The organism is Streptosporangium sp. NPDC048047, from assembly GCF_040653115.1.
Taxonomy (GTDB): domain Bacteria; phylum Actinomycetota; class Actinomycetes; order Streptosporangiales; family Streptosporangiaceae; genus Streptosporangium.
In genome coordinates this window covers 1-54,715 of sequence record NZ_JBEZNH010000041.1, presented here as the reverse complement: position 1 = coordinate 54,715, position 54,715 = coordinate 1, and the positions used below count along the sequence as shown (strand labels likewise).

Annotated in this window: 64 protein-coding genes and 1 pseudogene; 11 read left to right on the top strand and 54 right to left on the bottom strand. The window is 70.2% G+C overall.

Annotated elements, in window-relative coordinates:
* Window positions 1–124 precede the first annotated feature (124 nt).
* Window positions 125–763 (top strand): Uma2 family endonuclease, encoded by a 639-nt coding sequence (locus AB0D67_RS28320; protein WP_362942333.1) that lies wholly within the window; start codon window positions 125–127, stop codon window positions 761–763.
* 19 nt (window positions 764–782) lie between these two features.
* Complete coding sequence (locus AB0D67_RS28315) at window positions 783–1,949, top strand: class I SAM-dependent methyltransferase (protein WP_362942330.1); 1,167 nt, start codon at window positions 783–785, stop codon at window positions 1,947–1,949.
* A gap of 39 nt (window positions 1,950–1,988) precedes the next feature.
* Here AB0D67_RS28315 and tsaD read toward each other — a convergent pair whose 3' ends face one another.
* The 11 genes from tsaD to glmS form a co-directional block, all read right to left on the bottom strand.
* A complete protein-coding gene (gene tsaD, locus AB0D67_RS28310) occupies window positions 1,989–3,029 on the bottom strand; it encodes a tRNA (adenosine(37)-N6)-threonylcarbamoyltransferase complex transferase subunit TsaD (protein ID WP_362942386.1) in 1,041 nt (346 codons plus the stop codon).
* On the bottom strand, window positions 3,013–3,468 hold the full coding sequence (gene rimI / locus AB0D67_RS28305) for a ribosomal protein S18-alanine N-acetyltransferase (RefSeq protein WP_362942327.1): 456 nt from the start codon (window positions 3,466–3,468) through the stop codon (window positions 3,013–3,015). Before rimI ends, tsaD begins: the two co-directional genes overlap by 17 nt.
* Window positions 3,468–4,148 (bottom strand): tRNA (adenosine(37)-N6)-threonylcarbamoyltransferase complex dimerization subunit type 1 TsaB, encoded by a 681-nt coding sequence (tsaB, locus tag AB0D67_RS28300; protein ID WP_362942323.1) that lies wholly within the window; start codon window positions 4,146–4,148, stop codon window positions 3,468–3,470. The genes rimI and tsaB overlap by 1 nt, the downstream gene beginning before the upstream one ends.
* 49 nt (window positions 4,149–4,197) lie before the next feature.
* Entirely contained in the window at window positions 4,198–4,764 is a 567-nt protein-coding gene (locus AB0D67_RS28295; RefSeq protein WP_362942320.1) for a class F sortase, read from the bottom strand.
* A 6-nt stretch (window positions 4,765–4,770) separates the two neighbouring features.
* Window positions 4,771–5,472: a hypothetical protein gene (locus tag AB0D67_RS28290; RefSeq protein ID WP_362942317.1), complete on the bottom strand. Its 702-nt coding sequence runs from the start codon at window positions 5,470–5,472 to the stop codon at window positions 4,771–4,773.
* A 150-nt stretch (window positions 5,473–5,622) separates the two neighbouring features.
* Complete coding sequence (gene tsaE, locus AB0D67_RS28285) at window positions 5,623–6,039, bottom strand: tRNA (adenosine(37)-N6)-threonylcarbamoyltransferase complex ATPase subunit type 1 TsaE (protein WP_362942382.1); 417 nt, start codon at window positions 6,037–6,039, stop codon at window positions 5,623–5,625.
* Window positions 6,040–6,138: 99 nt separating this feature from the next.
* Entirely contained in the window at window positions 6,139–7,281 is a 1,143-nt protein-coding gene (locus AB0D67_RS28280; RefSeq protein WP_362942314.1) for an alpha/beta hydrolase, read from the bottom strand.
* 20 nt (window positions 7,282–7,301) lie between these two features.
* Window positions 7,302–8,588, bottom strand: coding sequence for an alanine racemase (gene alr, locus AB0D67_RS28275; RefSeq protein WP_362942311.1), 1,287 nt, complete (start codon window positions 8,586–8,588; stop codon window positions 7,302–7,304).
* A complete protein-coding gene (locus tag AB0D67_RS28270) occupies window positions 8,585–10,210 on the bottom strand; it encodes an NAD(P)H-hydrate dehydratase (protein WP_362942308.1) in 1,626 nt (541 codons plus the stop codon). The genes alr and AB0D67_RS28270 overlap by 4 nt, the downstream gene beginning before the upstream one ends.
* 191 nt (window positions 10,211–10,401) lie before the next feature.
* Entirely contained in the window at window positions 10,402–10,752 is a 351-nt protein-coding gene (locus AB0D67_RS28265) for a holo-ACP synthase (protein WP_362942305.1), read from the bottom strand.
* A gap of 45 nt (window positions 10,753–10,797) precedes the next feature.
* Complete coding sequence (gene glmS, locus AB0D67_RS28260; protein ID WP_362942302.1) at window positions 10,798–12,642, bottom strand: glutamine--fructose-6-phosphate transaminase (isomerizing); 1,845 nt, start codon at window positions 12,640–12,642, stop codon at window positions 10,798–10,800.
* Window positions 12,643–12,807: 165 nt separating this feature from the next.
* Here glmS and coaA point away from each other — a divergent pair, with 165 nt between their 5' ends.
* The 6 genes from coaA to AB0D67_RS28230 all read left to right on the top strand — a co-directional run bounded on the left by coaA (window position 12,808) and on the right by AB0D67_RS28230 (window position 18,559).
* Window positions 12,808–13,740: a type I pantothenate kinase gene (gene coaA / locus AB0D67_RS28255; protein WP_362942299.1), complete on the top strand. Its 933-nt coding sequence runs from the start codon at window positions 12,808–12,810 to the stop codon at window positions 13,738–13,740.
* Window positions 13,741–13,757: 17 nt separating this feature from the next.
* Window positions 13,758–14,735 (top strand): DUF389 domain-containing protein, encoded by a 978-nt coding sequence (locus AB0D67_RS28250; RefSeq protein ID WP_362942296.1) that lies wholly within the window; start codon window positions 13,758–13,760, stop codon window positions 14,733–14,735.
* A 240-nt stretch (window positions 14,736–14,975) separates the two neighbouring features.
* Window positions 14,976–15,881 (top strand): ABC transporter ATP-binding protein, encoded by a 906-nt coding sequence (locus AB0D67_RS28245; protein ID WP_362942293.1) that lies wholly within the window; start codon window positions 14,976–14,978, stop codon window positions 15,879–15,881.
* A complete protein-coding gene (locus tag AB0D67_RS28240; protein ID WP_362942290.1) occupies window positions 15,874–16,932 on the top strand; it encodes an ABC transporter permease in 1,059 nt (352 codons plus the stop codon). Before AB0D67_RS28245 ends, AB0D67_RS28240 begins: the two co-directional genes overlap by 8 nt.
* Window positions 16,929–17,843 carry an ABC transporter ATP-binding protein gene (locus AB0D67_RS28235; protein ID WP_362942287.1) on the top strand — a complete coding sequence of 305 codons (915 nt, stop codon included), beginning with the start codon at window positions 16,929–16,931 and terminating at the stop codon, window positions 17,841–17,843. Before AB0D67_RS28240 ends, AB0D67_RS28235 begins: the two co-directional genes overlap by 4 nt.
* Entirely contained in the window at window positions 17,843–18,559 is a 717-nt protein-coding gene (locus AB0D67_RS28230) for an ABC transporter permease (protein ID WP_362942284.1), read from the top strand. Before AB0D67_RS28235 ends, AB0D67_RS28230 begins: the two co-directional genes overlap by 1 nt.
* A 147-nt stretch (window positions 18,560–18,706) precedes the next feature.
* Here the strand turns inward: AB0D67_RS28230 and glmM are convergent, their stop codons facing one another.
* The 3 genes from glmM to rplM all read right to left on the bottom strand — a co-directional run bounded on the left by glmM (window position 18,707) and on the right by rplM (window position 21,100).
* Window positions 18,707–20,062, bottom strand: a complete 1,356-nt coding sequence (gene glmM, locus AB0D67_RS28225; RefSeq protein ID WP_362942281.1) for a phosphoglucosamine mutase — start codon at window positions 20,060–20,062, stop codon at window positions 18,707–18,709.
* Window position 20,063: 1 nt separating this feature from the next.
* Entirely contained in the window at window positions 20,064–20,585 is a 522-nt protein-coding gene (rpsI, locus tag AB0D67_RS28220; RefSeq protein ID WP_362942278.1) for a 30S ribosomal protein S9, read from the bottom strand.
* Window positions 20,586–20,656: 71 nt separating this feature from the next.
* The gene (rplM, locus tag AB0D67_RS28215) at window positions 20,657–21,100 is read right to left on the bottom strand and encodes a 50S ribosomal protein L13 (RefSeq protein ID WP_362942275.1); all 444 of its coding nucleotides are present in this window, start codon (window positions 21,098–21,100) and stop codon (window positions 20,657–20,659) included.
* A 410-nt stretch (window positions 21,101–21,510) separates the two neighbouring features.
* Here rplM and AB0D67_RS28210 point away from each other — a divergent pair, with 410 nt between their 5' ends.
* The 3 genes from AB0D67_RS28210 to AB0D67_RS28200 all read left to right on the top strand — a co-directional run bounded on the left by AB0D67_RS28210 (window position 21,511) and on the right by AB0D67_RS28200 (window position 25,769).
* Window positions 21,511–22,212 (top strand): CAP domain-containing protein, encoded by a 702-nt coding sequence (locus AB0D67_RS28210; protein WP_362942272.1) that lies wholly within the window; start codon window positions 21,511–21,513, stop codon window positions 22,210–22,212.
* 103 nt (window positions 22,213–22,315) lie between these two features.
* Window positions 22,316–23,494, top strand: coding sequence for a hypothetical protein (locus tag AB0D67_RS28205; RefSeq protein WP_362942269.1), 1,179 nt, complete (start codon window positions 22,316–22,318; stop codon window positions 23,492–23,494).
* Window positions 23,495–23,600: 106 nt separating this feature from the next.
* Window positions 23,601–25,769, top strand: a complete 2,169-nt coding sequence (locus tag AB0D67_RS28200; RefSeq protein WP_362942266.1) for a hypothetical protein — start codon at window positions 23,601–23,603, stop codon at window positions 25,767–25,769.
* Here the strand turns inward: AB0D67_RS28200 and truA are convergent.
* The 40 genes and pseudogenes from truA to AB0D67_RS28000 form a co-directional block, all read right to left on the bottom strand.
* Window positions 25,759–26,637 (bottom strand): tRNA pseudouridine(38-40) synthase TruA, encoded by an 879-nt coding sequence (gene truA / locus AB0D67_RS28195; RefSeq protein WP_362942263.1) that lies wholly within the window; start codon window positions 26,635–26,637, stop codon window positions 25,759–25,761. The two genes, AB0D67_RS28200 and truA, sit on opposite strands and share 11 nt — an antisense overlap.
* A 130-nt stretch (window positions 26,638–26,767) precedes the next feature.
* Window positions 26,768–27,289 carry a 50S ribosomal protein L17 gene (rplQ, locus tag AB0D67_RS28190; RefSeq protein ID WP_362942260.1) on the bottom strand — a complete coding sequence of 174 codons (522 nt, stop codon included), beginning with the start codon at window positions 27,287–27,289 and terminating at the stop codon, window positions 26,768–26,770.
* A gap of 87 nt (window positions 27,290–27,376) precedes the next feature.
* A complete protein-coding gene (locus AB0D67_RS28185) occupies window positions 27,377–28,393 on the bottom strand; it encodes a DNA-directed RNA polymerase subunit alpha (protein WP_362942257.1) in 1,017 nt (338 codons plus the stop codon).
* 100 nt (window positions 28,394–28,493) lie between these two features.
* The gene (gene rpsD / locus AB0D67_RS28180; protein ID WP_362942254.1) at window positions 28,494–29,120 is read right to left on the bottom strand and encodes a 30S ribosomal protein S4; all 627 of its coding nucleotides are present in this window, start codon (window positions 29,118–29,120) and stop codon (window positions 28,494–28,496) included.
* 20 nt (window positions 29,121–29,140) lie between these two features.
* The gene (gene rpsK / locus AB0D67_RS28175; protein ID WP_020542285.1) at window positions 29,141–29,545 is read right to left on the bottom strand and encodes a 30S ribosomal protein S11; all 405 of its coding nucleotides are present in this window, start codon (window positions 29,543–29,545) and stop codon (window positions 29,141–29,143) included.
* Window positions 29,546–29,590: 45 nt separating this feature from the next.
* Window positions 29,591–29,971, bottom strand: coding sequence for a 30S ribosomal protein S13 (rpsM, locus tag AB0D67_RS28170; protein WP_362942251.1), 381 nt, complete (start codon window positions 29,969–29,971; stop codon window positions 29,591–29,593).
* A gap of 216 nt (window positions 29,972–30,187) precedes the next feature.
* Window positions 30,188–30,301, bottom strand: a complete 114-nt coding sequence (rpmJ, locus tag AB0D67_RS28165) for a 50S ribosomal protein L36 (protein ID WP_003956441.1) — start codon at window positions 30,299–30,301, stop codon at window positions 30,188–30,190.
* 24 nt (window positions 30,302–30,325) lie between these two features.
* A complete protein-coding gene (gene infA / locus AB0D67_RS28160; RefSeq protein WP_012887858.1) occupies window positions 30,326–30,547 on the bottom strand; it encodes a translation initiation factor IF-1 in 222 nt (73 codons plus the stop codon).
* Window positions 30,548–30,746: 199 nt separating this feature from the next.
* The gene (locus tag AB0D67_RS28155; protein WP_362942248.1) at window positions 30,747–31,235 is read right to left on the bottom strand and encodes a hypothetical protein; all 489 of its coding nucleotides are present in this window, start codon (window positions 31,233–31,235) and stop codon (window positions 30,747–30,749) included.
* Window positions 31,236–31,400: 165 nt separating this feature from the next.
* Complete coding sequence (locus AB0D67_RS28150) at window positions 31,401–31,829, bottom strand: DUF1707 domain-containing protein (RefSeq protein ID WP_362942245.1); 429 nt, start codon at window positions 31,827–31,829, stop codon at window positions 31,401–31,403.
* A gap of 52 nt (window positions 31,830–31,881) precedes the next feature.
* Window positions 31,882–32,700 (bottom strand): type I methionyl aminopeptidase, encoded by an 819-nt coding sequence (map, locus tag AB0D67_RS28145; protein ID WP_362942242.1) that lies wholly within the window; start codon window positions 32,698–32,700, stop codon window positions 31,882–31,884.
* Between the two features lie 265 nt (window positions 32,701–32,965).
* Entirely contained in the window at window positions 32,966–33,616 is a 651-nt protein-coding gene (locus AB0D67_RS28140; RefSeq protein WP_362942239.1) for an adenylate kinase, read from the bottom strand.
* The gene (gene secY, locus AB0D67_RS28135; RefSeq protein ID WP_362942236.1) at window positions 33,616–34,932 is read right to left on the bottom strand and encodes a preprotein translocase subunit SecY; all 1,317 of its coding nucleotides are present in this window, start codon (window positions 34,930–34,932) and stop codon (window positions 33,616–33,618) included. The genes AB0D67_RS28140 and secY overlap by 1 nt, the downstream gene beginning before the upstream one ends.
* Before the next feature lie 180 nt (window positions 34,933–35,112).
* Entirely contained in the window at window positions 35,113–35,568 is a 456-nt protein-coding gene (gene rplO, locus AB0D67_RS28130) for a 50S ribosomal protein L15 (RefSeq protein ID WP_362942233.1), read from the bottom strand.
* 2 nt (window positions 35,569–35,570) lie between these two features.
* A complete protein-coding gene (gene rpmD, locus AB0D67_RS28125) occupies window positions 35,571–35,753 on the bottom strand; it encodes a 50S ribosomal protein L30 (protein WP_068896549.1) in 183 nt (60 codons plus the stop codon).
* A 3-nt stretch (window positions 35,754–35,756) separates the two neighbouring features.
* Window positions 35,757–36,389 (bottom strand): 30S ribosomal protein S5, encoded by a 633-nt coding sequence (gene rpsE / locus AB0D67_RS28120; protein ID WP_179819682.1) that lies wholly within the window; start codon window positions 36,387–36,389, stop codon window positions 35,757–35,759.
* A 34-nt stretch (window positions 36,390–36,423) separates the two neighbouring features.
* A complete protein-coding gene (rplR, locus tag AB0D67_RS28115; protein WP_362942229.1) occupies window positions 36,424–36,807 on the bottom strand; it encodes a 50S ribosomal protein L18 in 384 nt (127 codons plus the stop codon).
* Window positions 36,808–36,809: 2 nt separating this feature from the next.
* The gene (rplF, locus tag AB0D67_RS28110; RefSeq protein WP_362942226.1) at window positions 36,810–37,352 is read right to left on the bottom strand and encodes a 50S ribosomal protein L6; all 543 of its coding nucleotides are present in this window, start codon (window positions 37,350–37,352) and stop codon (window positions 36,810–36,812) included.
* Window positions 37,353–37,369: 17 nt separating this feature from the next.
* Window positions 37,370–37,768 carry a 30S ribosomal protein S8 gene (rpsH, locus tag AB0D67_RS28105; protein ID WP_362942223.1) on the bottom strand — a complete coding sequence of 133 codons (399 nt, stop codon included), beginning with the start codon at window positions 37,766–37,768 and terminating at the stop codon, window positions 37,370–37,372.
* Between the two features lie 154 nt (window positions 37,769–37,922).
* A complete protein-coding gene (locus tag AB0D67_RS28100; protein ID WP_068896544.1) occupies window positions 37,923–38,108 on the bottom strand; it encodes a type Z 30S ribosomal protein S14 in 186 nt (61 codons plus the stop codon).
* Window positions 38,109–38,110: 2 nt separating this feature from the next.
* Window positions 38,111–38,695: a 50S ribosomal protein L5 gene (gene rplE, locus AB0D67_RS28095; RefSeq protein WP_362942220.1), complete on the bottom strand. Its 585-nt coding sequence runs from the start codon at window positions 38,693–38,695 to the stop codon at window positions 38,111–38,113.
* On the bottom strand, window positions 38,695–38,991 hold the full coding sequence (rplX, locus tag AB0D67_RS28090) for a 50S ribosomal protein L24 (protein WP_362942379.1): 297 nt from the start codon (window positions 38,989–38,991) through the stop codon (window positions 38,695–38,697). Before rplX ends, rplE begins: the two co-directional genes overlap by 1 nt.
* Window positions 38,992–39,000: 9 nt before the next feature.
* A complete protein-coding gene (rplN, locus tag AB0D67_RS28085; RefSeq protein WP_362942217.1) occupies window positions 39,001–39,369 on the bottom strand; it encodes a 50S ribosomal protein L14 in 369 nt (122 codons plus the stop codon).
* Between the two features lie 231 nt (window positions 39,370–39,600).
* Window positions 39,601–39,891 carry a 30S ribosomal protein S17 gene (rpsQ, locus tag AB0D67_RS28080; protein ID WP_362942214.1) on the bottom strand — a complete coding sequence of 97 codons (291 nt, stop codon included), beginning with the start codon at window positions 39,889–39,891 and terminating at the stop codon, window positions 39,601–39,603.
* Complete coding sequence (rpmC, locus tag AB0D67_RS28075; RefSeq protein WP_362942211.1) at window positions 39,884–40,120, bottom strand: 50S ribosomal protein L29; 237 nt, start codon at window positions 40,118–40,120, stop codon at window positions 39,884–39,886. The genes rpsQ and rpmC overlap by 8 nt, the downstream gene beginning before the upstream one ends.
* A complete protein-coding gene (rplP, locus tag AB0D67_RS28070; protein ID WP_012887838.1) occupies window positions 40,120–40,539 on the bottom strand; it encodes a 50S ribosomal protein L16 in 420 nt (139 codons plus the stop codon). Before rplP ends, rpmC begins: the two co-directional genes overlap by 1 nt.
* Window positions 40,540–40,541: 2 nt before the next feature.
* A complete protein-coding gene (rpsC, locus tag AB0D67_RS28065; RefSeq protein WP_362942208.1) occupies window positions 40,542–41,390 on the bottom strand; it encodes a 30S ribosomal protein S3 in 849 nt (282 codons plus the stop codon).
* Window positions 41,390–41,743 carry a 50S ribosomal protein L22 gene (gene rplV, locus AB0D67_RS28060; protein ID WP_362942205.1) on the bottom strand — a complete coding sequence of 118 codons (354 nt, stop codon included), beginning with the start codon at window positions 41,741–41,743 and terminating at the stop codon, window positions 41,390–41,392. Before rplV ends, rpsC begins: the two co-directional genes overlap by 1 nt.
* Before the next feature lie 35 nt (window positions 41,744–41,778).
* Complete coding sequence (gene rpsS, locus AB0D67_RS28055) at window positions 41,779–42,057, bottom strand: 30S ribosomal protein S19 (RefSeq protein ID WP_362942202.1); 279 nt, start codon at window positions 42,055–42,057, stop codon at window positions 41,779–41,781.
* 11 nt (window positions 42,058–42,068) lie between these two features.
* Window positions 42,069–42,905, bottom strand: coding sequence for a 50S ribosomal protein L2 (gene rplB, locus AB0D67_RS28050; RefSeq protein WP_362942200.1), 837 nt, complete (start codon window positions 42,903–42,905; stop codon window positions 42,069–42,071).
* Between the two features lie 92 nt (window positions 42,906–42,997).
* On the bottom strand, window positions 42,998–43,300 hold the full coding sequence (gene rplW / locus AB0D67_RS28045) for a 50S ribosomal protein L23 (protein ID WP_189246832.1): 303 nt from the start codon (window positions 43,298–43,300) through the stop codon (window positions 42,998–43,000).
* Complete coding sequence (gene rplD, locus AB0D67_RS28040; protein WP_362942196.1) at window positions 43,300–43,947, bottom strand: 50S ribosomal protein L4; 648 nt, start codon at window positions 43,945–43,947, stop codon at window positions 43,300–43,302. Before rplD ends, rplW begins: the two co-directional genes overlap by 1 nt.
* The gene (gene rplC, locus AB0D67_RS28035) at window positions 43,944–44,597 is read right to left on the bottom strand and encodes a 50S ribosomal protein L3 (RefSeq protein ID WP_362942193.1); all 654 of its coding nucleotides are present in this window, start codon (window positions 44,595–44,597) and stop codon (window positions 43,944–43,946) included. The genes rplD and rplC overlap by 4 nt, the downstream gene beginning before the upstream one ends.
* 14 nt (window positions 44,598–44,611) lie before the next feature.
* A complete protein-coding gene (gene rpsJ / locus AB0D67_RS28030) occupies window positions 44,612–44,920 on the bottom strand; it encodes a 30S ribosomal protein S10 (RefSeq protein WP_030912931.1) in 309 nt (102 codons plus the stop codon).
* Between the two features lie 315 nt (window positions 44,921–45,235).
* A complete protein-coding gene (tuf, locus tag AB0D67_RS28025) occupies window positions 45,236–46,429 on the bottom strand; it encodes an elongation factor Tu (RefSeq protein ID WP_362942190.1) in 1,194 nt (397 codons plus the stop codon).
* A 158-nt stretch (window positions 46,430–46,587) separates the two neighbouring features.
* Entirely contained in the window at window positions 46,588–48,687 is a 2,100-nt protein-coding gene (gene fusA, locus AB0D67_RS28020) for an elongation factor G (RefSeq protein ID WP_362942187.1), read from the bottom strand.
* A gap of 36 nt (window positions 48,688–48,723) precedes the next feature.
* Window positions 48,724–49,194 (bottom strand): 30S ribosomal protein S7, encoded by a 471-nt coding sequence (gene rpsG, locus AB0D67_RS28015; RefSeq protein WP_362942184.1) that lies wholly within the window; start codon window positions 49,192–49,194, stop codon window positions 48,724–48,726.
* Between the two features lie 2 nt (window positions 49,195–49,196).
* On the bottom strand, window positions 49,197–49,568 hold the full coding sequence (rpsL, locus tag AB0D67_RS28010; RefSeq protein ID WP_012887826.1) for a 30S ribosomal protein S12: 372 nt from the start codon (window positions 49,566–49,568) through the stop codon (window positions 49,197–49,199).
* 523 nt (window positions 49,569–50,091) lie between these two features.
* Entirely contained in the window at window positions 50,092–53,979 is a 3,888-nt protein-coding gene (locus AB0D67_RS28005; RefSeq protein WP_362942181.1) for a DNA-directed RNA polymerase subunit beta', read from the bottom strand.
* A 26-nt stretch (window positions 53,980–54,005) separates the two neighbouring features.
* Window positions 54,006–54,715, bottom strand: a pseudogene (locus AB0D67_RS28000) (DNA-directed RNA polymerase subunit beta); the annotation flags it as partial.

Below are 54,715 nucleotides of genomic sequence, written 5' to 3'. Positions count from 1 at the left end.
GCCCCGATGAGGGGACAGGAACCCCCGACGGGGGCACCATGAGAGGGAGGAGAGACGACGAGCGTTGACCGAAAGTAATGTGATGGACACGAATAGCAATGGGGATGACGCTACGGTGGACGACGTGACCAGCACTCTCCGCGAGGAAACGAGCACTCGGCGCGAAGGGCGCGACCTGCTCGCCGACTGGCCCCGCCCCCCGGCCGGCGGGTGGACCGCCGACGACCTCGATCGCCTGCCCGACGAGGGCCCGAACGGCGAGCCGGACTTCTTCAAGCACGTCGAACTCGTCGATGGAGCCCTGCTCTTCATGTCCCCCCAGAAGCGTTTCCACGATCTCGTGATCCGCAGACTCGCGGCCGCCTTCGAAGCCCAGACCCCGGACCGGCTGGCGGTCGCCACCCAGATGGACGTCAGGCTCGGCCCGCGGCAGCGCCCGTGCCCCGACGTGCTCCTCATCGACGCCGCGCTCGCCCACGACCACGACCGCACCGCCTATCTCCCCGGCGAGGTCCACCTGGTGGTCGAGGTGGTCTCCCCCGAGTCGAGGCTCCGCGACCGCGAGGTCAAGCCGCGTTCCTACGCCCAGGCCGGGATAGTGCATTTCTGGCGGGTGGAGGAAGCGGACGGCGTGCCCGTCGTCTACGTCTACGAACTCGACCCCGCCACCCGCGCCTACGTCCCCACCGGCGTCCATCGTGATGTGCTCTCGGTCCCGGTCCCCTTCCCCATCGAGATCGATCTGGCCGGCCTGCTGAAGTGAGGCGGTAGCGTCGGGCGGTGTGGACCTCGACGCATTCCGGGAACTGCTGACGCCGCGCGGCCAGGAGGCCCTCGCCGCGGCCGCCGAGGCCGCGGGTGACGGCCCGGTGGCCGCGGTGACGCGGCTGCGCCGGACCTACGACGCGACCCTGACCTCCGCGGCGCTCACCCAGGCGGCGCTCAGGGAGCGCGCGCGGGAGAAGTTCGGCTCCGACGCCGCCGTCATGTACTTCACCCCGCACGGCCTGGAGCAGGCCACCCGCCGCGAGGTGGCCGACCACCGCGCCCGGCGCGTCCCGGCCGGCTCCCGGGTGGCCGACGCCTGCTGCGGGATCGGCGGCGACCTGCTGGCGCTGGCCAGGGCGGGCTGCGTCGTGGAGGCCGTGGACGCCGACCCGCTCACCGCCGCCGTCGCCCGGGCCAACGCCGACGCCCTGGGCCTCGGCGACCGCGTCACGGTCCGCGCCGCCGAGGCCGCCACGCTCGACCCGGCGGCCTTCGACGTGCTGTTCGCCGATCCCGCCCGCCGTACGGCGCGGGGCCGGACGTTCGACCCGATGGCCTACTCGCCGCCCTGGCCGGAGGTCCTCGGCATGGTGGCGAAGGCCCCGGCGGCCTGCCTGAAGGTCGCCCCCGGCATCCCGTACGAGTTCATCCCGGCCGGAACCGAGGCCGAGTGGGTCTCCTGGCGCGGCGACGTCAAGGAGGCCGCGATCTGGTGCGGCGGCCTCGCCCGGGACGCGGGGCGCAGGGCCACGATGCTGCCGTCCGGCACGACGCTGACGCCCGAGCCGGGTGCGGATCCCGCGCCGGTGGGCGCGGTGGGCCGCTACCTCTACGAGCCGGACGGCGCGGCCGTACGGGCTCACCTGGTGGCGGAGGTGGCCAAGCGGGTCGACGGCCGGCTGCTCGACGAGCGCATCGCCTACATCACCGGCGACGCCGAGGTGACCACGCCGTGGGCGGCGCGGTACGAGGTGCACGAGATGATGCCGTTCTCGCTCAAGCGGCTGCGGGCGGCGCTGCGCGAGCGCGGGGCGGGCGTCGTGACGGTCAAGAAGCGCGGCTCGGCGGTCGACGTGGAGCGCCTGCGCAGGGATCTGCGGCTCTCCGGCGGCGGCTCCGCGACGGTGGTCCTCACCCGGGTCGGGGAGCGGCCGTTCGCCCTCATCTGCAGCCCCGCCTGACCCGCGGCCTCCGGGCACGGATCGGGCGGGGCCGTACGGTCAGACGTGGACGGTGGTGATCGGGAGCGAGGAGTCGGCCGGGATCTCCAGGGACGACGGGGTGACGCCCGCCGCCACCAGGTCGGAGCCCAGGGCGGCCACCATGGCGCCGTTGTCGGTGCACAGCCCCGGCCGGGGGACGCGCAGCCGCACCCCCGCCGCGTCGCAGCGTTCCTGCGCCAGGGCCCGCAGCCGGGAGTTGGCCGCCACGCCGCCGCCGATCAGCAGGTCCCGGACGTCGTGCTCGCGGCACGCCTGAAGGGCCTTGCGGGTCAGCACGTCGACCACGGCCTCCTGGAACGACGCCGCCACGTCGGGCACGTGGATCGGCTCGCCGGACCTCTCCCTGGCCTCCACCCAGCGGGCCACGGCGGTCTTCAGGCCGGAGAACGAGAAGTCGAGGGTGCCGTCGTCGTACTTGCCCCTCGGGAAGGCGATGGCCGCGCCGGAGCCGTCGCGGGCCGCCCGGTCGATGTAGGGGCCGCCGGGGAAGGGCAGGCCGAGCACCCGCGCCACCTTGTCGAACGCCTCGCCCGCGGCGTCGTCCACCGTGGAGCCGAGCGAGACGACGCCCTTGGCGACGTCGGGGACCAGCAGCAGGGAGGAGTGACCGCCCGAGACGAGCATGGCGATGCACGGCTTGGGCAGGGCGCCGTGTTCGAGCTGGTCCACGGCCACGTGGGCGGCCAGGTGGTTCACCCCGTACAGCGGGACGCCGAGGCCCAGCGCGTACGCCTTGGCGGCGGCGACGCCGACCAGCAGCGCGCCGGCCAGCCCCGGCCCGGCGGTCACCGCGATCGCGTCGATGTCGGAGAAGCGCAGGCCCGCCTGCTCCAGCGCCCGCTCGACGGTGGGGGTCATCGCCTCCAGGTGCGCCCGGGAGGCCACCTCGGGCACCACCCCGCCGAAGCGGGCGTGCTCCTCGACGCTGGAGGCGATCGTGTTGGCCAGCAGGGTGTGCCCCCGGACGATGCCGATCCCGGTCTCGTCGCAGGAGGTCTCGATGCCCAGGACCAGGGGTTCGTCACTCATGGATGAGATCCTTCCGCATCGTGATCGCGTCGGTGCCGTCCTGGTAGTAGCGGCGGCGCAGGCCGAGCCGGACGAAGCCGAACCGCTCGTACATCGCCTGCGCGGCGGGGTTGTCGGCGCGCACCTCGAGGAAGACCGACCGCGCGCCGCGCCTGCCGGCCTCGGCCAGCAGCTCGGTGAGCAGGGCGCCGCCGACCCCGGTGCGCCGCCGGCCGGCCGCGACGGCGATGGTCTGCACGTCCGCCTGGTCGCCGGCGGCGAAGAGCCCGGCGTAGCCGATGATCCCCTCACCGGTCTCGGCCACCACGTAGTGACGGGTCCCGGGCTGCCCGGCGAGCTCGTCGCGGAGCATGCCCTCGCTCCAGGCGTCCGCCGGGAAGGTGTCCCGCTCGATCTCCATCACGGCGGGCAGGTCGTCCCCGGTCATCGGGCGCAGCGTCACCGCCATCAGGTGACCTTCTTGGGCGCGGCGGGCACCTGCGCGTCGGGGCGGCGGAGGTACACCGGGCGGGGCAGGCTCAGCACGGGGTGCGTGCCGCTCTCCACGACCTCGCGGACATCGGGCTCGCCGAGCTGCTCGGCGGCCAGCGACGCCAGCGCCCCCGCGAAGGGGTACTCGGGGGCGTCCAGCAGCCGGGAGGCGCCGACGACCTCGGCGTACATCCGCGCGCCCGCGCCGACGAGCGGGAGGCCGCCGGGCAGGTCGTGGGGGCGGCTCACCGCGGGGCCGGACAACCGGGTCCGCATGTCCTCGTAGTGGCCCCAGAACACCTCCTTGCGGCGGGCGTCGGTGGCCACCAGGAACGGCTCGGACAACCCGCTGCCGTAGGCGACGGCGTCGAGCGTGCACACGCCGTACGCCGGGACGCCGAGCGAGGCGGCGAGGGCCTGGGCGGTCATCAGGCCGACCCGCAGGCCGGTGTAGGGACCGGGTCCGGCGCCCGCGACGACGACGGTGACGTCGGCGAGCTCGGCGCCGGCCTCCCGCAGGACGGTCTCGATCGTGGGCACGAGCAGTTCGCCGTGGCGGCGGGCGTCGACGGTCGTCGACTCGGCGAGGACCCGTTCACCGTCGTGCAGCGCTGCGGTGACGGCGGGGGTCGCGGTATCAAAGGCCAGGACCAGCACGAACAGTTAGCCTAGTCCGTCGCGCGGGAGGCGGGACCGCCTGGGCGGATCAGGTCCTGGGGTCGGCCCGTTTGACCAGGGTGGCGTAGACGATGACGTTGTCGCGGTACTCGTGGCGGTCCCAGTCGAAGTCCCCGCCGCAGGTGATCAGCCGCAGGCCGTCCTGGAGGTAGACCTTGTCCGCCGGGAAGCGGTCCTTGCTCACCCGCTCGACGGAGTCCACCCGGTACTGGGCGACGTCGCCGTCGCTGCGCCTGACCTTGACGACCTGCCCCTCACGGATGTCCTTGAGCCGGTAGAAGACCGCGGGGTCGGTCTTGGTGTCCACGTGCCCGAGGATCACCGCGGGGCCCTCGTCGCCGGGCACCGCGGTGCCCTTGACCCAGCCCGCCGCGTTCGGCTTGTCGTACGGCGGGAGCTCGACCTCGCCGTTCTTGACCCCGAGCCTCATCAGGGGCGCCTTGATGCCCAGCGAGGGGATCTCCACGCGTTCGGGCACCACCGGGTCGCGGACCTCCGGGACGTCGACGCCCGCGCCCCGGTGGAAGAGCACCATGACGAGGCCGGTGACGATGCCGGCGGTGATGACGTGCGACCAGCGCGTGGGTGCGGCCATCGGCGGCTACGAACGCCGTCGCCTGGCGATCGCGACCCCCGTGCCGCCCACCAGGGCGGCGGCCAGCAGCACCCCGGGCACCCCGAGCGGCGAGCCGTCGTCGTCCGGGCCGCCGGCCGCGGTGCCTCCGCCGCCGGTGGAGGGCGCGCGCGTGCTGATGACGGTCCGGGTCGGCCGGGGCCTCGGCCTGCGGGTCGGCTCTTCGGACGCCTCCTCGGTGGGGGCGGCGCTGGGCCTGGTCTCGCCGACCACCCGGAGGCTCGCCTTGCCGGTGTCGTTGGTGCCCTCGCAGCGGGCGTTGACCTCGTAGACGCCGGCCGCGGTGCCGGGGGCCACGGTGGCCTGGCCCCGGACCCACGGCCGCGGGGTCGGCGTGGCGCTCGACGAGGGGGCGGGGCTGGGCGTGACCAGGATCGGGTCGAGGGTCACCGCGGTGCGGAAGATCCGGGACGACCCGGTGCCGCGATGCTCCGGCCCGCCCTGCGGGATCGGGCAGTTGGCCAGGATCCACACCTTCTGCCCGGCCTTGACCCGGGCCGGCTGGAGCTGGACCTCGATGTCGCCTCTGCCGGCGGACGTCTGGGACGCCGCGGGTGAGGTGGTCGTCCCCGGCTCGGAGTCCGCCTCGGCCGTGCACCCGGTCACCCCGAGCAGAGCGAGGCCACCCAGAGTGGCCCCCAGAACCGCGGCATGCTTGACGCTTGGCACCGTCGCACTCCACTTCCACTCCGGCCGACGACCCTCGCCCGGCACCACTGCACCTGTTCCCCTTAAAACAAGGGCAAACCCGCTTGGGTCAATCATCGATTTCGATGATCTATACCAACTCGGACGCGGAACGGACGCTCCGGGTTCCGGTCAGACGACACCCTCCCACCGGGCGCCGACCCCGCGCAGCCGTACGGTGCGCTCCTCGCCGGTCTCGCCGCGCTCGATGGAGATCTCCAGCCGGTCCTCGGCGAGGCCCTCGACCAGGCCCTCGCCCCACTCCACGACCGTCACCGACTCCTCCAGCGAGGCGTCGAGGTCGAGGTCGTCGACCTCCAGGTCACCGCCCAGCCGGTAGGCGTCCGCGTGCACGAGCGCCGGCCCCCCGGACAGCGAGGGGTGCACCCGGGCGATGACGAACGTCGGCGAGGTGATGGGGCCGCGCACCTTGAGGCCGTCGGCGATCCCCTGGACCAGGGTCGTCTTGCCCGCGCCCAGCGGCCCGGACAGCACCGCCAGGTCACCCGGGCGCAGCAGCCCGGCGAGCTCCCTGCCCAGCTCCCGCATCTCCTCGGCGGTCGCCGCGATTCTCACTTCTCGATCAACTCCCCTGCGATGGTCACGTCCCGCGAGCCGCGTCCGGCGGCCCGGTCATCCGCGCGGGCCTCAGGCATCGGTCCCGCCGGCCTCGCCCGTCCCGTCGGAGTCGGCCCCGTCGGTGCCGGCGCCGTCGGCATCGGCGGCGGCGGCCTCGTCGGCGAGTGCCCGCTTGATCAGGTCGCGCAGCGCGTCGTTGACCACGGCGGGCCGTTCGAGCTGGACCAGGTGCGAGCTGTCGGGAACCTCGGTGAACCGGGCGCGGGGCAGCGCCGCCGCCATGGCCTTGCTGTGGTCCACCGGCGTCAGCCAGTCCTTGTCCCCCACGATGATGGAGGTCGGCACGTCGTCCAGCACCCCCAGGGCGGCCAGCTTGTCGTGGGACATCAGCGCCGGGTAGAAGTCGGCGATCACCTCGAACGGGGTGGAGCGGATCATCGACTCGATGAAGTCCACCACCGTGGGGCTGACGTTCGCGGCGTCACCGAAGCCCAGGTGGCGCAGCATCAGGAAGGCCAGGTCGTTGGCCGCCTCCCGGCCGCGGTCCACCAGCGCGCCCCGGCGGCCCAGCAGTGAGACCGTGCCCGGTGTGACCGTGTGCACGGCCCTGGCCAGCAGGGCGGGCAGTCCCAGGGAGACCTCGCCCAGCCTGCCGGCGGAGGTGGAGATCAGCGCGACCCCCCTGATCTTCTCCTCGAACAGCTCGGGGCGGCGGTCGGCCAGCGCCATGATCGTCATGCCGCCCATGGAGTGGCCCACCAGCACGCACGGGCCGGGTACCAGTTCCTCGATCACCTCGGCGAGGTCCTCGCCCAGCCGGTCGATGAGGACGCCGTGGTCGTCGACCGACGCGCGCGGCGAGCGCCCGTGGGAGCGCTGGTCCCACAGCACCATCCGGTAGGAGTCGAGCAGGTCGCGCCGCTGGTAGTGCCAGGAGTCGAGGTTGAGGGTGTAGCCGTGGCAGAACACCACGGTCAGCGGGGCGTCCTCGGGCCCGTCGACCTCGGCGTGCAGGACCACGCCGTCGGAGGCGGTGACCGCGACGGGCCGGCCGCGCAGCTCGCCGAACGGCTCGCCGGCCTCCAGGTCGGGCCGGAGCCTGATGCGGCCGATGGCGTAACGCTTGGCGAAGGCCGCGGCGGCCACCCCGGCGGACGCGGCGCCGACGAGCGCGCCGGCGACCCCCACCCTGCGCCGTGTGGCGATGCCCATGCGACCCCCTGACGTGCCTCTCACCGGTGAACGCGCGGGACCCGCGAACCGATCCGGGTCACGATCTCATACGAGATCGTGCCGAGGGAATCCGCCCATTCCTGGGCGGTCGGCTCGCCGTGCGAGCCATCGCCGAACAGGATCACCTCGTCGCCCTCGGCCAGCGGGTCGTCCCCCACGTCGATCATGAACTGGTCCATGCAGACCCGTCCGGCGATGCGGCGGCGCCGTCCACCCGCCATCACCTCCGCCCGATTTGTCGCATATCGCAGAACGCCGTCCGCATACCCGAGGGGCACCAGTCCAAGCGTGGTCTCACGATCCGTGACGTAAAGGTGCCCGTAGGACACCCCGGATCCGGCCGGAACCCGCTTGGCCAGCGCGATCCGCGCGGTCAGGGTCATCGCCGGGCGCAGGCCGAAGTCCCCGAGGGCGGGCACCGGGCTCAGGCCGTAGACCGCGATGCCGGGACGGACCATGTCGTAGCGCGCCCGCGGCAGCGTCAGCGTCGCCGCCGAGTTGGCGATGTGCCGGACCACGTGGGAACCCGCGACGCCCGCCTTCTCCGCCATGGCCAGCGCGTCGTCGAAGACGGCGAGCTGGGATGCGACCGACGGGTGCCCCGGCTCGTCGGCGCAGGCGAGGTGCGACCAGATCCCGGCGACCTCGATCGTCCCCTCCGACTGCCGGGCCAGGGCCCGGTCGAGCAGCGCGGGCCAGTCGCCGAACGCCGCGCCGCCGCGCGACAGGCCGGTGTCGATCTTCAGGTGCAGCCGGGCGGTCCGGCCGGCGCGGACCGCCGCCTCGGCGATCCGGTCCACCAGGCCGGGTGCCCCGGCCGACAGCTCCACGTCACGGCCGACCGCCTCGTCCAGCGGCTCGCCCGGAGGGATGATCCACGACATGACCGGCGCGGTGACGCCGGCGTCGCGCAGTTCGAGGGCCTCGCGGATGTAGGCGGTGCCCAGCCGGGCGGCCCCGCCCTCCAGCGCGGCCCGCGCGCAGGCGACCATGCCGTGCCCGTAGCCGTCGGCCTTGACCACGGCCATGACGTCCGCCCCGGGGGCCCGCCCGGCCAGCAGGGCGACGTTGTCCCGGATCGCGGACAGGTCCACCCGCGCCTCGGCGGGCGTGGTGACGCCGTCCAGGGTCGCCGGGCGGTCCGCCCGCGCCCCGGCCGGCGCGGTGCCGGCGTCGTCACGGACGGCGGAGAGGTCCGCCCGCGCCTCGGCGGGCGTGGCGCCGGCGTCGTCCCGGACCGCGGAGAGGTCCGCCCGCGCGCCGGCGGGCGTCGTCGGGAAGCTCATCTTTCCAGTTTGGCAGCTCGGCCGTCCTCCCGGAGCCGGTCCGTGACCTCCCTGACCGCCTCCGGGACGCCTTCCAGGACGTCCCACGCCGAGACCGGCCCGTTCCGCCCGGCCAGGCCGTGCAGGTACGCCGCGCAGGAGGCCGCGTCGTACGGTCCCAGCCCGGCGGCCAGCAGCGCGCCCGCGACCCCGGCCAGCACGTCGCCGGTGCCCGCGGTGGCCAGCCACGGGCTGCCGGTGAGGTTGATCCTGACCGGCCGCTCGTCCTCGGCGACCACGGTGGTCGAGCCCTTCAGCAGGGTCGTCACGCCCAGCTCGTCCGCGGCCCGCCGCGCGTACTCCGACCGGCGGGCCTCGATCCGCGATCTCGGCACGCCCAGCAGCCGCGACAGCTCACCCGCGTGCGGGGTGATCAGCACCGGCGCGGAGCGGCGCAGCAGCGACCGGTTCCCGGCGACCAGCGTCAGGCCGTCGGCGTCCACCAGCACCGGGACGTCGCTCGCCAGCACCGAGCGGGCCACGGCGAGCGCCTCCGGTCCGGTGCCCAGGCCGGGCCCGAGCACCCACGCCTGCACCCGTCCGACCTCGCCGATCCCCTCGCCCGGTTCGAGCGGGGTGATGACGACCTCGGGCCAGCGCGCCCGCACCTGGGCCACGGGCTCGGCGGGACCCGCGTAGCGGACCATGCCCGCTCCCGCCCGGACCGCCCCGCCCACGGCCAGCACCGCCGCGCCGGTGTAGAGGTGGCTCCCGGCCGCGACGCCTACGACGCCCCGGCGGTACTTGTCGGACTCCACGCCCGGCCGGGGCAGCATCAGCGCCACGTCGGGGCCGGTGAGCGCCGACGCCCCGGGGTCGGGGAGGTACGGTCCCAGCCCGATGTCCACCAGCTCGACCCGGCCGGCGCGGGCCGCGCCCGGGTCGACGAGCAGCCCGATCTTGCGGGCCCCGAACGTGACGGTGACGTCCGCCCGGACCGCCGGCCCGTCGACCCGCCCGGTGCTCGCGTCCACCCCGCTCGGCACGTCCACCGCGACCACCGTCGCGGGCCCCTCGGCGGCCAGCCGGGCCAGGGTCGCGTACGGCTCACGCAGCGCGCCCGTCCCGCCGATCCCCACGAGCCCGTCCACCACGAGGTCGGCTCCGTCGAGGAGGCGCCGCACCCCGGCGCCCACCGCCGCGCCCTTCGCGGAGTCCTTCCCGGAGTCCTTCCCGGTCTCCCCCGCGGGACCCGTCGCGGGATCCGTCACGGGGCCCCGCGCGGGGCCCGCCGCCCCGTCACCCGCCGGGGCCTCCCGGGTCGCGCCGCCGAGGTCCGTCACCCGGCCCCCGGCCCGCCGCAGCGCCGCGAGCCCGCCCTCGTGGGCCCGCGTCCCGGCCAGTACGGCGTGCACCCGGGCGCCCCGGGCGGCGAGCCGCGCCCCGGCGTACAGGGCGTCGCCGCCGTTGTCCCCGCCGCCGGCCAGCACCACGACGCGGGAGCCGTACACCGTCCCGAGGACTCCGGCGCAGACGACCGCGAGGCCCGCGGCGGCCCGGTCCATGAGCGTCCCCTCGGGCAGCTTCGCCATGAGCGCCGCCTCGGCGGCCCTGATCTGATCGGAGGTGTACGCGGTCAGCATGGCTCCGACGGTATCCCGCGACGATCTCCGGCGTGTGCTCCGGCGCGGCCCGCCGTACGGCCGGCCCGCCGTCGCGCGTTCCCGCGCCCGCCACGCCCCGCCGCGTCCGCCGCGCCCTCACCGTCTTCCCGCGTCGCCGCGCCGTACGACCGGTCGGCGGGTCGGCGGGGCGGCGGGGCGGCGGGGCGCGGTCAGGCTTCGGCGATCACGTAGGCGATGGCGACGCCCCCGTCGTGGGTCAGCGAGAGGTGCCAGCGCCCCACGCCCAGCCGCTCCGCGACCTCGGCGACCCGGCCGCTGACGTGCAGCTCCGGCCGGCCGTGCGGGCCGCGGCGCACCTCGGCCTCCAGGTGCTCCAGCCCCGGCGGGGCGCCGAGCGCCTTGGCCACCGCCTCCTTGGCCGCGAAACGCGCCGCCAGGGAGGGCGCGGGCAGGTCCCGCTCGGCCTCGGTGAACAGCCGCTCCCGCAGGGCGGGGGTCCGCTCCAGCGCTTCTTCGAGCCGGGCGACGTCCACGACGTCCACCCCGATGCCCACGATCACCGCCTCAGGCTACAAGCAGTGCCCGTCCTCGCCCCGCTCCGGCGGCTACTCCACGGTCACCGACTTGGCCAGGTTGCGGGGCTGGTCGACGTCGTGGCCCTTGGCGGTGGCCAGCTCGCAGGCGAAGACCTGCAGCGGCACCGCGGCCACCAGCGGCTGGAACAGGGTCTCCACGGCGGGCACGCGGATCAGCGTGTCGGCGTAGGGCTCCACCGCGGTGTCCCCCTCCTCGGCGATCACGATGGTCCTGGCGCCGCGTGCCCGGATCTCCTGGATGTTGGACACGATCTTGTCGTGGATGACGCGCTGGCCCGACGGGGAGGGGACCACCACGACGACGGGCAGGCCCTGGTCGATCAGCGCGATCGGGCCGTGCTTCAGCTCACCGGCCGCGAACCCCTCGGCGTGCATGTAGGCCAGCTCCTTGAGCTTCAGCGCCCCTTCGAGGGCGACGGGGAAGCCCACGTGGCGGCCGAGGAAGAGCACGCACCGCTCGCCGGCCAGCGAGCGGGCCAGCGCGCGGACCGGCTCCATGGTCGCCAGCACCTCCTCCACCTGGGCGGGCATCCCGGCCAGCCGGTCCAGGACCTGGGTGATCTCGTCGCCGAACTTCACGCCGCGGACCTGCGCGATGTACAGGGCGACGAGGTAGCAGGCGACGAGCTGGGTGAGGAACGCCTTGGTGGAGGCGACGGCGATCTCCGGACCGGCGTGCGTGTAGAGGACGGCGTCGGACTCGCGCGGGATCGTGGAGCCGTTGACGTTGCAGATGGCCAGCACCCGCGACCGCTGCTCGCGGGCGTGCCGTACGGCCATCAGCGTGTCCATGGTCTCGCCCGACTGGCTGATCACGATGACGAGCGTGTCGCGGTTGAGGATGGGGTCGCGGTAGCGGAACTCGCTGGCCAGCTCGACCTCGCACGGAACCCGGGCCCAGTGCTCGATCGCGTACTTGGCGATGAGGCCGGCGTGGTAGGAGGTCCCGCACGCGACCACGATGATCTTGCTGACGTCCCGCAGCTCCTGGTCCGACAGCCGCATCTCGTCCAGGGTGAGCAGCCCGTCGGAGCCGATCCTGCCGAGCAGCGTGTCGGCGACCGCCCGCGGCTGCTCGGCGATCTCCTTGAGCATGAAGTGGTCGTAGCCGCCCTTCTCCGCGGCGGAGGCGTCCCAGCCGACGTGGTAGTCGCGCGTCTCGGCCGGGGCCCCGTGGAAGTCGGTGACCGTGATCCCCTCGTCCCGCAGCTCGACCACCTGGTCCTGGCCCAGCTCGACGGCCTCACGGGTGTAGGCGATGAACGCGGACACGTCCGAGCCGAGGAAGTTCTCCCCCTCGCCCCGCCCGACGACCAGCGGCGAGTTGCGGCGGGCGCCCACCACCACGCCGGGCTCGTCGGCCGACACGGCCAGCAGCGTGAACGCCCCCTCCAGCCTCCGGCACACCCGGCGCATCGCCTCGGCCAGGCCGTCGGCGGCGTGCCGCTCCAGCAGGTGCGCCACCACCTCGGTGTCGGTGTCCGACAGCAGCTTGTGCCCGTCGTCCTCCAGCTCGGCCCGGAGCTCGGCGAAGTTCTCGATGATGCCGTTGTGGATCACCGCGATCCTGGAGCGGCAGTCGGTGTGCGGGTGGGCGTTGCGGTCGGTCGGCGCGCCGTGGGTCGCCCAGCGGGTGTGCCCGATGCCGACCGTCGCCTCGGGGAGGGACCGCGACGTCAGCGCCGAGCGCAGGTTGGCCAGCTTCCCGGCCCGCTTCTCCACGGCCAGTTCCCCGGAAGGGCCGACCAGCGCGATGCCGGAGGAGTCATAGCCGCGGTACTCCAGCCGGCCCAGACCCTCGACGGCGACCTCGACCGCCGACCGATGGCCGATATATCCCACTATTCCGCACATGTCCCAACCTCCTTCTTCCTGTGAGATCGACCGACGAGCCTATGGAGAACCCCCGGATGAAACCAAGAATCCTGCCCGCCATCGGGCAGGACCTGCCCCGGACGGAACCGCGCATGCCCGGACCCGCGCGGAGCGGCTCCCGGCGGATCAGTACGCTTGCTGGCTATGACCAACGGGTGGGAGGCGACTCCGTACGTGGAGCTGAGCCGCGAGCAGTGGAGCGGTCTCCGCAGGAACACGCCGCTGACGCTTACCGAGGACGAGCTGGAGGAGCTGCGCGGCGTCGACGACCCGATCGACCTGGCCGAGGTCACCGACATCTACCTGCCGCTCACCCGGCTGCTCAACCTGCACTTCACCGGGGGCAGGCAGCGCGGCGCGGCGGTCAGCACCTTCCTCGGGACGGGCGCCGGGCCCGCGCCGTACATCCTGGGCATCGCCGGCAGCGTCGCCGTCGGCAAGTCCACCACCGCCCGGCTGCTGCACACCCTGCTGGCCCGCTGGCCCGAGCACCCGCGGGTGGACCTGATCACCACCGACAGCTTCCTGTACCCCAACGCGGTCCTCACCGCCCGGGACATCACGCACCGCAAGGGCTTCCCGGAGAGCTACGACCGGCGGGCCCTGGTCAGGTTCGTCGCCGACGTCAAGGCCGGCCGGCCCGAGGTGACCGCCCCGGTCTACAGCCACCTGGAGTACGACATCGTCCCCGGCGCGACGCAGACCGTCCGACGGCCCGACATCCTCATCGTCGAGGGCCTCAACGTGCTGCAGCCCGCCCCGCCGGCCGCCCTCGCGGTCAACGACTACTTCGACTTCTCCATCTACGTGGACGCCAAGGTCGAGAACGTCCGGGACTGGTACCTCGACCGCTTCCACAAGCTGCGCCGTACCGCCTTCGAGGATCCGCGGTCCTACTTCCGGCACCTGGCCCAGCTGTCGGACGACGAGGCGACCGAGTTCGCCAGGAACGTCTGGCGCGACGTCAACGAACGCAACCTCGTCGAGAACATCGCCCCCACCCGGGGCCGGGCCGACCTGGTGCTGCACAAGGGCCCAGACCACTCCGTGCGCCGGGTGGGACTGCGCCGCATCTGACGGGTAGGAGGAGTCGCGTGCTGCATCTCCGCGTGATCAGCCCGTCCGAGCGGACGGAGGAGGTCCTCGGCCTGCTCGACGAGGCCGTCGGCGTGGCCAACATCGTCGTGCTGCACGGCGCGGCCCGCTCCCCCAAGGGCGACCTCGTGCAGTTCGACATCGCCCGCGAGGCCGCCAGCGAGATGATCGACTGCCTGCGCGACCTCGACCTGGACACGGCCGGGTCCATCGCGGGCGAACGGGTCGACCTCTCGGTCTCCGAGGTGGCCGCCCGCGCGGAGGAGGAGGCGCCCGGCCACGGCGACGACGCGGTGATCTGGGACGAGCTCGCCCAGCGGGTCGAGGACGACACCGAGCTGAGCTGGGCCTTCCTGGCGTTCCTGGTGATCGCCACACAGATCGCGGCGGTCGGCGTGATCGTGAACTCGCCGATCCTGATCGTCGGCGCGATGGTGCTCGGCCCGGAGTTCGGCGCGGTCGCGGCCGTCTGCTTCGGCCTGCTCAGAGGCGACCGGCACCTGATCGTCCGTGCCCTGCGCACGCTCCTGACCGGGTTCGCGGTCGCCATAGCGGTCACGCTCGCCTGCGCGCTGGCCTTCCGCGCGCTGGGCTGGATCGACCCCGGCACGCTGCGCGGGCACGAGGAGATCGAGTTCATCGTCAAGCCCGACCGCTGGTCGATCGTCGTGGCGCTGCTGGCCGGGGCGGCCGGGGTGCTGTCGGTCACCGCAGGCAAGTCCTCGGCCCTGGTGGGCGTCTTCATCTCGGTGACCACCGTTCCCGCCGCCGGATACCTCTCCGTCGCCGTCGCCCTCGGCCGCTGGGCCGACGTGACGGGCTCGGTCACCCAGCTCGCGGTGAACATCGCAGGCATGGTCGTCTCCGGTACGGTCACCCTGGTCGTCCAACGGGCCTACTGGGCGCGGTTCGGCGTACGGTTCCCCGCGCGCGGGTCACGCGGTGGAGGGCCGGGACTCCCACGGGGCGGCCGGTAGGGATCGCGACCGGCGGGAACCGGGCGGAAGCCCGAGCCGGACGAAAGCCCGAGCCGGGCGGAGACCGTACGGCCGGAACCGGGCGGAAGCCCGAGCCGGGCGGAAGCCCGAAGCGGGCGGAGACCGTACGGCCCGAACCGGGTGAAAACCGTACGGCCGGCGCCGGACCGGCCTTTCGGCCGAGGCGGATTCGTCCGCACGGCGGAGGAACCAGGCACGGCCGGTGGATAGTGTCCGGGTATGACTATCCTCGCCACCGAGGGACTCACCAGACGATTCCCCCGGGTGACGGCACTCGACGGGCTCACCGTCGAGGTCGGCCCCGGCGTGACCGGCCTGGTCGGCGCGAACGGCGCGGGCAAATCGACGCTGATCAAGATCCTGCTGGGTCTGCTCGCGCCCTCGGCCGGCCGCGCCGAGGTGCTGGGCATGGACGTGACGACCCGGGGCGCGGAGATCCGCGGGGCCGTCGGGTACATGCCCGAGCACGACTGCCTGCCCCCCGACCTGTCCGCCACGGAGTTCACCGTCCACATGGGCCAGATGGCCGGCCTGCCGCGCACCGCGGCCCGCGAGCGCGCCGCCGACGTGCTGCGCCACGTCGGCCTGTACGAGGAGCGCTACCGCGCCATGGGCGGCTACTCCACCGGTATGAAGCAGCGGGTCAAGCTGGCCCAGGCCCTGGTGCACGATCCCCGGCTGGTCCTCCTGGACGAGCCCACCAACGGGCTGGACCCCCAGGGGCGCGACGAGATGCTGGCGCTGATCCGCAGGATCGGCACCGAGTTCGGCATCAGCGTGCTCGTCACCTCCCACCTGCTGGGCGAGCTGGAGCGGATCTGCGACCACGTCATCGTGATCGACGGCGGCAGGCTGCTGCGCTCCTCCCCCATCTCCGACTTCACGCAGACCACCCGGACCGTCGTGGTGGAGGTGGAGGAGGGCCGCGACGCCCTGGCCGCCCGGCTCACCGAACTGGGCGAGACCGTCACTCCGCACGGCCGGACGCTCCTGGTGGAGGTCGGCGCGCCGGAGACCTTCGACACGCTCCGCGACGCCGTCTGCGACCTCGGCCTGCACCTCGTCCGCATGGAGCAGGGCCGCCAGCGCATCGAGGACGTCTTCCGGGAGCCCGCCGATGCCTGACCTGCCCGGCCCGCCGGACGACCGGAACCGGCCCCGCCCGCCGGATCCGCCGGACGACCTGACCAGCAGCGACACGCCCATCCGCCCGGACGGGCCCCCGGCGGGCCCCGGTCGCACCCGTGAGAGGACCGCCGTGCCCGAGACGCCCCCAGCGCCCTCCGGCGCGCTCACCCCGGCTCCCGCCGGGGTCATCCACGACATCGGCTACCGCCACTACGAAGGGGTACGGCTCGGCCGCGCCCACGCCGTCGCGGCACTGACCCTGCACACCCTGCGCGGGGTGTTCGGACTGGGCCGCCCGGCCCGATCGAAGATCATCCCGTTCGCGCTCGCGACGGTCATGATGTTCCCCACGGTCGTATCCATCGGGGTCATGGCACTGATCAAGCGTGAGGGGATCATCACCTACACCGGTTACGCGACCATCATGCAGGTCGTGATCGCCGTCTTCCTCGCCGCGCAGTCCCCCTACACCGTCGCGCCCGACCTGCGCTTCCGGGTGCTGCCGCTCTACCTGTCGCGGCCGGTGCGGCTCGTCGACTACGTCGGGGCCAAGGTCACCGCGATGACCGCGGCGATGTTCCTGATCCTGGCCGTCCCGCTCACCGTGCTGTTCATCGGCGAACTGGTCATCGACCTGCCCGGCCCGACCAACGTCTCCGGCTATCTCACCGCCCTCGCCGGGGCCGCCGTCCTCGCCGTGACGCTGTCCTGCCTGGGCGTGGCGATCGCCTCCTTCACCCCGCGGCGCGGCCTGGGCGTCGCCGCGGTCATCGCGTTCTACCTGCTCACCTCGGCGGTCTCGGGTGCGCTCGCGGCGATGCTGGAATCGGTGAACGACTACACCGCCGCCGCGTGGGCGTGGATGATCAATCCGTTCTTCCTCGTGGACGCCGCGGTCCAGGTGGGCGTCTTCGGCGCGAAGGCGTCCGGCCCCACCACCTACCCGGCGGGCGCCGGCGTCGCCGTGACGATCCTGGCCGTGGCCCTGCTGATCGCCCTGTCCGTGACCGCCCTGATCCTGCGCTACCGGAAGGCGGCCTCGCAATGAGGATCGAACTGGCCCAGGTCTCCCGCTGGTACGGCAACGTCGTCGCCGTCAACGACGTCACCATGACCATCGGCCCCGGCGTCACCGGCCTGCTCGGACCCAACGGCGCCGGCAAGTCGACGCTCCTGCACATGATGGCCGGGTTCCTCGCCCCGTCCAGCGGCACGGTGACCCTCGACGGGACGAAGATCTGGCGCAACCACCGCGTCTACCGCTCCATCGGCCTGGTCCCCGAGCGTGAGGCCGCCTACGGCTTCCTCACCGGCCGGCAGTTCGTGCTGTCCGGAGCCCGGCTGCACCGCCTCCCCGACCCCGAGGACGCCGCCCGCAAGGCGATCGCCCTGGTCGAGATGGAACCCGCCGGGGACCGCAGGATCGAGACCTACTCCAAGGGGATGCGGCAGCGGATCAAGGTCGCCGCCGCCCTCGTCCACGACCCGCAGGTCCTCCTGCTCGACGAGCCCTTCAACGGCATGGACCCGCGCCAGCGCATGCACCTGATGGAGCTGGTCACCGGCATGGGGGCGGCGGGCAAGACCATCCTGTTCAGCTCGCACATCCTGGAGGAGGTCGAGCGCGTCGCCCAGCACATCGAGGTCATGGTCGCCGGCCGGCACGCCGCCTCCGGCGACTTCCGCGAGATCCGCCGCAGGATGACCGACCGGCCGCACGTGTTCCGGATCCGCTCCAGCGACGACCGCCGCCTGGCGTCGGCCCTGGTCGCCGACCCCTCCTCCAGCGCGGTCTCCCTCACCGGGCAGGGCCTGGAGGTGCAGGCCGTCGACTTCCGGCGGTTCACCCACCTGCTGCCCAGGGTCGCCCGAGACGCGGGGGTGCGGATCACGCAGGTCTCCCCGGCCGACGAGGACCTCGAAAGCGTCTTCTCCTACCTGATCGACAGGAGCAGCTGATGAACGGTGTCATCGCCGGGATCTCCTACCGCGCGCTGCTCGGCCGCAGAAGGATCTGGCTGCTCGTCCTGCTCCCACTGGTGCTCCTCGGCCTGGCCGTGCTGCTGCGCTGGATCGGCGAGGCCGGCGAGCAGGCGACCATCACGCTCCTGCAGACCTTCGCCATCGGCACGATGCTGCCGCTGCTCGGCCTGATCGCGGGCACCGGCGTGATCGCCCCCGAGATCGAGGACGGCACGGTCGTCCACCTGCTGTCCAAGCCGATCTCCCGGCCGGTCATCGCGCGGACCAAGTTCGCCGTCGCCGCCTCCCTGCTCGCCCTGTTCGGCGCCGTCCCGACCTTCGCCGCGGCCTACCTGCTGGTCGGCTCCGAATCCGGCATCGCGTACGGCTTCACCGCCGGCGCCCTGGCCGGGGGCGTCGCGTACGCCGCGGTGTTCATGCTGCTGGGCATCATCACCCGGCACGCGGTCACGATCGGCATCGCCTACGCCCTGGTGTGGGAGGGCGTGGTCGGCAACTTCGTCCCGGGCGCACGCAGGTTCTCCATCCAGCAGTGGGCCCAGACCGTCGCCGACCAGGTGTCGTCATCGGCGTTCCTGTCCACCGGGATCGCGATCGGCTTCGCCTCCGTCGCCCTGCTGGTCGTCACCGTCGGCGCGGTCGTCTGGGCCGGCCACCGCCTGCGAGGCTTCTCCCTCACCGGCGACGAGTAGTTCCGGCGGCATGCGCGCCCCGGCGAGGGGGCGCGCATGCACCCGCTCACACATGCTCCGCCCCTGCTCGTGACGAAGGGGGGCGTGGCCCGCGTGTCGCACGCGGGCCACGCCCCCCTTCGTTCGGACGCTCCGGCGGTCCGGTGATCAGACGCAGGCCGTGCGGACGACCTGGGCCAGGCGGTCCGCCATCAGCTCGGCCTGCTCCGCCGAGGCGGCCTCGACCATGACGCGGATCATCGGCTCGGTGCCGCTCGGCCGGATCAGCACCCGGCCGGTCTCCCCGAGCTCCGACTCCGCCACGGCGACCGCCGCCGACAGCTCCGGAACCGAGGCCTTGGCCCGGTCGACGTCCCTGACGTTGATCAGGACCTGCGGCATCCGGGTCATCACCGAGGCGAGCCCGGCCAGCGGCCTGCCCTCGCGGGCGACCGTCTGCAGCAGCTGGAGGGAGGTCAGCACGCCGTCGCCGGTGGTGGCGTGGTCGAGCATCAGGACATGACCCGACTGCTCGCCGCCGAGGTTGTAGCCGCCCGCCTTCATGGCCTCCAGCACGTAGCGGTCGCCCACGGCGGTCTCGACCACCTCGATGCCGGCGTTCCGCATGGCGATCTTGAAGCCCAGGTTGGACATGACCGTGGCGACCACGGTGTCGGCCGCCAGCCTGCCCTCGGCGCGCAGCGCCAGGGCGAGCACCGCCATGATCTGGTCGCCGTCGACCACCTCGCCGGTGTGCGCCACCGCCAGGCAGCGGTCGGCGTCACCGTCGTAGGCGATGCCGACGTCGGCCCCGCCGGAGACCACGGCCTCCTGGAGCCGCTCCAGATGGGTGGAGCCGACCCCGGCGTTGATGTTGAGGCCGTCCGGGCTCGCGCCGATGGTCTCGACCGTCGCGCCGGCCCTGCGCAGCACCTCGGGGGCGACCACGTGGGCCGCGCCGTTGGCGCAGTCGACGACCACCCGCAGGCCGTCCAGGCGGCCCGTCATGGTGGACAGCAGATGGGACACGTAACGGTCGGCCTCGCCGTACGCCTCGCGCACGCGGCCGACCGCGGCGCCGGCCGGGCGGTCCCACTTCTCGCCGAGGCGCCGCTCGATCTCGTTCTCCACCGCGTCGGGCAGCTTGTGACCGGTGCGGGTGAGGAACTTGATCCCGTTGTCGGGGGCGGGGTTGTGGGAGGCGGTGATCATCACGCCCGTGTCGGCTCCGAGAGCCGTGGTGAGGTAAGCGACCGCCGGGGTGGGCAGCACGCCGAGCCGGAGGACGTCCACGCCGGAAGACGCGAGGCCGGCGACCACGGCGGCCTCCAGGAACTCTCCTGAAGCCCGCGGGTCCCGGCCCACGACCGCGACGGGGCGGTCGTGCCGCCCCGTACCGGCGTTGAACGCTCCGGCGTCGCCGAGGACATGAGCCGCGGCCACGGACAGCTCCATGGCCAGCTCGGCCGTGAGGTCGCTTCCCGCGACCCCACGGACCCCGTCGGTGCCGAAGAGGCGCCCCAACTTAACGCTTGCTGTACTGCGGAGCCTTGCGGGCCTTCTTGAGGCCGTACTTCTTGCGCTCGGTGGCGCGGGCGTCACGGGTCAGGAAGCCGGCCTTCTTCAGCGGCGGGCGGTTGACCTCGACGTCCAGCGTGGCCAGCGCACGGGAGAGGCCCATGCGCAGGGCGCCGGCCTGGCCGGTCACGCCGCCGCCGTCGATGCGGGCGATGACGTCGAACTGGTCCTCGGCGCCGAGCGTCACGAAGGGCTCGTTGACGATCTGCTGGTGGACCTTGTTCGGGAAGTAGACGTCCAGCGGACGGCCGTTGATCGTCCACTTGCCGGTGCCCGGCACGATGCGGACGCGGGCGACGGCCTCCTTGCGGCGGCCGGTGCCGTAGGAGTTGCCCGTCGTGATGGGCTTGCGGACGGCGGCCTCGCCGCCGGCAACGGACTCGGTGGTGTACTCGGAGGGGAACTCCTCCGACAGAAACGTTTCCTGCTCACCCTCGACGGGCGTCTCGACACCGGTGGGCTCAGCCACGGTTCTCCTCTTACTTTCCTACTTGGCGCCGGCCGTCGGACCGGCGCTGCTGGCGATAAGCAGCTGGGCGACTACTGGGCGATCTGGTTCAGCTCGAACGGCACCGGCCTCTGAGCCTGGTGCGGGTGCTCGGAGCCGGCGTAGACCTTGAGCTTCTTGATCATCTTTCGGCCGAGGGCGTTCTTGGGGAGCATGCCCCGCACGGCCTTCTCGACGGCGCGGTCAGGACGCTTGTCCATGAGCTCGCCGTAGGTCATGGAACGCAGACCGCCGGGGTAGCCCGAGTGGCGGTAAGCCTTCTTCTGCTCCAGCTTGTTGCCGGTCAGGGCGACCTTGTCGGCGTTGATGACGATCACGAAGTCACCGGTGTCGACGTGGTTGGCGAAGGTCGGCTTGTGCTTACCGCGAAGCAGGATCGCGACGTGGCTTGCCAGCCGGCCGAGCACGATGTCGGTGGCATCGATGATGTGCCACTGACGCTCGACTTCAGCAGGCTTGGGTGTGTACGTGCGCACGGTCGTATGCCTTCTTTGCTCGCGTCTTCGGGACTGTCGGAAACGACAGCGGCTTGGTCGGTAGGTGCGGGCACACGACAGCCCGGACCTTCCGTCTCCCAGCCTTCAGGAGATGACGCCGGACGCGCCGCGCATCGGTCTTGACGAAGGAGACCAATTCGCACACAACAAACTAAGAGGGTACCGGTGATGGAGGGCACGGGTCAAAGAGACCCGGCCACACGCCGGTGCCTGCGACCAGTGTACCCATGCCCGGCGACTGCTCCGGGATCGCCGCACCCGGCTCACCAGAACGGTTCCGCTACGTTCCGGGCATTCTCTTCTTCCTCTTACGAAACATCTCTATCTTTGACAGCGGTATGTGGCAGTCCCCTCACGCCCGGCGCACCCATCGGTCCAGCCTTCGCCGCATGGGGCTGTTCGCATGCCTGACCCTCGTTCTGCTGCTGGGGTTCCTGCTCGGCAGGAACAGCCGCGAGACGACGACCACCGGCCAGGTGTACCTGAACAACGCCGACCCGGCGCGCCCCTCCCCCTCGGCCGCCGGCCGGCGGCCCGACGGCCGGGGCCCGCTCGCCCGGGTCGTGCGTCCCACCGCCCCCGTGACGTCCTCGTCACGGCCCACCGCGCGTGCCAGCAGGGGCCCGCGCCACCCCCTCACCGACCCCACCGAGGACGCCCCCCGCTACCTCAACGGCGACGACACGGGCACGACCCGGGTCATGACGTCCCTGAGCGCGATGGAGCGCGACGTCGTCCGGCTGACCAACGCCCAGCGCAGGCGGGCCGGCTGCGCGCCGCTGCGGATCGACGCGCGGCTGGTCAGGTCCGCCCGGGTCCACTCCGCCGAGATGGCGGCCAGCGGGCTCTTCTCCCACAACTCCCCCGACGGCGCCTCGCCCTGGAAGCGGATGGAGGCGGCCCGCTACCACGACGGCGGCGCCGAGAACATCGGCCGCGGCTACTTCACCGCCGCCGAGACGGTCCGCAACTGGATGGCCAACCCCGGCCACCGGCGCAACATCCTCGACTGCAGGCTCGCCGCCACCGGGGTCGGGCTCGCCGAGGGTCCGGACGGCCCCTGGTGGACGCAGGATTTCGGCTACAGCTAGACCCGCGCCGCGGGGACGGGGGCCCCGGCGGGCCCCGGGCCGATCCGCGCGGGCGGGCCGCTGGCGGGCGGAAGATCTGAAGCACATGGCCTAGTCTCGGCGCATGGGTTTTCCCGGTGAACCGCCGCGCCGCCAGCCGTACGTCCTGCCCGACGCGCCGACGCCGCCCTCGCGCGGTGAGCACCCGCCAGGGTCCCCGCCGCACGACCGGCCCGGGGTCACGCCCACCGGTGACGGCGGCTGGTTCGCCTCACCGGGCAGGCCCTCCGAACAGCCGTACGACGCCTCCGAGCCCCGCGGCGGGTCCGGGCAGCCGTACGACGACTCCGGGTCCCGCGGCGGGTCCGGGTGGCCGTACGGCGCGCCGCAGCCGCCCCCGGAACGCCACGAGGCCGCACCGTCCGCCGGGGAGTCGCCCGCCAGGGAGGACGCCGGGTCCGGCGCCGCGCCGTACGAGCGGACCTCCCGGCGGCGCGCGGGGTCCCCCCGCACCACCGGGGAGCCGGCCGGAGCGCCCGAGCAGCCGCGCCAGGCGATGTGGAGCCCCTACGACGAGGGCCCCCGCTCCTACCGGCCGTTCATCTTCATCGGGGCCGGGCTCGCCGTGCTGGTCGCCGCCGGGTTCGGCCTGGCGGCCCTCGCCGGCTCCGACGACGTCCCGCCGTCCGCCACCGCGAGCCCGCCGGCCAAGACCTCGGGCGCGCAGCTGCCCGACGTGCCGGACGGCAAGTTCGGGTTCGCCGCCTCGCGGACCACCGACCCCGGCAGGCTCACACTCGACGAGCTGTTCAAGCGGAAGAAGGTCGCGCACGGCGGCCAGAGGTTCGAGATGACCGTCCGCAGGAACGACACCAAGTGCAAGGACGCCGTGGTGGGCGACAAGCTGCAGAAGGCACTGACCGGCGGCAAATGCAACCAGCTGCTGCGGGCCAGCTTCCGCGACGCCTCGGGGAAGATCATCGGCACCGTCGGGGTCGCCAATCTCAAGACCTCGGCCTCGGCGTCCAAGGTCGTCTCCACGGTGCGGGGCAAATCCCTGGAGGAATATCTCAAGGCGCTGCCCGGTAAGGACAAAGTCACCAAATCTCTCGGCAGCGGCGAGGCGTTCGCCGGCGGATGGACCCACGGCCACTACGCCGTGCTGGTCTGGTTCCAGTACAAAGACGGGCATCTGCCGAAGAAGACCGAGGTCAAGAAGCTGAACCAGGCGGCCTTCGGGGCCGTCGACGCGACCGTCACGCCCGCGCTGGAGGCACGCTCGCTGACCGGCAAGCGCCCCTGACGGAGGGCTCGCCCGCCTGTCTCCGACGGGGAGACAGGCGGGCTGATACGGCCCCGGACGCCCATACCCGCCTGACGATCTTGCGGCTATCGCTACGCTTCCCCGTATGCGTGGCCAGGAATCCGGGTCCGAGCACGAACGCGAAGCCGAACGTTCGGCCGCACCGACGACGCCTCCGCCGAGTTTCGGCCAGCCTTCGCCGCCGGTGCAGCGGACCGCCCCCTCAGGTGACGACCAGCCCTACGACCAGTCCCGGGACCCCTCGGCGTGGCCGGAGCAGGCTCCGGGCGCGGCCCAGCCGTGGACGGTCCCCGACGACGGCGCCCCCTACGACTGGTACGCCGACCCCGACGACGAGGCGCAGGCCCCACGGCCCTCCCAGCCTCCACAGTCCTTCCAGCCGCCGCAGCCCCCTGCCTCGCGGCCAGGCGTCCCGCAGCCCGGGGCGCCCGCGCCGCCGGGGCGCTCCGGGCCGCCATGGGCGGGCCCCGCGACCCCGCAGAGCCCTCAGAACGCCCAGAACGCCCAGAGCGCCCAGGGCGGCGGCTCCGGGGCTCCTCCGTGGGCGGCGGCTCCGCAGCCCCCTCAGGAGGCTCCTCGGGACCCCTCCTCACCACCCTGGGCCCCGCAGGCGGGAGCGGCGGGCACATCCGCCCCCTCTCCGTCCGGCCCGGCGTGGGCGGCCCCGCCGGCTCCGGAGCAGCCCGGCGGCCCCGGCGGCGGGTCACCCGTCCCGCTGACCACCGCTCCGATCGTGCCGGGGGCCCCGCCCTGGCAGCCGCCGCCCGCCTTCACCGCGGCCGCCGCCGGGATGCAGGTCTGGCCCTCCACCGAACCCGGGGCCCATGACGGCCCGCGGTGGCCTGCCGCCACCGGCGAGCCGGTCTGGACCGAGCACGACGACGCCGCGGGCCGTCCCGGCGGGCCGGGCGGCGTCGCCGTCCGGCCACCCGGCGGGGACGGCCCCGGGGGCGACCCCGCCGCCGAGGCCGGGTCCGGCGGTGCGGCCGCCGCGGAACGGCCCGCCGGGCCCACGGGCCCCGGGCAGGACGCGCCCGCAGGGGGGACCGTCCCCCCGCGCGTGCCCGACCAGGATCAGGCGGCCGCAGAAGCGGCCGCCCCCGGCCATCCCGGTGCCGCCCCCGGCTCTCCCGGTGCCGTCCCCGCGGCTTCCGCCGTACCGGACGCGACGCCGGAGGCGGCCTCGCAGGCGCCCGCCGGGCAGTCCCCACCGGGCGCGCCGCACCCGGCGCGCGAGGGCTCGGCGGCCTCCGAGAGATCTGAGGCCTCTCCCTTGCCCCCCGGCCCTCTACCCCCCGGTCCCGCGCCGGCCGGGGAGGCGGCCCCGCCGGGTGGCATACCCGAGCTGCCGCCGCTCTTCCCGCCCATCCCCGCGGCGCAGACGGCCCAGCCGCCCGTCCCGATGCAGGCGGTCGCGCAGGAGCGCGGCCCCTTCACCCCGCCCTCGGCGATGGTTCCCGTCCAGCCCGCCCCGCAGGCCGCGCCCTCCGCCGCCCGGCGGAACCGGGTCGTGATCCTGGCGGCCGCGGCGGTGGTCCTGGCGGCCGGCGTCGGCACCGGCGTCGTCCTCGTCCAGCGGTCCTCCGACGATCCGAAACCGCCGGCCGTGGCCCAACCGGACCCCACCGCCGGGGACACCGGTCCCACGGACCCCCCGGCGGCCGCGGAGGAGCCTCAGCTGACCGACGCCCAGGTGATCAACTCGGAGAAGACCGACCCCGGCAAGATGACCGTGACGGACGCCTTCACCAAGAAGATCACCGTGGGCTCGGCCACCTTCGTCCGAGTCAAGACCGACGTCGCCAAGCAGTGCCAGGAGGCGGCTGCCGGGAAGTTCGCCAGCGCGCTGAGCAACCGCGACTGCCGGCAGGTGCTGCGCGCGACGTACGTGGACAAGAAGCGGAAGTACGCCGTGACCACCGGGATCGCCGTGCTGCCCGACCGGGCGTCGGCCATCGCGGCCGACCAGGAGAAGAACCTCGGCACCAACCTGTGGTTCCGCGGCCTGTCCGGGGCCGCCGGATCCGGGGCCGAACGCGTGAGCATCGCGGGCGGCTACGCGTCAGGGATGGTGTGGGGCCGCTACATCGTCTTCAGCTACGCCACCTTCAGCGACGGCCACACCCCGACCGCCAAGGAGAAGGTCCTCGGCAGGGTCAGCGGAGCCTTCCGCGACGCGACCGCCAAGGCCGTCGAGAAGCGCGCGGTCGCGGGGCAGGCCGGTCAGACCGGCGGCGCGTCCGTCACCGACTGAGCGTGCGCACCCGGCGGGTCTCCTTGGCCCGCCGGGCCAGCTCCCCGGGCTCGGGGTAGCGCACCTCCTCCAGGCAGAGGCCGTGCGCCGGCGCGACGCGCACCCCGGAGTCGCGCACGGCCCGCGTCAGCACCCCGCCCGGCCAGTCCACCGGCAGGCGGCCCTCGCCGACTGGCAGCAGCGCCCCGATGAGCGCGCGGACCATCGAGTGGCAGAACGCGTCGGCCACCACGGTGGCCACGAGGAGGTCGCCCTCTCGCACCCAGTCGAGCCGCTGCAGTTCGCGGATCGTGGTGGCTCCCTCGCGCTTCTTGCAGAACGCGGCGAAGTCGTGCTCGCCGAGCAGGGTTCGCGCCGCCTCGTTCAGTCTGCCGAGGTCGAGGGGCCGGCCGTACCAGACGACCTCGTGACGGCGGAGCGGGTCCACCCCGCCGGCGGCGTCGCAGACCCGGTAGGCGTAGCGGCGGGACACCGCGGAGAACCGCGCGTCGAAGCCCTCCGGGGCCGCCGTGACGCCGTGCACCCTGACGTCCGGCGGGAGGATCCCGGCGAGCCTGCGGCGCAGCACGGGAAGCCGTACGGCGACGCCCTCCGCCGTCTCGGGGCCGGGGAGGGGCTCGGTCCGGCGGTGCCGGCTGTCCAGTGCGCCCAGCATCGCGGCGTCCACGTCCACGTGCGCCACCTGGCCCCGGGCATGGACCCCCGCGTCGGTCCGGCCGGCCACGGTCAGCGCCGGCGGATCGGGGACCCTGAGGACCTTCCCGAGCGCCTCCTCGATCTCCCCCTGGACCGTCCGCCGACCCGGCTGCCTGGCCCAGCCGGAGAAGTCGGTGCCGTCGTAGGCGAGGTCCAGGCGCAGCCGTACCACGATGTTCCTCCCTTGAGCGCCTTCGAGCCCCTGAGCGCCCGAGTCCTTGAGCGCCTGAGCCCCTGATGAACGCGGAACGGGCCCGGCACCCGGGAAAGGGATGCCGGGCCCGTTCAGCGGGCCTGACGGATCAGGCTTCGTCCTTCTTGGCCTCGGTCTCCTCGGCCTTCGGAGCCTCGGCGGTCTCCTCGGCCGGGGTCTCCTCGGTCTTGGGGGCCTCGGTCTCCTCGGCCTTGGTCTCCTCGGCCTTGGGGGCCGGGGCCGCCGGGGCCGCGGTGGTGCGGACCGTGTTCAGCGGCTCGGACACCAGCTCGATGACGGCCATCGGGGCGGCGTCGCCCTTACGGTTGCCGATCTTGGTGATCCGGGTGTAGCCACCGGGACGCTCGGCGAAGGTCGGGGCGATCTCCGTGAACAGGTGGTGGACGACGCCCTTGTCGCGGACGATGGTCATCACCTGGCGACGGTTGTGGATGTCGCCCTTCTTCGCCTTGGTGATCAGCCGCTCGGCCAGCGGGCGAAGCCGCTTGGCCTTGGCGACCGTGGTGGTGATCCGGCCGTGCTGGAACAGCTGAGTGGCCAGGTTCGACAGGATCAGCCGCTCGTGAGCGGGGCTTCCACCGAGACGGGCACCCTTGGCGGGCTGAGGCATTTCGATCTCCTTGTAGTTAACCCGCCCCGGCCGTACGAGGTACCGGGGTCGGGCCGGCGGGCCTCAGTGGCCCCCGATTGATGAAACTCAGTACTGCTCGGTCTCGACGTACGCGCTGTCGTCGTCGTCGTAGCCGCCGCCGGCCACCGCGGTCGGGTCGAACCCGGGCGGGGAGTCCTTGAGCGCGAGCGTCATCTCGTGCAGCTTCTGCTTGACCTCCTCGATGGACTTCGCACCGAAGTTGCGGATGTCCAGGAGGTCCTGCTCGCTGCGGGCCACGAGCTCACCCACGGTGTGGATGCCCTCGCGCTTGAGGCAGTTGTAGGAGCGGACCGTGAGGTTCAGCTCCTCGATCGGCAGCGCCAGGTCGGCGGCCAGGGCCGCGTCCGTCGGCGACGGGCCGATGTCGATGCCCTCGGCCTCGACGTTCAGCTCGCGGGCGAGGCCGAACAGCTCGACGAGGGTCTTGCCGGCCGAGGCCACCGCGTCGCGGGGCTTCATGCACGGCTTGGTCTCGACGTCCAGGATCAGACGGTCGAAGTCGGTGCGCTGCTCGACACGGGTCGCCTCGACCTTGTAGGTGACCTTGAGCACCGGGGAGTAGATGGAGTCGATCGGGATCCGGCCGATCTCCTGGCCCGGCTGCTTGTTCTGCGCGGCGGAGACGTAGCCGCGACCGCGCTCGACGGTCAGCTCCATCTCCAGCTTCGCCTTGCCGTTCAGGGTGGCGATGCGCAGCTCGGGGTTGTGCACCTCGACGCCCGCGGGGGGCGCGATGTCGGCGGCGGTGACGTCACCGGGGCCCTGCTTGCGCAGGTACATCACGACCGGCTCGTCGTGCTCGGAGGACACGACCAGCTCCTTGAGGTTCAGGATGATGTCGGTGACATCCTCCTTGACCCCCGGAACGGTCGAGAACTCGTGCAGCACGCCCTCGATGCGGATGCTCGTCACGGCCGCGCCCGGGATGGACGACAGCAGCGTGCGGCGCAGCGAGTTGCCGATGGTGTAACCGAAGCCCGGCTCCAGCGGCTCGATGACGAACTTGGAGCGGGTCTCCTCGAGGGACTCCTCGAGGAGGGTCGGACGCTGAGCGATCAGCATGTGGGTTCTCCCCTTGCATGGCGACGCCCGCTATTTGACGTCGCTCGTTACAAACAGCTTAGGTGCCGTACGGCTGAGCCGTACGGCACCCGTGTGAGCGCTACTTGGAGTAGAGCTCGACGATCAGCTGCTCCTGGACCTGCGTGTCGATCTGCTGGCGGACCGGGAGCTGGTGGACCAGGACGCGCATGGCCTCGGGGGCCACACCCAGCCAGGCCGGGAAGGTCCGGTCACCGGCGGTGGCGCGGGCGACCTCGTAGGGCAGCAGGTTGCGCGAACGCTCCCGCACCTCGACGATGTCGTGCTCGCGCACGCGGTACGACGGGATGTCGACCTTCTTGCCGTTCACCAGGAAGTGGCCGTGGCGCACCTGCTGACGGGCGGCGTCGCGGGACTCGGCGAAACCGGCGCGGTAGACCACGTTGTCGAGACGGCTCTCCAGGATCTGGAGGAGGTTCTCGCCGGTCTTGCCGCCCTTGCGGTTGGCTTCCTCGTAGTAGTTGCGGAACTGCTTCTCGAGGATGCCGTAGATGCGGCGGGTCTTCTGCTTCTCACGAAGCTGGAGCTGGTACTCAGACTCCTTCGGACGGCCGCGGCCGTGCTCACCCGGCGGGTAAGGACGGATCTCGATGGGGCACTTCGCGGACTCGCACTTCTTGCCCTTGAGGAAGAGCTTGGTCTTCTCCCTGCGGCAGAGCTTGCAGTCCGCACCCGTGTAACGAGCCATTTTCTATCTTCTCCTGGGCGTCAGACGCGACGGCGCTTGGGCGGACGGCAGCCGTTGTGCGGCACGGGGGTGACGTCCTGGATGGACCCGACCTCGAGCCCGGTCGCCTGCAGCGAGCGGATCGCGGTCTCACGGCCGGAGCCGGGGCCCTTGACGAAGACGTCGACCTTGCGCATGCCGTGCTCCATGGCGCGGCGGGCGGCGTTCTCGGCGGCCATCTGGGCGGCGAACGGGGTGGACTTGCGAGAGCCCTTGAACCCGACGTGGCCGGCGCTGGCCCAGGAGATCACGTTCCCGTTCGGGTCGGTGATCGAAACGATCGTGTTGTTGAACGTGCTCTTGATGTGGGCGTGCCCATGAGCGACGTTCTTCTTTTCCTTGCGACGCACCTTCTTGGGCGCGCCCTGGCGGCTCTTAGGAGGCATAGTTTGCCTTCACTCCTGAGGTCTTCGGTCCTGCGGCTACGCGGACTACTTCTTACCGGGCTTCTTCTTGCCGGCGACGGTCTTCTTCTTGCCCTTGCGGGTACGCGCGTTGGTCTGCGTGCGCTGACCGTGCACGGGAAGGCCGCGGCGGTGCCGGATGCCCTGGTAGCACTGAATCTCGATCTTGCGGCGGATGTCGGCCTGGACCTCGCGGCGGAGGTCACCTTCGATCTTGAAGTTGGCCTCGATGTAGTCACGCAGCGGGACGAGCTCGTCGTCCGTGAGCTGGTGAACGCGAAGGTCGCCGTTCACGCCGGTGGCCGCGAGGGCCTCCAGCGCGCGGGTGCGGCCGATTCCGTAAATGTAGGTGAGAGCGATCTCCAGCCGCTTGTCGCGGGGGAGGTCGACGCCAACCAGGCGAGCCATGGTCGGGCATTCTCCTTCGTTGTGGCGGAGGTCCTGCGCCGCACTGCCCCTCCCCATGCCCAGGGGCGAGGGCCCCGGCCTCCGACCGGGGGTCTCCCGCGTGGTCCGGCCCGATGCGGGCCGCCTGCGCGGGCGTGAGACGCGCTTGCGTTTTACGGCCCCACATGGGACGAGTCCGCCACGTGGAGCGGACTCATGTAAGGCCTTGTTCTGCGACTAGCCCTGGCGCTGCTTGTGGCGCAGGTTGTCGCAGATCACCATGACGCGACCGTGCCGGCGGATCACCTTGCACTTGTCGCAGATCTTCTTGACGCTCGGCTTGACCTTCATAGTCCTAATTCGTCCCTCAGACGCTTACTTGTATCGGTAGACGATCCGCCCACGACTGAGGTCGTAGGGGCTCAGTTCGACGACAACCCGGTCGTCGGGAAGGATCCGGATGTAATGCATTCGCATCCGCCCGCTGATGTGGGCCAGGACCTTGTGGCCGTTGTCGAGTTGCACCCGGAACATCGCGTTCGGGAGCGACTCAACCACAGTGCCCTCGATCTCGATGGCGCCGTCTTTCTTGGCCATGGCCCTCGCGTTTCACTGATCGGTCGTCTGAGGCATCGGAACACTAAGCAGCCGCGACCACGCGCTTCGATGAGAGCGGCGGTTGCGAAACCGCCGACACGCAATGGTCATAGTGAACCGAAGAAGGAGTGTACGGCACCGGGCGATGAAATGCGAAACAGACGGCCGGTACCTTGACACAACCGCTATCCAGGATACCTCAGATCAGGTCGTCCTCACGCGCCGGCGAGGTCTCGCGGGCATCGCGCGCCCTGCGGCCGCTCGCCAGGGTCAGCCCCGCTCCCAGCACCGTCACCACGATGGCGAGCGCCCCGAACAGCCACAGCGTCCGGGCGACGGACGCCGCCCCCGTCTCCCGCCCCGCTTCTCCTCCGGGGTGTCCGGCCGGCTGCGACGCGCCCACCGTGAACATGCCGTTGTACGGCCCGCCCCTGACGCACCGGACCGTGACGACGTAGGAGCCGGGGGTGGCGTCGAAGCTGACGCGGGCGGTGCCGTACATCGCGCCGTCGTGGTCGCCGAGCCGGGCGGAGGTGGTGTCGAAGGCGGCGGAGTAGGCGACCGCGGGGGCGACGCACGGGTCGACGGAGACGATCACGAGCTGTCCCGGACGGGCCGTGGACGGGGTGACGCTCACGTCGTCCCCCGCTGCGGCGCCGCCGGCGAGCACGAACGCGGCCGCGCACATCCCGAGGACTCTCGCGCACGTCGCGACGTCGCGACCAGGCCCCATCGCCCACCCCCACCTCACGGCCCACCGATGGCGATCATGTACCCGGTCGCCCGCGGGGCAAGGCCCTCGGGGAGTAAAGATCGCGCACAACGCCGGAAAGGCCCCGGCGGCGGGGTGTCGTCAGCGGTCCCCGCGGCGGCCCGCCGAGAGCAGCGTGATGACCAGCAGGACCATGCCCCACGGCCCCATCACCCACAGCGGCCAGGGATAGGGGAAGTCGAGGCCGCTCACCAGGCCGACGAAGAACCAGATCCCCCAGTTGATCGCGACGGCCACCGCCCAGACCTGCCACGCCTCCCTGATGTCGCCGGACTTCTTGCCGGACTTGGCCTTCGTACGGCGCTCCGGCTGCCGGGAGGCGGGCTCGGGGAGGCTCCGCAGGTCGACGTCGGGGAGGTCCGAGGTCAGCCGGGCCAGCTCGCCGTAGGTCTTGCTGGTGTAGAGCTGCTCCAGACGCTCGTCGAACTCCTCCGTGCTGAGCCGGCCCTGCGCGTAGTGCTCTCTCAGCGCCGCGGCGACCCTGTCACGGTCACCGTCAGAGGCGCGCATCTCCGGACCAACCGCCATCGGCATCACATCCGCTCACCGGCGGGCAGGTCGCCTAGCCCGCGTCTCCCAACAGGTCGGCAAGCCGCTCTTTCCCCCCGTCAAGGGCGGTCAGTACCCACGGACCATTATCGGTCACCGCGACGCTGTGTTCGAAGTGCGCGGACGCCTTTCCGTCGACGGTCACGACGGTCCAGTCGTCGGCCAGCACCCTGGTCCGGTCGGTGCCGAGGTTCAGCATCGGCTCGACGGCGAAGCACATGCCCGCCTCGAAGCGCGGCCCGCGGCCCGGGCGGCCGTGGTTGGCGACCCACGGGTCCATGTGCATCTCGGTGCCGATGCCGTGCCCGCCGTACTCCTGGGGGATGCCGTAGCGGCCCTGGGAGCGGACGTACCTCTCTATCTCGTGACCGATGTCGGAGAGGTGGCGGCCGACGGTGAGCGCGGCGATGCCCCGCCACATGGCCTCCTCGGTGACCCGCATCAGCTCGGTCAGCTTGGGATCCACCTCGCCCACCGGAACCGTGATCGCGGAGTCGCCGTGCCAGCCGTCGAGAATGGCCCCGCAGTCGATCGAGATGACGTCGCCCTCGCGCAGCGGGCGCCGGTCACTCGGAATCCCGTGAACGACCTCGTTGTTCACCGACGCGCAGATCGTCGCAGGGAAGCCCTGGTAACCCTTGAAGGAGGGGATCGCGCCCTCGTCCCTGATGGCCTTCTCCGCGATGCCGTCGAGGTCCAGCGGGGTCATCCCCGGCTGGACGCTCTCGCGGAGCAGTCGCAGCGTCCGGCCGACCACCAGGCCCGCCGCCCGCATCTTCTCCAGCTGTTCGGGCGTCTTCAGCTGGATTCCGTGCCTGTTCTTCTTGAACACGTGCGCACCCCCTGGGGTGGTTCAACGGGCGGTCGAGGAGCCCAATTCCCCCGATTCTGCCCTAAATGACAACACGCCACCCGTGGAGTTCCCATGGGTGGCGTGCTGGATGAGATTTCCGGCCTCCCGGCCCGCCTCGCGAGCCGTTCTCCGGGTCATGACCCGGGAGCTGACCCGAGCCGGCCGTTCCCGCGCCGGGCCGTTCCCGGGCCCGGACGGGCCGCTCGCGAACCGGGACCCGGGCGGATCACTCCCGGACCGGGATCTAGTCGGCGAAGGGGCGCAGAGCCTCCATCGCGCGCTGGGTGATCTCCTCCACCGGGCCGGTGGCGTCCACACCGATCAGGATGCCCTCGTCGGCGTAGAAGGAGACGAGCGGGGCGGTCTGCTCCTGGTAGACCTCCAGCCGGTGGCGGACGGTCTCCTCGGAGTCGTCGTCACGCTGGTACAGCCGGCCGCCGCAGACGTCGCAGACGTCGTCCTTCTTGTCGTCGAAGTCGACGTGCCAGATGCGGCCGCACTGGCCGCAGGTGCGGCGCCCCGCCAGCCTGCGCACGACCTCCTCGTCGTCGACCACGAGCTCGAGGACGACGTCGAGGGCCGCGCCGAACTCCGAGAGCATCTTCTTCAGGATCTCGGCCTGGGGCACGTTCCTGGGGAAACCGTCGAGCAGGAAACCGTCCTGCGCGTCGCTCTCCGCGAGGCGGTCGCGGACCATCGCGATCGTCACCTCGTCGGGCACGAGGTCGCCGCGGTCCATGTACTCTTTGGCAATCCTGCCGAGCTCCGTGCCGCCCGAGACGTTGGCACGGAAGATGTCACCTGTCGAGATCTTCGGGATGGACAGGTTCGATGCGATGAACTGGGCCTGCGTCCCCTTACCCGCTCCGGGGGGCCCGACCAGGACGAGACGCACTACTTCAGGAAGCCTTCGTAGTTGCGCTGCTGGAGCTGGCTCTCGATCTGCTTCACGGTGTCGAGACCGACACCAACCATGATCAGAATGCTCGTTCCTCCGAACGGGAAGTTCTGACTCGCACCGACGACCGCGAGCGCGACGATCGGCACCATGGCGATCAGGCCCAGATACAGCGCGCCGGGAGCGGTCAGCCTCGTGAGCACATAGTTCAGGTACTCAGCCGTCGGCCGGCCCGGGCGGATGCCCGGGATGAACCCACCGTACTTCTTCATGTTGTCGGCGACTTCAACGGGGTTGAAGGTGATGGACACGTAGAAGTAGGTGAAGAAGACGATGAGCAGGAAGAAAGTGACCATGTACGCCGGGGTGTCGCCCCGCACCAGGTTCTGGTCGATCCACTGGACGACCTGGTTCGGCTCCTCCGCGGAGTTGCTGAAGAGGGTCGTGACCAGCTGCGGGAGATACAGCAGCGAGGAGGCGAAGATGACGGGGATGATGCCCGCCTGGTTCACCTTCAGGGGGATGTAGGTCGAGGTCCCGCCGTACATCCGGCGGCCGACCATGCGCTTGGCGTACTGCACGGGGATCCGGCGTTGCGCCTGCTCGACCATGACCACCAGGGCGATCATCGCGATACCGGTGATGATCACCACCGCGAAGACGAAGGCGCCCTTCTGGCGGGCGATGTTCAGCAGCTCGGCCGGGAAGACCGCGATCACCTGGGTGAAGATCAGGATGGACATGCCGTTGCCGACGCCGCGGTCGGTGACGAGCTCGCCCAGCCACATGATGACGCCGGTGCCGGCGGTCATCGTCAGCACCATCGTGACGATGGCGAAGATGTTGTTCTTGTCGATGAGGATCTCTTCGCGGCACTGCGGGAACAGCTGCCCGCTGCGCGCGAGGGCGATGAAGGCGGTGGACTGCAGGATCGCCAGGCCGATCGTCAGATAACGCGTGTACTGCGTGATCTTCGTCTGGCCCGCCTGCCCCTCCTTCTTCAGCGCCTCCAGCCGGGGGATGACCACAACGAGGAGCTGGAGGATGATGCTCGCGGTGATGTAGGGCATGATGCCCAGCGCGAACACTGAAAGTTTCAGCAGGGCGCCACCGCTGAACAGCTGCACCATGCCGTAGATGTTTCCGGAATCGCCGGCCTGCGCCTGCTGGAGGCATCGGGCGATGTTCTCGTTGTTTACACCCGGGGTCGGAAGAACCGAACCGAGTCGGAAAAGCGCGATGATGCCCAGTGTGAAGAGCAGCTTCTTGCGCAGGTCCGGCGTACGGAACGCTCGGGTAAACGCGGTCAGCACGGTCCCTCCTGCGCGCCTGAAAGGCGAGGTCGGTCAACGATGGTGCGGGGGTGGCGCATCTTACTATCTCAAGTCAACGAGCCCGCGGAAATGAGTAGTCGAAGCCCACTGTCCAGCGAACTCTAACGCACTACGGGCGCGGGGGCCCATTATGAGCCCCCGCGCCACGTCATGCCATGCCTACAGCTCGGAGACGGAGCCACCGGCAGCGGCGATCTTCTCCTTCGCGCTGGCGGAGAAGGCGTGCGCCTGCACGTTCAACGCCACGGAGATGTCGCCGGTACCGAGCACCTTCACCGGCTGCCTCTTGCGGACCGCACCCTTGGCGACCAGCGCCTCGACGGTGACGTCGCCACCCTCGGGGAAGAGCTCGCCGAGCCTGTCCAGATTGACGACCTGGTAGGTCGTCTTGAACATGGCGTTGGAGAAGCCCTTCAGCTTGGGCAGGCGACGCTGGAGCGGAACGTTGCCACCCTCGAAACCGGGGGTGTTGGTGGTCCTGGCGTGCGTGCCCTTGGTGCCACGGCCCGCGGTCTTGCCCTTGGACGCCTCGCCGCGACCCTTGCGGATCTTCGACTTGTTGGCGCCGGGGGCCGGCCGCAGGTGGTGAATACGGAGCGGAGTGTTCTCTGCCATGTCTAGTCGACCTCTTCCACGGTGACGAGGTGCGTCACCACGGAGACCATGCCGCGGATCTCCGGGCGGTCCTCCTTGACGACGACGTCGCCGATGCGCTTCAGACCGAGCGAGCGCAGCGAGTCACGCTGGTTCTGCTTGCCGCCGATCTTCGAGCGAACCTGGGTGATCTTCAGGCGTGCCATCGCCTAGCTCACCGCCTTAGCCGCCGCCGCCTCGGCGATGCCCTCGGCGCGAGCCTTGAGCATGGCCTTGGGGGCGACGTCCTCGATCGGCAGGCCACGGCGGGCGGCGATCTCCTCGGGCCTGCTGAGGCCCTTCAGAGCCGCCACGGTGGCGTGCACGATGTTGATCGGGTTGTCCGAGCCGAGCGACTTGGACAGCACGTCGTGGATGCCGGCGCACTCCAGCACGGCGCGCACCGGGCCACCGGCGATGACACCGGTACCGGGCGAGGCCGGGCGGAGGAAGACGACGCCGGCCGCCTCCTCACCCTGCACGATGTGCGGGATGGTGCCCTGGATGCGGGGCACGCGGAAGAAGTGCTTCTTGGCCTCCTCGACGCCCTTGGCGATCGCCGCGGGCACCTCCTTGGCCTTGCCGTAGCCGACGCCGACCAGACCGTTGCCGTCGCCGACGACGACGAGGGCGGTGAAGCTGAAGCGCCGACCGCCCTTCACGACCTTGGCCACTCGGTTGATCTTCACGACGCGCTCGATGTACGAGACGCCCTTGTCGGCGTTGCCACCGCGGCGGTCGTCACGACGACCATCACGCCGCTCGCCACCGGCGGCGCCACCGCGACGCGGTGCTCCAGCCATTAGTGGTTCCTCTTCTCATTCGTAAGACGGGCCATCAGAACTCCAGCCCGCCTTCGCGGGCGCTGTCCGCGAGGGCCGCGATGCGGCCCGCGTAGCGGTTGCCACCGCGGTCGAACACGACGGCGGTGATCCCGGCGGCCTTGGCCCGCTGAGCGAGAAGCTCGCCGACCTGCTTGGCCTTGTCGGTCTTGGCGCCCTCGGCCGAACGCAGGGAGGCGTCCATGGTGGAGGCGCTCACCAGCGTGTGGCCCTGAGCGTCGTCGACGATCTGGACGAACAGGTGCCGCGTGGAGCGGTTGACGACCAGGCGCGGACGCTGAGCCGTACCGACGACCTTCTTGCGGACTCGGCCGTGGCGGCGGGCCCGCGAGACGGCGCGAGCGGCCGTGTGCTTGCCGAACGCAGTCTTGCCAGCCATGCCTACTTACCAGCCTTTCCGACCTTGCGGCGGACAACCTCGCCCTGGTAACGCACACCCTTGCCCTTGTACGGGTCGGGCTTGCGCAACTTGCGGATGTTCGCGGCGATTTCGCCGACCTTCTGCTTGTCGATGCCGTCCACGTGGAACAGCGTCGGCTTCTCGACGCGGAAGGTGATGCCCTCCGGAGCGTCGATGACCACCGGGTGACTGAAGCCGAGGGAGAACTCGAGCTGGCTCGGGCCCTTGGCCTGGACGCGGTAACCGACGCCCACGATCTCCAGTGTCTTGGAGTATCCCTGGGTCACGCCGGTCACCATGTTGGCGATCAGCGTGCGGGACAGGCCGTGCAGCGCACGGATCTTGTTCTCATCGCTGGGGCGCGTGACGGTCACATTGCCGTCGTCACCCTTGGCGACCTCGATCGGCTCAGCGACCGTGTGTGAAAGCGTGCCCTTGGGGCCCTTGACCGTGACGTCCCGGCCATCGATGGCGATGTCCACTCCGTTCGGTACAGGGATGGGCAGCCGTCCGATTCGTGACATGCTGTGACTTCTCCCTTCTACCAAACGAAGGCGAGGACTTCCCCGCCCACTCCACGCTTGCCGGCCTGCTTGTCGGTCATGAGACCGCCGGACGTCGAGATGATCGCGACGCCCAGCCCGCCCAGGACCCGAGGCAGGTTGTCCTTCTTCGCATAGACCCGCAGGCCGGGCTTGGAGACCCGGCGCAGGCCAGAGAGCGAACGCTCACGGTTCTGCCCGAACTTGAGCTCCACCACGAGGTTCTTTCCAACCTTGGCGTCCTCGACGCTCCAAGACTGGATGTAACCCTCCTGCTGGAGGATCTCGGCGATGTGCGCCTTGATCTTCGAGTACGGCATCGCCACGGTGTCGTGGTACGCCGAGTTCGCGTTTCGCAGACGCGTGAGCATGTCTGCGATCGGGTCGGTCATCGTCATGGCCGGTGGCCTTCCTCACCGCGGTTTCCCCAGGGGACCTGCGGTGCGGTCATGGGCGCCTGGGACGGCGCCCGGTGAATGGACTTACTGGTGCGGCCGGCGGCGCCGCGCGGCTCCACGGATCCCTGCGGGACCCGTACGGCCGCGCGGACGGCTACCAGCTCGACTTGGTGATGCCGGGCAGCTCGCCCCGGTGCGCCATCTCGCGGAAGCAGATGCGGCACAGGCCGAACTTCCGGAAAACGGCGCGCGGGCGACCGCAGCGCGAGCACCGAGTGTACGCCCGGACCTCGAACTTGGCCTTGCGAGCAGCCTTGACCTTGAGCGACGTCTTCGCCATGATCAGGCCTCCTTGAAGGGGAATCCGAGGTGCTTGAGCAGCGCCCGGCCCTGGTCGTCGGACTTAGCGGTGGTCACGACGGTGATGTCCATGCCCCGCTGGCGGTCGATCCTGTCCTGGTCGACCTCGTGGAACATGACCTGCTCGGTGAGGCCGAAGGTGTAGTTGCCGTTGCCGTCGAACTGCTTGGGCGACAGACCGCGGAAGTCACGGATACGCGGCAGCGCCAGCGACAGCAGCCGGTCCAGGAACTCCCACATCCGGTCGCCGCGCAGCGTGACGTGGGCGCCGATCGGCATGCCCTCACGCAGCTTGAACTGGGCGATGGACTTGCGGGCCCTGACGACGGCCGGCTTCTGACCGGTGATCACGGTGAGGTCGCGGACGGCGCCCTCGATGAGCTTCGAGTCGCGAGCGGCCTCGCCGACGCCCATGTTCACCTTGATCTTGGTGATCGTGGGCACCAGCATGATGTTCTCGATCCCGAACTCCTCGCGCAGCTTCGCGATGATCTCCTCGCGGTAGCGCTGCTTGAGGCGCGGGACGGGCCGCGCGGCCTGGACGGTCTCGGTGGTCTCAGCGGTCATCAGTTGTCCTCACCCGACTCGTCGGAGGCAGGCTTCGCCGACTCCTTCTTGGCAGGCTTCTCGTCATCCTTGAGCTTCTTGACGTTGCTCACGTGGATGGGAGCCTCCATGGTCTGCACACCGCCGGTCTTGGCGCCGCGCGGGCCCTGGTGGGTCTCCTTGGAGTGCTTCTTGATCAGGTTGACGCCCTCGACCACCACGCGGTCCTCGCGCGGGAAGGCGGCGATCACCCGGCCCTTGGCACCCTTGTCCTTGCCGGCGATGACCTGGACCAGGTCACCCTTCTTCACATGCAGCTTCGGCATTTACAACACCTCCGGCGCGAGCGAGATGATGCGCATGAACTTCTTGTCACGCAGCTCGCGTCCGACCGGACCGAAGATACGCGTGCCACGAGGGTCACCGCTGTCCTTGATGATGACGGCGGCGTTCTCGTCGAAACGGATGTAGGAGCCGTCGGGCCGGCGGCGCTCCTTGACAGTACGGACGATGACCGCCTTGACGACGTCGCCCTTCTTCACGGTGCCGCCCGGGATGGCGTCCTTGACCGTGGCGACGATGATGTCGCCGATTCCCGCGTAGCGCCGGCCCGAGCCACCGAGCACCCGGATGCAAAGGATCTCCTTGGCACCCGTGTTGTCGGCGACCTTGAGCCGCGACTCCTGCTGGATCACTTGTACTCCTGTTTGTCTCGCCGGTTCTCACCCTCGGGTGAGCCTTGCGGAACCTGCTGGGTCTTTTTCCCCCGGGACAGCCCTGCTGGCGGGTTCGCCCGTCGCAGCCTACGCGGTACGACGGGGTCCTCCCGCCCGCGGGCCGCCGCCGCAGGCGGGGCGAAGATCTTCTTCGCCCCCTTGGACACCACCGTGGGGAGTGAACGGGTCACTCCCCACGGGGCGCGTTCGTTACTTGGCCTTCTCGAGGATCTCGACGACCCGCCAGCGCTTGCTGGCCGACAGCGGCCGGGTCTCCATCAGAAGGACGCGGTCGCCGACACCGCAGGCGTTGGCCTCGTCGTGCGCCTTGTACTTGGTCGTCCTGCGGATGACCTTGCCGTACAGCGGGTGCTTGACGCGGTCCTCAACGGCGACCACGACGGTCTTGTCCATCTTGTCACTGACGACCAGGCCCTCACGGGTCTTGCGGTAGCTCCGCGCCTGGGTCGTGGTCTCAGTGGTCTCAGTGGTCTCAGCCATCGACCGACTCCTTCTCAACCGTAACGATGCCGAGCTCCCGCTCACGCATCACGGTGTAGATACGGGCGATCTCGCGGCGGACGGCGCGCAGCCGCCCGTGGCTCTCCAACTGGCCGGTCGCGGCCTGGAAGCGGAGGTTGAACAGCTCCTCCTTGGCTTCCTTCAGCTTCTGGACCAGGGTGTCCTGGTCCTCCACCCGCAGCTCACCGGCGGTCAGGCCCTTAGCCATCACGCCTCACCCACTTCACGCTTGACGAACCGGCACTTCATCGGGAGCTTGTGCATCGCACGACGCAGAGCCTCACGGGCCACCGGCTCGGCGACACCCGACAGCTCGAACATGACGCGGCCGGGCTTGACGTTGGCGATCCACCACTCCGGCGAACCCTTACCGGAACCCATGCGGGTCTCGGCCGGCTTCTTGGTCAGCGGACGGTCCGGGTAGATGTTGATCCAGACCTTGCCGCCACGCTTGATGTGCCGGGTCATGGCGATACGAGCCGACTCGATCTGGCGGTTGGTCACGTAGGAGTGCTCAAGCGCCTGAATGCCGAACTCGCCGAACACGACCCTGGTGCCGCCCTTGGCGGCGCCGTGACGGTCAGGCCGGTGCTGCTTGCGGTGCTTGACCCTGCGAGGGATCAGCATGGTCAGCTCCCTTCAGCACCCGGCTGCGCAGCCGGGCCGGTCTCGGGGGCGGCCTGCGAGGCCGCCTCGTTCCTGGGGGCGCGGTCACCGCGACCGGCGCCACCGCGGCGCGGACGGTCACCGGCGCCACGACGGGGACGGTCGGCGCCGCCGCCACGACGGTCGTCGCGGTCACGACGCTGGCCGGCACGGGCGCCGGCGGCGGCCGCCTCGCGCTCGGCGCGGCTCGTCGGGGCCTCACCCTTGTAGATCCACACCTTCACGCCGATGCGGCCGAAGGTGGTGCGGGCCTCGTAGAGGCCGTAGTCGATGTCGGCACGGAGCGTGTGCAGGGGCACGCGGCCCTCGCGGTAGAACTCCGAACGCGACATCTCGGCGCCGCCCAGACGGCCGGAGCACTGCACCCGGATGCCCTTGGCGCCGCTCTTCATCGCCGACTGCATCGCCTTGCGCATGGCCCGCCGGAACGAGACACGGCTGGACAGCTGCTCGGCCACGCCCTGCGCGACGAGCTGGGCGTCGATCTCAGGGTTCTTGACCTCGAGGATGTTCAGCTGGACCTGCTTCTTGGTCAGCTTCTCGAGGTCACCGCGGATCCGGTCGGCCTCGGCGCCGCGGCGGCCGATGACGATGCCCGGACGGGCGGTGTGGATGTCGACCTGTACCCGGTCGGTGGTCCGCTCGATCTCCACCTTGGAGATGCCGGCCCGCTCCATGCCCTTCTTGAGCATGCGGCGGATCGCCACATCCTCGGCAACGTACGACTTGTAGAGCTTGTCGGCATACCACCGGCTCTTGAAGTCGGTCGTGATGCCGAGGCGGAACCCGTGCGGGTTTACCTTCTGACCCACTAGCGGGTCCTCCCCTTCGGCTCGCGGGACTCCACGATCACGGTGATGTGGCTCGTCCGCTTGTTGATCCGATAGGCACGGCCCTGGGCGCGGGGACGGAACCGCTTCAGGGTCGGGCCCTCGTCGACCCACGCACGGCTCACGAAGAGCGTGCCGGGGTCGAGCTTGAAGTTGTGCTCCGCGTTCGCAATGGCGCTCGACAGCACCTTGTACACGGTCTCGCTCGCCGCCTGGGGAGCGAACTGCAGCACGGCCTGCGCCTCCGAAGCGGGCAGCCCGCGAATGAGGTCCACCACGCGGCGGGCCTTCATGGGCGTGTGGCGCGCGAACCGCACCTGAGCCCTGGCTTCCATCGCTTACTCCTCTTACTTCTGCTTCGCTGAGGCGCTTACCGCCGGCTGCGGCGGTCTTCCTTGACGTGGCTGCGGAACGTCCGCGTGGGGGCGAACTCACCGAGCTTGTGACCGATCATCGACTCGGTGACGAACACCGGGACGTGCTTGCGGCCGTCGTGGACGGCGATCGTGTGGCCGAGCATGTCGGGCACGATCATGGAGCGCCGAGACCACGTCTTGATGACGTTCTTGGTGCCCTTTTCGTTCTGCGTGTCCACCTTCTTCTGAAGGTGGTCGTCCACGAAGGGACCCTTCTTAAGGCTACGTGGCATTTTGGCTGCTCCTACCGCTTCTTCCGCTTGGTCCTACGGCGGATGATCAGCCGGTCGCTGGCCTTGTTCGCCGCACGAGTACGACCCTCGGGCTTGCCCTTGGGGTTCACCGGGTGACGGCCGCCGGAGGTCTTACCCTCACCACCACCGTGCGGGTGGTCGACCGGGTTCATCGCGACACCGCGAACGGTGGGGCGCTTGCCCTTCCACCGCATACGGCCGGCCTTACCCCAGTTGATGTTGCCCTGCTCGGCGTTGCCGACCTGACCGATGGAGGCCCGGCAGCGGACGTCGACCTGGCGCATTTCGCCGGAGGGCATGCGCAGCGTGGCGTACTGGCCCTCCTTGGCGAGAAGCTGGATCTGCGCGCCGGCGGACCGGCCCAGCTTGGCGCCACCGCCCGGACGGAGCTCCACCGCGTGGATGAAGGTACCGGTCGGGATGTTGCGCAGCGGGAGGCAGTTACCCGGCTTGATGTCGGCCGTGGGGCCGTTCTCGATCAGGTCGCCCTGCTTGAGGCCGGTCGGGCAGAGGATGTAGCGCTTCTCCCCGTCGGCGTAGTGCAGCAGCGCGATGCGGGAGGTGCGGTTCGGGTCGTACTCGATGTGAGCGACCTTGGCCGGGATCCCGTCCTTGTCGTGGCGCCGGAAGTCGATGATGCGGTAGGCGCGCTTGTGGCCGCCGCCCTGGTGGCGGGTGGTGACCCGCCCGTGGACGTTGCGGCCGCCCTTGCTGTGCAGGGGCGCCAGCAGCGACTTCTCGGGCGTGCTGCGCGTGATCTCGGAGAAGTCCGAGACACTGGCGCCGCGGCGACCCGGGGTCGTCGGCTTGAGCTTACGGATGCCCATCTTTTTCGTTCATCCTTTGTCGGTTGATCCGGCCGAAGGCCCCCCGTCATGGGACGGGGGGCGTTCCGGCCGGGTACTTACGTGCGAGCGGGTCAGCCGACCTGACCGAAGATGTCGATCCGGTCGCCCTCGACCAGGCTCACGATCGCGCGCTTGGTGTTGGGACGCTGTCCGTAGCCGAACTTGGTCCGCTTGCGCTTGCCCTGGCGGTTGATGGTGTTGACGCTGGCCACCTTGACGCCGAAGATCTGCTCGATGGCGATCTTGACCTGCGTCTTGTTGGCCGTCTTCCGTACCAGGAACGTGTACTTGTTGTGCTCGTCGATCAGGCCGTAGCTCTTCTCGGAGACAACCGGCTTGATGATGATGTCGCGCGGGTCGGCGATCTTCTCCATCAGGCGTCTTCCTTCCCGCTCTTGCCCAGACGCTCCACGACCTGGTCGTACGCAGCCTGAGTGAAAACGACGTCGTCGTAGCAGAGCACGTCGTAGGTGTTCAGCTGCCCCGCGTCCAGCAGGTGGACCTCGGGAGCGTTGCGCAGGCTGAGCCAGGTGAGCTCGTCACCCTCGTCGACGATGACGAGAACGCTGCGAGCCTGCGTGATCTTCCGCAGCGACTCCAGGGCCGCACTGGTCTTCGGGGTCTCACCCTCGACCAGGCCGCTGACCACGTGGACGCGGCCGCCGTTGGCCCGGTCGGAGAGGGCCCCGCGCAGCGCGGCGGCCTTCATCTTCTTGGGCGTCTTCTGGCTGTAGTCCCGCGGGACCGGGCCGTGAACGGTGCCGCCGCCGGCGAACTGCGGGGCGCGGGTCGAACCCTGGCGGGCACGGCCGGTGCCCTTCTGGCGGTACGGCTTCTTGCCGCCGCCCCTGACCTCACCGCGGGTCTTGGCCTTGTGGGTGCCCTGCCGGCGAGCGGCGAGCTGGGCCACGACGACCTGGTGGATCAGAGGAATGTTGACCTTGGCGCCGAAGATGTCTTCGGGCAGGTCGACGGTGCCCGACTTGGCTCCGCGCACGTCGAGGACGTCAATGGTGCTCACTTGGCAGCCCCCTTCTTGGCAGAGGTGCGGACGAGGACCAGGCTGCCGTTGGCGCCGGGGATCGCACCCTTGATCAGGATGAGATTCTTCTCGGCGTCCACGGCGTGGACCTTCAGGCTCTGGATGGTGGTGCGGACGTTGCCCATCCGACCGGCCATGCGCAGGCCCTTGAAGACGCGGCCCGGGGTGGCGCAGCCGCCGATGGAGCCCGGCGAGCGGTGCTTGCGCTGGGTACCGTGCGAGGCGCCCAGACCCTTGAAACCGTGCCGCTTCATGACACCGGCGAAGCCCTTGCCCTTGCTCTTGCCCGTCACGTCGACGAACTGGCCGGCCTCGAAGGTGTCGGCCAGCAGCTCCTGGCCGAGGGTGTAGTCGTTCGCGTCGTCGGTGCGGATCTCCGTGAAGTAACGACGCGGGGTGATGTCGTGCTTGCGGAGGTAGTCGCCGAGCGGCTTGTTGACCTTCCGGGGGTCGACCTGCCCGAAGCCGAGCTGGATGGCGGAGTAGCCGTCCTTCTCGGGGGTGCGGACGCGGGTCACCACGCACGGACCGGCCTCGACGACGGTCACCGGGACCATCCGGTTGTCCGCGTCGAAGACCTGGGTCATGCCGAGCTTCTTGCCCAGGACGCCCTTGATCTGCTTAGCCATGTCAGTGCGTTCCCTCAGAGCTTGATCGAGATGTCAACGCCGGCGGGAAGGTCGAGTCGCATGAGCGAGTCGACCGTCTTCGGCGTCGGGTCGATGATGTCAATCAGCCGCTTGTGCGTGCGCATCTCGAAGTGCTCGCGGCTGTCCTTGTACTTGTGCGGCGAACGGATGACGCAGTACACGTTCTTCTCGGTCGGCAGCGGCACCGGGCCCGCGACCTTAGCGCCAGTCCGCGTCACCGTCTCGACGATCTTCTTGGCCGAAACGTCGATGACCTCGTGGTCATAGGCCTTGAGCCGGATGCGGATCTTCTGTCCCGCCATAATGGCCTCGGTGTCCTTCGCTGTCGTCTGAAAAAGTTGCGTGCGGCCTGTGGCCGCTGTGATGGCCGAGTCCGCCGGGCCTGGTGGCCCGTGCCGTCTCCGGCTTGGCTTCCTCGTCCGTGCCCCACGTAGCAGACGCTTTCGGTCTGCGCTTTCTTCCGTGATCTGGCAGTTACTTCGGTCACTTCGGCCGAACCAACTGCGAGATCACGGTTCGTGGGTCGTGCCCGGTGGCATATGCCGTACGGCACTGCCACCTCGTGGTGCGGCGGCCGGTCCTTTGAGTCGAGGGCCGGCCGCCGCTCCGCGAGCGTACTACTTGAGGATCTTCGTCACACGGCCGGCGCCGACGGTGCGGCCACCCTCGCGGATCGCGAACTTGAGGCCCTCCTCCATCGCGATCGGCTGGATGAGCTGGACGGTCATCTCGGTGTTGTCACCGGGCATGACCATCTCGGTGCCCTCCGGCAGGTTCACAACGCCGGTCACGTCAGTCGTACGGAAGTAGAACTGCGGACGGTAGTTGTTGAAGAACGGCGTGTGGCGGCCGCCCTCGTCCTTCGAGAGGATGTAGACCTGACCCTCGAACTCCGTGTGCGGAGTCGTGGTGCCCGGCTTGATGATGCACTGGCCGCGCTCGACGTCCTCGCGCTTGATGCCACGGAGGAGCAGACCGACGTTGTCACCGGCCTGGCCCTCGTCGAGGAGCTTGCGGAACATCTCGACACCGGTGACCGTGGTGGTGGTCTTGGTGTCCTTGATGCCGATGATGTCGACGGTCTCGTTGACCTTGACGACACCGCGCTCGATACGGCCGGTGACGACGGTGCCGCGACCGGTGATCGAGAACACGTCCTCGATCGGCATGAGGAACGGCTTGTCGGTCTCACGGGTCGGCTCGGGGACGTTCTCGTCCACGGCGGTCATGAGCTCGATGATGCTGTCGCCCCACTTCTGGTCGCCCTCGAGGGCCTTCAGAGCGGAGACGCGGACGACCGGCAGGTCGTCGCCGGGGAACTCCTGAGCCGAGAGAAGCTCACGGACCTCGAGCTCGACGAGCTCCAGGATCTCCTCGTCGTCGACCATGTCGGCCTTGTTGAGGGCCACGACGATGTAGGGGACGCCGACCTGGCGGGCCAGGAGGACGTGCTCCTTCGTCTGCGGCATCGGGCCGTCGGTGGCGGCGACCACGAGGATCGCGCCGTCCATCTGGGCCGCACCGGTGATCATGTTCTTCACGTAGTCGGCGTGACCGGGGCAGTCCACGTGGGCGTAGTGGCGCTTCTCGGTCTGGTACTCGACGTGCGCGATGGAGATCGTGATACCACGAGCCTTCTCCTCGGGCGCCTTGTCGATCTTGTCGAACGGGGTCGCCTCGTTGAGCTCAGGGAAACGCTCGTGGAGCACCTTGGTGATCGCCGCGGTCAGAGTGGTCTTGCCGTGGTCGATGTGCCCAATGGTGCCGATGTTTACGTGCGGCTTGGTCCGCTCGAACTTGGCCTTGGCCACTGTCTGTCTCCTTAGAGATTCTGACTTGACTTTCGTCTTTTCACTCGGGCTTGGGGAGGCCGTCCCTCACGGGACCGGCCGGCGAGCCGTCTTTCTCCCCGCACCCTCCCGGCGGGGAGGCGACCAGGTCGCCTCCGCCACCGGAACGGATGCCGGACCTACTCGCCCCGCACCTTCGCGACGATCTCCTTGGCGATGTGCGCAGGCACTTCCGCGTAGGAGTCGAACTGCATGCTGAAGCTGGCGCGCCCCTGCGTCTTGCTACGAAGGTCACCCACGTAGCCGAACATCTCAGAGAGCGGCACGAGCGCCTGGATGACACGCGCGCCGGCGCGCTCATCCATCGCCCGGATCTGCCCGCGGCGGCCGTTGAGGTCGCCGATGACGTCGCCCATGTAGTCCTCGGGGGTGGTGACATCGACAGCCATCACCGGCTCCAGGATTACGGCGTCCGCCTTGCGCGCGGCCTCCTTGAAGGCCATCGATCCAGCGATCTTGAAGGCCATTTCGGACGAGTCGACCTCGTGGAAGGCGCCGTCCTGCAGGGTGACCTTCACCCCGACCATGGGGTAGCCGGCGAGAACGCCGAACTCGGCGGCCTCCTGGGCGCCCGCGTCCACCGACGGGATGTACTCCCTGGGGATGCGGCCACCGGAGACCTTGTTCGCGAACTCGTAGCCGTCGTTGCCTTCGCCGAGCGGCTCGAGGTCGATGATGACCCGGGCGAACTGGCCGGAACCACCGGTCTGCTTCTTGTGGGTGTAATCGACCTTCTCCACCTTGCGGCGGATGGTCTCCCGGTAGGCGACCTGCGGCCGGCCGACGTTGGCCTCGACCTTGAACTCGCGGCGCATCCGGTCGACGAGGATCTCCAGGTGGAGCTCGCCCATACCCCAGATGACGGTCTGGCCGGTCTCCTCGTCACGGCGGACCTGGAAGGACGGGTCCTCCTCGGCCAGCCGCTGGATCGCGGTGCTGAGCTTCTCCTGGTCGCCCTTGGTCTTGGGCTCGATCGCGACGTTGATGACCGGGGCCGGGAACGTCATCGACTCCAGGACGACCTGGTTGGCCGGGTCGCACAGGGTGTCACCGGTGGTGGTGTCCTTCAGGCCCATCACGGCGACGATCTGACCGGCGTGCGCGGACGGGCGCTCCTCGCGCTTGTTCGCGTGCATCTGGTAGATCTTGCCGATCCGCTCCTTGCGGCCCTTCACGGAGTTGATGACCCCGGAGCCGGACTCGAGGGTGCCCGAGTAGATGCGGATGTAGGTGAGACGACCGAGGTGCTGGTCAGCCGCGATCTTGAAGGCGAGCGCGGAGAACGGCTCATTCACGTCCGCGTGACGCTCCAGGACCGCCTCCTCGTCACCGACCGCGTGGCCCTTGAAGGCCGGGATGTCGGTCGGCGCGGGGAGGTAGGCGACGATCGCGTCGAGCAGGGGCTGGACGCCCTTGTTCTTGAACGCGGTACCGGTCAGGACCGGGTTGATGGCGCTGGACAGCGTCGCGCGGCGGATGGCCGCGACCAGCTGCTCCTCGGTGGGCTCGACGCCCTCCAGGAAGAGCTCCATCAGCTCGTCGTCGTTCTCGGCCACGGTCTCCACGAGCTTGTCGCGCCACTCGCGGGCGGCGTCGGCGTACTCGGCCGGGATGTCGACGACCTCGTACATCTCGCCCTTGGCCGCCTCGGCGCTCCAGAGCAGGCCCTTCATCTTCACCAGGTCGATGACGCCCTTGAAGTCGGCCTCGACGCCCCAGGGAAGCTGGATGACCGCCGGAGTGGCGTTCAGCCGGCTGACCATCATGTCGACGCAGCGGTGGAACTCCGCGCCGACGCGGTCCATCTTGTTGACGAAGCAGATGCGGGGTACGCCGTAACCGTCGGCCTGGCGCCAGACCGTCTCGGACTGAGGCTCGACACCCGCCACGCCGTCGAACACGGCGACGGCACCGTCGAGGACGCGGAGCGAGCGCTCCACCTCGATGGTGAAGTCGACGTGGCCCGGCGTGTCGATGATGTTGATCGTGTGGCCGAGCCACTCGCAGGTCGTAGCGGCGGAGGTGATGGTGATACCACGCTCCTGCTCCTGCTCCATCCAGTCCATCGTGGCTGCGCCCTCGTGGACTTCACCGATCTTGTAGTTGATGCCGGTGTAGAACAGGATGCGCTCGGTCGTGGTGGTCTTGCCCGCGTCGATGTGGGCCATGATGCCGATGTTTCGCACCTTGGCCAGGTCAAGAGCGGTCGTGGTGGCCACTTCTCTCGCGTCCTCGTCGTCTCGTCGAACCCGCTGTTACCAGCGGTAGTGGGCGAAGGCCTTGTTGGACTCGGCCATCTTGTGGGTGTCCTCGCGCTTCTTGACGCTGGCGCCGAGGCCATTGCTGGCGTCGAGCAGCTCGTTCATGAGGCGCTCGGTCATGGTCTTCTCGCGACGGGCGCGGGAGTACTGCACCAGCCAACGCAGGGCCAGGGTGGTGCTGCGCGAGGCGCGCACCTCGACCGGGACCTGGTAGGTCGCACCGCCGACGCGGCGGCTGCGGACCTCGAGGGTGGGCTTGACGTTGTCCAGCGCGCGCTTCAGGGTGACGACCGGGTCGTTGCCGGTCTTCTCCCGGGCACCTTCGAGGGCGCCGTAGACGATGGACTGCGCGATGGAGCGCTTGCCGTCCAGGAGCACCTTGTTGATGAGCGCGGTGACCAGCGGCGAGTTGTGGACCGGGTCAGCCATGAGCTGACGACGGCCAGGAGAACCCTTGCGAGGCATTCTTACTTCTCCTTCTTCGCGCCGTAACGGCTACGGGCCTGCTTGCGGTTGCGGACACCCTGGGTGTCGAGCGAGCCGCGGATGATCTTGTAGCGAACACCCGGCAGGTCCTTCACACGACCGCCACGGACGAGCACGATGGAGTGCTCCTGAAGGTTGTGGCCGACACCCGGGATGTAGGCCGTGACCTCGATGCCGTTGGTGAGCCGGACACGCGCGACCTTGCGGAGGGCGGAGTTCGGCTTCTTGGGGGTCGTGGTGTAAACGCGCATGCAGGTGCCGCGTCGCTGGGGGCTGGCCTTGAGCGCCGGGGTCTTGGTCTTGGTGACCTTGTCCTGGCGGCCCTTGCGGACCAGCTGCTGAATCGTAGGCACCGCGTCTCCGTTCGTGCTTGCCGGTGATTCGAATGTTGTTGCCTTTGCAGGTACTGCCGGTGTCATGACCTGCGAAGTGGCCGCCCACTCCGACCCACGCGGTCGGGCGTGTCGCGCACTTGTCGCGCCAGCTCCGAGCCTGCCCGGTGGAGGGGACCACGCGGCGCCTCTGCCGACTCCTCGCGGGAACCTGTCGACGCGCACGCATGAGGGCCCATGAAGACACGGGCACGGTGGGTAAGACTACCCAGTCAAGCGCAACACGTCAAAACCATCGCGCCTGCCGGCCGTCCCGGTGAACACCCGTATTCGTGCCATGACTCCCGCGGCCGACTCACCGCCGGTCGCTGCTGGGTCCATGACGAGTTTACCGGTCGTGCGGGACTTCTCCGGCCGTTCTTCCTCTCAACGTCAGGACTTCACCGCAACATTCCGGTCAAGAGAGATCAACAGGGATTCGGCGGGAAGCGGGAAAGCGGACGGCGCCCGCCCCCGGAGGGGACGGGCGCCGTCGACGTCACACTCAGCGGTTGTACTGACCGAAGTCGTACTCCTCCAGCGGAACGGCCTCGCCGGAGCCCGAACCGAAGGTGTAGTCCGCCGCGGAGCCGTCGTAGCCGCCGACCGTGTACATCGCGGCCTTGGCCTCCTCGGTCGGCTCGACCCGGACGTTGCGGTACTGCGGCATGCCGGTACCGGCCGGGATGAGCTTTCCGATGATGACGTTCTCCTTGAGGCCGAGCAGGGAGTCGGACTTGGCGTGGATCGCCGCGTCCGTGAGCACCCTGGTCGTCTCCTGGAAGGACGCCGCCGACAGCCAGGACTCGGTGGCCAGCGACGCCTTGGTGATGCCCATGAGGACCGGGCGGCCGGAGGCCGGCGTGCCCTGCTCCGCCACGCACTCGCGGTTCATCCGCTCGAAGCGGGGCCGCTCGACGAGCTCACCGGGCAGCATGTCGGTGTCACCCGACTCCAGCACGTTCACGCGCTTGAGCATCTGCCGGACGATGATCTCGATGTGCTTGTCGTGGATGGACACACCCTGCGAGCGGTAGACCTGCTGAACCTCGGCCACCAGGTGCAGCTGCACGGCCCGCGGGCCGAGGATGCGCAGCACCTCGTTGGGGTTGACCGCACCGGCGATCAGCTGCTGGCCCACCTTGACGTGCTGACCCTCCGAGACCAGCATCCGCGACCGCATCGAGACCTGGTAGGCGACCTCTTCGGAACCGTCGTCGGGAATGATGACGACCTTCCGGGTCTTGTCGGTCTCGTCGATGCGGACCCGGCCCTCGGCCTCGCTGATCGGGGCGACGCCCTTGGGGACGCGCGCCTCGAAGAGCTCCTGGACACGGGGCAGACCGTGGGTGATGTCCGCACCCGCCACACCACCGGTGTGGAAGGTACGCATCGTCAGCTGGGTGCCGGGCTCGCCGATCGACTGGGCGGCGATGATGCCGACGGCCTCGCCGACGTCCACGAGCTTGCCGGTGGCCAGCGAACGGCCGTAGCAGGTGGCGCAGACACCGATCTTGGCCTCGCAGACCAGCGGGCTGCGGGTCCTGACGGTCTCCACCCCGGCCTCGACCAGCGCGGTGACGTGGATGTCGTTGATGTCGACACCCGCGCTCACGATGACCTTGCCGTCCACCTCGACGTCCTCGGCCAGGATGCGGCCGTGCACGTTGCTCTCGCCGTTCTCGGGCTTGACCAGGTTGCCCTGCGCGTCACGCTCGGCGACGTGCAGCGGGACCGTACGGTCGGTGCCGCAGTCGATCTCGCGGACGATGACGTCCTGAGCGACGTCCACCAGACGCCGGGTGAGGTACCCGGAGTCGGCGGTCCGCAGCGCGGTGTCGGCCAGACCCTTCCGCTGTCCGTGGGTGGAGATGAAGTACTCCAGCACCGACAGGCCCTCGCGGAACGAGGCCTTGATCGGACGCGGGATCGTCTCACCCTTGGTGTTGGACACCAGACCGCGGATGCCGGAGATCTGCCGGACCTGCATCAGGTTTCCACGGGCGCCGGACTGAACCATCATCCAGACCGGGTTGCTCTTGGGGAACGCCTGCTGCATGTCGTCGGTCACGTCGCTGGTGGCGTGGGTCCAGATCTCGATGAGCTCCTGGCGGCGCTCCTCGTCGGTGATCAGACCGCGCTCGTACTCCCGCTGGACCTTGTCGGCCCGGCGCTCGTACGACTCCATGATCGTGGCCTTGTTCGGCGGCGCGATGACGTCCTCGATGGAGATCGTCACACCGGCCCGGGTCGCCCAGTAGAAGCCGGCGTCCTTGAGCGCGTCGAGCGCGGCCGCCACCTCCACCTTCGGGTACTTCTCGGCCAGCTCGTTGACGATGGCCGAGAGCTGCTTCTTGCCGACCTGGAAGTTGACGTACGGGTAGTTCGCCGGGAGCGTCTGGTTGAACAGGCAGCGGCCGAGCGTGGTCTCCAGGCGGTAGGGGTCGCCCGGCTCCCAGCCCTCGGGACCCTGCCAGCCGCGCGGCGGCGGGACGTCCCCGTCGAACCGGACCTGGATCGTGGCCTGGATGTCCAGCTCGCGGCGGTCGAAGGCCATGAGCGCCTCCGACACCGAGCCGAAGACCCGGCCCTGACCCGGCGCGTTCTCGCTCTCGTCCTTCTCGGTGGTCAGCGAGTACAGGCCGATGACCATGTCCTGGGTGGGCATGGTGACCGGCTTGCCGTCGGCCGGCTTCAGGATGTTGTTGGTGGACAGCATCAGGATGCGGGCCTCGGCCTGCGCCTCGGCCGACAGCGGCAGGTGCACGGCCATCTGGTCACCGTCGAAGTCCGCGTTGAACGCGGTGCAGACGAGCGGGTGGATCTGGATGGCCTTGCCCTCGACCAGCTGCGGCTCGAAGGCCTGGATGCCCAGGCGGTGCAGGGTGGGCGCGCGGTTGAGCAGCACGGGGTGCTCGGTGATGACCTCTTCGAGGACGTCCCACACGACCGGGCGGGCCCGCTCGACCATCCGCTTGGCCGACTTGATGTTCTGCGCGTGGTTCAGGTCGACCAGGCGCTTCATCACGAACGGCTTGAAGAGCTCCAGCGCCATCTGCTTGGGCAGACCGCACTGGTGCAGCTTCAGCTGCGGGCCGACGACGATGACCGAACGGCCGGAGTAGTCGACGCGCTTGCCCAGGAGGTTCTGGCGGAACCGGCCCTGCTTGCCCTTCAGCATGTCGCTGAGGGACTTCAGCGGGCGGTTGCCGGGACCGGTGACCGGACGGCCGCGGCGACCGTTGTCGAACAGCGCGTCGACGGCCTCCTGGAGCATCCGCTTCTCGTTGTTCACGATGATCTCGGGCGCGCCGAGGTCGAGAAGACGCTTGAGGCGGTTGTTCCGGTTGATCACCCGGCGGTACAGGTCGTTCAGGTCCGAGGTCGCGAACCGGCCACCGTCGAGCTGCACCATCGGGCGCAGGTCCGGCGGGATGACCGGGATGCAGTCGAGGACCATGCCGTTGGGCGAGTTGCGCGTGTTCAGGAACGCGGACACGACCTTGAGACGCTTGAGCGCGCGGGCCTTCTTCTGGCCCTTGCCGCTGCGGATCGTCTCGCGGAGGTTCTCGGCCTCGGCGTCGAGGTCGAAGTTGGACAGACGCTCCTGGATGGCCTGGGCGCCCATGCCACCGCGGAAGTAGCGGCCGAAGCGGTCGCGCATCTCGCGGTAGAGCAGCTCGTCGCCCTCGAGGTCCTGGACCTTGAGGTTCTTGAAGCGGCTCCAGACCTCCTCCAGGCGGTCCAGCTCGCGCTGGGCCCGGTCGCGGAGCTGACGCATCTCGCGCTCGGCGCCCTCACGGACCTTGCGGCGCTGGTCGCCCTTGGCGCCGGCGGCCTCCAGCTCGGCCAGGTCGCCCTCGAGCTTCTTCTGGCGGGCCTCGACGTCGGCGTCACGGCGCTGCTCGATGTGCTGCCGCTCGACGGAGATCTTCGCCTCCAGCGATGGCAGGTCACGCTCGCGCAGTTCCTTGTCCACGTGCGTGATCATGTAGGCCGCGAAGTAGATGACCTTCTCCAGGTCCTTCGGGGCCAGGTCGAGCAGGTATCCCAGACGGGACGGCACGCCCTTGAAGTACCAGATGTGCGTGACCGGCGCGGCCAGCTCGATGTGGCCCATCCGCTCACGGCGCACCTTGGCCCGGGTCACCTCGACGCCGCAGCGCTCACAGATGATGCCCTTGAAGCGGACGCGCTTGTACTTGCCGCAGTAGCACTCCCAGTCCCGGGTGGGACCGAAGATCTTCTCGCAGAAGAGGCCGTCCTTCTCGGGCTTGAGGGTCCGGTAGTTGATGGTCTCCGGCTTCTTCACCTCACCGTGCGACCACTGACGGATGTCGTCCGCCGTCGCCAGTCCGATCCGAAGCTCATCGAAGAAGTTGACGTCCAGCATTTGTAATCCCCTCCTCAGCTTCTAGATCAGACCTCTTCGACACTGCTCGGCTCGCGCCGGGACAGGTCGATGCCGAGCTCCTCCGCGGCGCGGAAGACGTCCTCGTCGGTGTCGCGCATCTCGATCGACATGCCGTCGCTGGAGAGCACCTCGACGTTCAGGCACAGCGACTGCATCTCCTTGATGAGCACCTTGAAGGACTCGGGGATGCCCGGCTCGGGGATGTTCTCGCCCTTGACGATGGCCTCGTAGACCTTCACGCGGCCCAGCACGTCGTCGGACTTGATGGTCAGCAGCTCCTGCAGCGCGTAGGCCGCGCCGTAGGCCTCCAGCGCCCACACCTCCATCTCACCGAAGCGCTGGCCGCCGAACTGGGCCTTACCGCCGAGCGGCTGCTGGGTGATCATGGAGTACGGGCCCGTCGACCGGGCGTGGATCTTGTCGTCCACCAGGTGGAGCAGCTTCAGGATGTAGATGTAGCCGACCGAGATCGGGTGCGGGAACGGCTCGCCGGAGCGGCCGTCGAACAGCTTGGCCTTGCCGTTCGGGCCGACCATGCGGCCGCCGTCCCGGTTGACCAGGGTGCTGTCGAGCAGGCCGACGATCTCCTCCTCGCTGGCGCCGTCGAACACCGGGGTGGCCATGTTGGTGCGCGGCTCGACCTCGGCGAAGCCCTTGTCGCGCAGCCGTTCGGCCCAGGCCTCCTCGACACCGGAGATGTCCCAGCCCCGGGCGG

What these genes read in the sequence shown, in the direction of transcription:
- rimI (WP_362942327.1), bottom strand. Translation starts at nt 3,468, where the DNA reads ATGGCGGTGACGCTGCGCCCGATGACCGGGGACGACCTGCCCGCCGTG.
- AB0D67_RS28295 (WP_362942320.1), bottom strand. Translation starts at nt 4,764, where the DNA reads ATGGCCGCACCCACGCGCTGGTCGCACGTCATCACCGCCGGCATCGTC.
- tsaE (WP_362942382.1), bottom strand. Translation starts at nt 6,039, where the DNA reads ATGCGGGAGCTGGGCAGGGAGCTCGCCGGGCTGCTGCGCCCGGGTGAC.
- AB0D67_RS28280 (WP_362942314.1), bottom strand. Translation starts at nt 7,281, where the DNA reads ATGGGCATCGCCACACGGCGCAGGGTGGGGGTCGCCGGCGCGCTCGTC.
- alr (WP_362942311.1), bottom strand. Translation starts at nt 8,588, where the DNA reads ATGAGCTTCCCGACGACGCCCGCCGGCGCGCGGGCGGACCTCTCCGCG.
- AB0D67_RS28270 (WP_362942308.1), bottom strand. Translation starts at nt 10,210, where the DNA reads ATGCTGACCGCGTACACCTCCGATCAGATCAGGGCCGCCGAGGCGGCG.
- glmS (WP_362942302.1), bottom strand. Translation starts at nt 12,642, where the DNA reads ATGTGCGGAATAGTGGGATATATCGGCCATCGGTCGGCGGTCGAGGTC.
- coaA (WP_362942299.1), top strand. Translation starts at nt 12,808, where the DNA reads ATGACCAACGGGTGGGAGGCGACTCCGTACGTGGAGCTGAGCCGCGAG.
- AB0D67_RS28245 (WP_362942293.1), top strand. Translation starts at nt 14,976, where the DNA reads ATGACTATCCTCGCCACCGAGGGACTCACCAGACGATTCCCCCGGGTG.
- AB0D67_RS28240 (WP_362942290.1), top strand. Translation starts at nt 15,874, where the DNA reads ATGCCTGACCTGCCCGGCCCGCCGGACGACCGGAACCGGCCCCGCCCG.
- AB0D67_RS28235 (WP_362942287.1), top strand. Translation starts at nt 16,929, where the DNA reads ATGAGGATCGAACTGGCCCAGGTCTCCCGCTGGTACGGCAACGTCGTC.
- AB0D67_RS28230 (WP_362942284.1), top strand. Translation starts at nt 17,843, where the DNA reads ATGAACGGTGTCATCGCCGGGATCTCCTACCGCGCGCTGCTCGGCCGC.
- AB0D67_RS28210 (WP_362942272.1), top strand. Translation starts at nt 21,511, where the DNA reads ATGGGGCTGTTCGCATGCCTGACCCTCGTTCTGCTGCTGGGGTTCCTG.
- AB0D67_RS28205 (WP_362942269.1), top strand. Translation starts at nt 22,316, where the DNA reads ATGGGTTTTCCCGGTGAACCGCCGCGCCGCCAGCCGTACGTCCTGCCC.
- AB0D67_RS28200 (WP_362942266.1), top strand. Translation starts at nt 23,601, where the DNA reads ATGCGTGGCCAGGAATCCGGGTCCGAGCACGAACGCGAAGCCGAACGT.
- rplQ (WP_362942260.1), bottom strand. Translation starts at nt 27,289, where the DNA reads ATGCCTCAGCCCGCCAAGGGTGCCCGTCTCGGTGGAAGCCCCGCTCAC.
- AB0D67_RS28185 (WP_362942257.1), bottom strand. Translation starts at nt 28,393, where the DNA reads ATGCTGATCGCTCAGCGTCCGACCCTCCTCGAGGAGTCCCTCGAGGAG.
- rpsD (WP_362942254.1), bottom strand. Translation starts at nt 29,120, where the DNA reads ATGGCTCGTTACACGGGTGCGGACTGCAAGCTCTGCCGCAGGGAGAAG.
- rpsK (WP_020542285.1), bottom strand. Translation starts at nt 29,545, where the DNA reads ATGCCTCCTAAGAGCCGCCAGGGCGCGCCCAAGAAGGTGCGTCGCAAG.
- rpsM (WP_362942251.1), bottom strand. Translation starts at nt 29,971, where the DNA reads ATGGCTCGCCTGGTTGGCGTCGACCTCCCCCGCGACAAGCGGCTGGAG.
- rpmJ (WP_003956441.1), bottom strand. Translation starts at nt 30,301, where the DNA reads ATGAAGGTCAAGCCGAGCGTCAAGAAGATCTGCGACAAGTGCAAGGTG.
- infA (WP_012887858.1), bottom strand. Translation starts at nt 30,547, where the DNA reads ATGGCCAAGAAAGACGGCGCCATCGAGATCGAGGGCACTGTGGTTGAG.
- AB0D67_RS28155 (WP_362942248.1), bottom strand. Translation starts at nt 31,235, where the DNA reads ATGTGCGCGGCCGCGTTCGTGCTCGCCGGCGGCGCCGCAGCGGGGGAC.
- AB0D67_RS28150 (WP_362942245.1), bottom strand. Translation starts at nt 31,829, where the DNA reads ATGCGCGCCTCTGACGGTGACCGTGACAGGGTCGCCGCGGCGCTGAGA.
- rplO (WP_362942233.1), bottom strand. Translation starts at nt 35,568, where the DNA reads ATGGCAGAGAACACTCCGCTCCGTATTCACCACCTGCGGCCGGCCCCC.
- rpmD (WP_068896549.1), bottom strand. Translation starts at nt 35,753, where the DNA reads ATGGCACGCCTGAAGATCACCCAGGTTCGCTCGAAGATCGGCGGCAAG.
- rpsE (WP_179819682.1), bottom strand. Translation starts at nt 36,389, where the DNA reads ATGGCTGGAGCACCGCGTCGCGGTGGCGCCGCCGGTGGCGAGCGGCGT.
- rplR (WP_362942229.1), bottom strand. Translation starts at nt 36,807, where the DNA reads ATGGCTGGCAAGACTGCGTTCGGCAAGCACACGGCCGCTCGCGCCGTC.
- rplF (WP_362942226.1), bottom strand. Translation starts at nt 37,352, where the DNA reads ATGTCACGAATCGGACGGCTGCCCATCCCTGTACCGAACGGAGTGGAC.
- rpsH (WP_362942223.1), bottom strand. Translation starts at nt 37,768, where the DNA reads ATGACGATGACCGACCCGATCGCAGACATGCTCACGCGTCTGCGAAAC.
- AB0D67_RS28100 (WP_068896544.1), bottom strand. Translation starts at nt 38,108, where the DNA reads ATGGCGAAGACGTCGCTCAAGGTCAAGGCTGCTCGCAAGGCCAAGTTC.
- rplE (WP_362942220.1), bottom strand. Translation starts at nt 38,695, where the DNA reads ATGACCGCTGAGACCACCGAGACCGTCCAGGCCGCGCGGCCCGTCCCG.
- rpsQ (WP_362942214.1), bottom strand. Translation starts at nt 39,891, where the DNA reads ATGGCTGAGACCACTGAGACCACTGAGACCACGACCCAGGCGCGGAGC.
- rpmC (WP_362942211.1), bottom strand. Translation starts at nt 40,120, where the DNA reads ATGGCTAAGGGCCTGACCGCCGGTGAGCTGCGGGTGGAGGACCAGGAC.
- rplP (WP_012887838.1), bottom strand. Translation starts at nt 40,539, where the DNA reads ATGCTGATCCCTCGCAGGGTCAAGCACCGCAAGCAGCACCGGCCTGAC.
- rplV (WP_362942205.1), bottom strand. Translation starts at nt 41,743, where the DNA reads ATGGAAGCCAGGGCTCAGGTGCGGTTCGCGCGCCACACGCCCATGAAG.
- rpsS (WP_362942202.1), bottom strand. Translation starts at nt 42,057, where the DNA reads ATGCCACGTAGCCTTAAGAAGGGTCCCTTCGTGGACGACCACCTTCAG.
- rplB (WP_362942200.1), bottom strand. Translation starts at nt 42,905, where the DNA reads ATGGGCATCCGTAAGCTCAAGCCGACGACCCCGGGTCGCCGCGGCGCC.
- rplW (WP_189246832.1), bottom strand. Translation starts at nt 43,300, where the DNA reads ATGGAGAAGATCGCCGACCCGCGCGACATCATCATCAAGCCGGTTGTC.
- rplC (WP_362942193.1), bottom strand. Translation starts at nt 44,597, where the DNA reads ATGGCTAAGCAGATCAAGGGCGTCCTGGGCAAGAAGCTCGGCATGACC.
- rpsJ (WP_030912931.1), bottom strand. Translation starts at nt 44,920, where the DNA reads ATGGCGGGACAGAAGATCCGCATCCGGCTCAAGGCCTATGACCACGAG.
- rpsG (WP_362942184.1), bottom strand. Translation starts at nt 49,194, where the DNA reads ATGCCTCGCAAGGGTTCTCCTGGCCGTCGTCAGCTCATGGCTGACCCG.
- AB0D67_RS28005 (WP_362942181.1), bottom strand. Translation starts at nt 53,979, where the DNA reads ATGCTGGACGTCAACTTCTTCGATGAGCTTCGGATCGGACTGGCGACG.